Source organism: Salinarimonas sp. (assembly GCF_046292825.1).
Classification (GTDB): Bacteria; Pseudomonadota; Alphaproteobacteria; order Rhizobiales; family Beijerinckiaceae; genus Salinarimonas.
The window spans coordinates 1-56783 of record NZ_JBKBQG010000024.1; the positions used below are offsets into that span (position 1 = coordinate 1).

Below are 56783 nucleotides of genomic sequence, written 5' to 3' on the forward strand. Positions count from 1 at the left end.
GCGAAGCGGCGGGGAGGGTAGGGTGGGGGGTGGTGGGGCGTGTGGAGCGGGTGGACAGGGGTGCTCGGCGAATCCGTCGAGACTCCCTCACGCCCCATCCCACAAGCTCCACCACCCCCCACCCCTAACCCCTCCCCGCCGCTTCGCGGGGGGAGGGGAATCCCCCTCACGCTCCGAGCGCCCGCGCGGCCTTCCAGATGCGCCAATGGTCGTGGGGCATCTGGATATGCGTGGAGCCCAGGAAGGCGAACGCGTCGTTGACCGCGTTCGAGAAGCACGGCACGCCGCCGACATGCGGGCTCTCGCCCACCCCCTTGGCGCCGATCGGGTGATGCGGCGAGGGGGTGACGGTGTGGTCGGTCTCCCAGATCGGCGTCTCGACGGCGGTGGGCAGGAAGAAGTCCATGAAGGACGCCCCCATCACGTTGCCCTGCTCGTCGTAGCGGATCTCCTGGCCCATCGCGACCGCGAAGGCCTCGGTGAGGCCGCCATGGACCTGGCCCTCGATGATCATCGGGTTGATGCGGGTGCCGCAATCGTCGAGCGCGTAGAAGCGCCGGACCTTGTAGACACCCGTGTCGACGTCGATGTCCATCACGCAGAAATAGGCGCCGAACGGATAGGTCATGTTCGGCGGGTCGTAATAGGACACCGCCTCGAGGCCGGGCTCCATCCCCGGAGGGGGCTGGTTGTAGGCGGCCCAGACGATCTCCTTCATCGCCTTGCGGCGCTCGGGCGCGCCCTTCACCTGGAAGCCGTCGATGTCCCATTCGACGTCGTCGTGGTGCACCTCGAGCATGTGCGCCGCGATCATCTGCGCCTTGGCCTTGATCTTGCGCGCGGCGACCGCGGTCGCCGCACCCGCGACCGGCGTCGAGCGCGAGCCGTAGGTGCCGAGCCCGTAGGGCGCCGTGTCGGTGTTGCCCTCCTCGATCATGATGTCGTCGGCGGGGATGCCGAGCTCGGTCGCGATGATCTGGGCGTACGTCGTCTCGTGGCCTTGGCCCTGGCTCTTGGTGCCCATCCGCGCGATCACGCCGCCGGTGGGGTGGATGCGGATCTCGGCCGAATCGAACATGCCGATGCCGAGGATGTCGCAATTGCGGGTGGGGCCGGCACCCACGATTTCGGTGAAGAAGGAGACGCCGATGCCCATGATCTCGCGCGTCTCGCCCCGCCGGAAGGCCTCCTGCTTCGCCTTCTGCTCGGCGCGCAGAGCCTCGTAGCCGACCGCGTCGAGCGCCTTCTTCATCGCGGTGTGGTAGTCGCCCGAATCGTATTCCCAGCCGAGCGCCGACTGGTAGGGGAATTGCTCCGCCTTGATGAAGTTCTTCGTCCGCAGCTCGACGCAATCCATGCCGAGCTTCTGGGCCAGGATCTCGATCGCGCGCTCGATCGCGTACACGGCCTCCGTCACGCGGAACGAGCAGCGATAGGCGACGCCGCCCGGCGCCTTGTTGGTGTAGACGCCGTCGACCTCGAGATGGGCGACGGGGATGTCGTAGGAGCCGGTGCAGATGTTCATGAACCCCGCCGGCCACTTGGACGGATCGGCGCAGGCGTCGAAGGCGCCGTGATCGGCGAGCACGTGGCAGCGCATGGCGGTGATCTTGCCGTCCTTCGTCGCCGCGAGCTCGGTCGTCATGTGGTAGTCGCGGGCGAACGAGGTGGTGGAGAGGTTCTCCATCCGGTCCTCGACCCATTTCACCGGCACGCCGAGCACGATCGAGGCGACGATCGCGCAGATATAGCCCGGATAGGCGCCGACCTTGTTGCCGAAGCCGCCGCCGATATCGGGGGCGATCACGTGGATCTTGTGCTCGGGCAAGCCGGAGAGCAGCGAGGCGACGGTGCGGATCACGTGCGGCGCCTGGAAGGTGCCCCAGAGCGTCAGCTCGCCGCGGATCTTGTCCATCGACGCCAGAGCCTGGCAGGTCTCGAGCGGCGAGGGATGGGTGCGGTGATAGGTGAGCAGCTCCTTGATCGTCACGTCCGCGCGCGCGAAGGCCTCGTCGGTCGCGCTCTTGTCGCCCACCGCCCAGGTGAAGATGTGGTTGTGGTGCTTGCGCGGGCCGTGGGCGCCTTCCGTCTTGTCCTTGATGTCTTCGCGCAGCAGCGGCGCGTCCGGGTCCATCGCCTTGAAGGGATCGACGAGGGGCTCGAGCTCCTCGTATTCGATCTCGACGAGCTCGATCGCGTCGGCCGCGATGTAGCGGTTCTCGGCGACGACGAAGGCGACCTCCTGGTTCTGGAAGAGCACCTTCTCGTCGGCGAGGACGGCCTGCACGTCGCCCGCGAGGGTGGGCATGTAATGGAGATTGAGCGGCTTCAGGTCCTGCGCCGTCAGCACCGCCTTGACGCCCGGCAGCGCCTTCGCCTTCGAAATGTCGATGCGCTTGATCCGCGCATGCGCGTAGGAGGAGCGCACGAAATCGCCGAACAGCATGCCCGGCAGCTTGATGTCGTCGACATATTGGCCGCGGCCTTGCGTGAAGCGCACGTCCTCGACGCGCTTCCGCTTGCAGCCCATGCCCTGGAGCTTCGCCTCGCGCTGCTCCCGCGTCGGAGTGAGATCGTTCATTCCGCGGCCTCCTGAATGGGCGCGCCGCGAAGCGTGGCGGCGGCGTGCGAAATCGCCTTGACGATGTTCTGGTAGCCCGTGCAGCGGCAGAGATTGCCGGCGATGCCCGCGCGGATCTCGTCGTCGGTCGGGTTCGGGTTCTCCTGGAGGAGGCGGTGGGCGCGCACGATCATGCCGGGCGTGCAATAGCCGCACTGGAGCCCATGATGCTCGCGGAACGCCTCCTGGAGGGCGTGCAGCGTGCCGTCGGGCGCCGCCATGCCCTCGATGGTGACGATCTCGGCGCCGTCCGCCTGGACCGCGAACATGGTGCAGGACTTCACCGACATGCCGTCGATGTCGAGCGTGCAGGCGCCGCAATGGCCGGTCTCGCAGCCGATATGGGCGCCGGTGAGCCCCAATTCCTCGCGGATGAAATGGACGAGGAGGGTGCGCGGCTCGACGAGCGCCTCGATCGGCCGCCCGTTGATCGTCATCTTGACGTGGACCTTGGACATGAACTCCTCCCTCAGCCGCGGGCGCGGGCGGCGGCGCGGGCGAGCGCCCGGCGCAACATGATCCCCGCCATCTCGGTGCGGTACTCGGCCGGGCCGCGCCCGTCGGAGGCCGGGTTGGTGATCGCCTTGGCGGCCTCGACCGCGCGGTCGACCACCTCAGGCTCGAGCCGCGAGCCGGCGAGGATCGCCATCGCGTCCTCGGCGAGAAGCGGCGTCTCCGAGACGTTGGTGAGGCCGATGGCGACGGTCTCGACGGTCGCGCCGTTCATCGTGAGGATCACGGCGGCGGCGGCGGTCGCGTAGTCGCCGACCTTGCGCTTGAGCTTCTCGTAGGCGGCGCCGTGGCCGGCGGGCGGTGTCGGGATGCGCACGGCGACGAGGAGCTCGCCGGGCTCGGCCGCGGTGAAATAGGCGCCCTCGTAGAAGGCGCGTGCGGGGACGCGCCGCTCGCCGCTTTGGCCCACGAGCACGTAGGTCGCGTCGAGCGCCATCATCACGGCCGGCATGTCGTTGCCGGGGTCGCCGTTCGCGACGTTGCCGCCGAGCGTGCCGCGATAGCGGATCTGCGGATCGGCGATGAGCGCCGAGGTCTCCGGGATCAGCGGGAGCCTCTGCGCGATCAGGGGATCGGCGAGGAGCGCGGCTTGGGTCGTCATCGCTCCGACGACGATCTCGCCGCCCTCCTCGCGCACGCCCTTGAGGTCGGCGATGCGGGAGAGGTCGACGAGATGCTCGGGCGCGGCGAGCCTGAGCTTCATCATCGGGATGAGGCTGTGGCCGCCGGCGAGCGCTCTCGCCTCGTCGCCGAGCGAGGCGAGGAGGCTCACCGCCTCCGCGACCGTTTGCGGCCTGTGGTAGTCGAAGCTGCCGGGAATCACGCCGGTTCCTCCTCCTCGAGTGTTCCAACCCTTCATTGCGGCACATGGTCCGCGTTTTTCGAGAGGGTCCAGAGAGGAGGGGGGTGCGACAACGCTTCCTGCACGAATCCGGGCGGCATTTCACGAAATGCCGCCACGCTGCACGAAGTGCGTCAGACGGTCTGACCTATTCGGCCGCATCCAAGGATGGTGCATCCACCCCGCGTCGGCCCGCGATGCGGCGCTTCAGGGCCGGCAGGCGCGCGCGGGCCACGGGCAGGCTCCCGCAATCGGCGATCTCGACGATGCCGTTGTCTCCGGCGCGGCGGACGCTCGCCACGTGGTCGAGATTGACGATGTGGCTGCGGTGGACGCGCATGAAGCGCTCGGGATCGAGCGCCGCCTCCACATCGCCGATCGAGAGCGAGCAGAAATATTCCGCCTCCGCATCGCGCACGTAGGTGTAGTGCGCGTTGGCGCGCACGCAGCGGATCGCCTCGGCCGAGAGCCGCAGAGGCTGGCCGGCGCGCTCGACGGTCAGCGCCGCGAGCGGAGAGCGCTGGCGCGCGCCCGCCCCGCCGAGCGGCCCCGGACGCGCGACCTCCTCGGCATTCGGCAGGGGAGGGCGCTCTGGCTCGGGCGCCGCCCGAACCTCCCGCGGCGCGGCGTCCTGCGCGGCCGTCTCCGCTGTCGCCGGCTCCGGGGTCACGAGCGCGAGGAAGGCGCCGGAGACCGCAAACGCGATCGCCGCCACCGCGACCGCGAGGCCGTCGGAGGAGAGGGCGACGGCGAATTGGCTCTCAGGCGCCGCCGCGGCCGGATGCAGGCTCATCCCCGCCATCGCCGTGTAGTGCATGCCCGAGATCGCGAGCGCCATCGCCGCCGCCGACGCCCAGACCCGCTTCACCGCCGCCTCGAAGCACAGCCACAGAGCCGCGGTCGAGGCGCCGACGGCGATGGCGAAGGAGAGCGCGACCATCGCATGGGCATGGTGCATCGCCATCGATCCGGCGAGCGCCGTCATTCCCAGATAGTGCATCGAGACGATGCCGAGCCCCATCAGAACGCCGCCCGCCCCCAGACGCAGCGCGCGGGGACGCTTCGTCGCCGCGAGCAGCATCGCCCCGCCGACGGCGGTCAGGCAGACGAGGAGCGAGAACAGGGTGGGCGCGACGAGATAGGTCACCTCGACGGGCAGCCGCGCGGCGAGCATGCCGATGAAATGCATCGACCAGATGCCGATCGCCAGCGCGCCGGCCGCGCCGAGAATCGCCCCGCGCCGCCGCAGCCCCTGCGCCGCCTGCGCCCGCTGCGCGAGCGACAGCCCCACATAGGCGCCCTGGATGGCGACGAGGATCGAGAGCGCGACGAGCCACGGATCGTAGACGACGCCGTGCGAGGCGTGACCGAGCGTCGCCTCGACGGCGGCGCCGACCGTCTCGGCGAGGCCGGGCAGCGGTGCGGACGGCGTCGACATCGGCTCTCCTCGGGCTCCGTGCGCCGACACTAGCCGATCCGTCTCCCGAGGCAACCGACGAGCGACAAGTCGGGAGCGAGCGAGTGCCGTCCCGGGAACACGGCTCTTTCGGCACCGTTCTCCGCAGACGAAGTCACGGGAGACGCGACGATGGCCGACAAGACCAATCCCGACGCCGTCCCGCCCGGCACCACGGGCGCGGGCGAGAACGTCTGCCGGCGCTGCGCCGGCAAGGGCACCCTCGACGGCGAGGCCTGCCCCGATTGCAAGGGCACGGGCAAGGTGACGACCCCGGTCGCCGGCGGCTGAGGATTCGTGATTTCCCCTCAGCGCGCAGAGGTGTCATCAAGTTGGTCGCGCCGACAGGGTGAGTGCTCCACCGGTGTCATCCCCGGCCGGAGGTCGCTTGCGACCGGAGGGGAAGGGGACCCAGCATGAAAATTGCTTGCGGAGCAAGCGCTTGTGGCGGCGACGAGCCGCCTGGTCGGCGGCACCATAGTGTGCTCCGCACACGTCTTGTGCTGGGTCCCCTTCCCCTGCGCACGCTAAGCGTGCTCCGGCCGGGGATGACACGGGGTGCCTGTCATCCCGGACGCTAGAGGGCGATCCGGGACCCAGACCCACGACGTGTCGGCCGCAGCCTATAGGCTGCGTTTCGTCGACGATCGCTTCCGCAAGGTGGAGGAGCGAGCGCGGCATGCGCGCTCGGACTTGTCGTCGAGTCTATGGGTCCCGGGTCCGCTTCGCGGCCCGGGATGACGACCGTCGAGAAAGCGCCCTCAGAGCGGTTCCGCGCCCCAAATCTCGCGGGCATATTCCGCGATCGTGCGGTCGGAGGAGAACCAGCCGACGCGCGCGGTGTTGAGGATCGCCCGGCGCCGCCACACCGGCCGATCGCGCCAGACTTCGTCGACGTGGCGCTGGGCCTCGTAATAGGCGTCGAAATCGGGCGCCACCAGGAAGTGGTCGTGATGCGCGATCGCCTCCGTGATCGGGTGGAAGCGGGTCGGATCGTCGGGCGAGAAGGCTCCCGTCTCGATCTCGTAGAGCACGCGCGCGAGCCGCGCCGAGTGCTCGTCCCGCGACAGGCCGCCCTTCGCGCGCACGGCCGCGACCTCGTCGACGGTCAGGCCGAAGATGAAGATGTTCTCGTGCCCGACATGGTCGCGGATCTCGACATTCGCCCCGTCGAGCGTGCCGATCGTCAGCGCGCCGTTGAGCGCGAGCTTCATGTTGCCGGTGCCGGACGCCTCCATCCCCGCCGTCGAGATCTGCTCTGAGAGGTCGGCGGCCGGGATGATGGTCTCCGCGAGGCTGACATTGTAGTTCGGCAGGAAGACGACCTTCAGCCGGTCGCCGATGTCGGGATCGGTGTTGATCACCTTCGCCACGTCGTGGGCGAGCTTGATGATCAGCTTCGCCTGCGTGTAGCTCGCCGCCGCCTTGCCGGCGAAGACCTTCACGCGCGGCGCGACGAAGCGGTCCGGATGGGCCTTGATCGCGTGGTAATGCGCCACGGCTTCCAGCACGTTCAGCAGCTGGCGCTTGTATTCGTGGATGCGCTTGATCTGCACGTCGAACATCGCGGTCGGGTCGACGCGCCAGCCGGTGCGCTCCTCGACGAGCCGGGCGAGCCGCTCCTTGTTGGCGAGCTTCACCGCCGCGAAGCGCTCCTGGAAGCCCGCATCGTCGGCATGCGCCTCGAGCCCGCGAAGCGCCTCGGGATCGTCGAGCACCCGCTCGCCGAGCGTCTCGACGAGGAGGCGGGTGAGACCCGGATTGCATTGCTGCAGCCAGCGCCGGAAGGTGATGCCGTTCGTCTTCGAGACGATGCGGTCGGGAAACAGCGTGTTCAGATCCCGGAACACCGTCTCGCGCATCAGGTCGGTGTGCAGCGCCGAGACGCCGTTGACCTTGTTCGCGCCGAGGAAGGCGAGGGTGCCCATGCGCACGCGCCGCCCGCCGGTCTCGTCGATGATGGAGGCGGTGCGGATGAGGTCGGTGTCCTGCGGATGGGCGCGGGCGATCGCCTCGAGGTGGTGCCAGTTGATCCGGTAGATGATCTCCATGTGGCGCGGCAGGAGCCGCTCCATGATCTGCACCGACCAGGTCTCGAGCGCCTCCGGCAGGAGGGTGTGGTTCGTGTAGTTGAGGGTGCGGCGGGTGATCTGCCAGGCCTCCTCGAAGCCCATCCGGTGCTCGTCGACGAGCAGCCGCATCAATTCCGCCACCGCGATCGCGGGATGGGTGTCGTTGAGCTGGATCGCCGCCTTCTCGCCGAGGCTCGCGAGCGAGCCGTGCTGCTGCACGTGGCGGCGCACGAGGTCCTGGAGCGAGGCCGAGGTGAAGAAGAACTCCTGGCGCAGCCGCAGCTCGTAGCCGGCGGGCGTCGCGTCGCTCGGATAGAGCACCCGCGAGATCGCCTCGACGCGCGCCCGGTGCGCCATGGCCCCGACATAGTCGCCGTGGTTGAACACCTCGAGCGCGAGCGGCTCCGGCGCCTTGGCGGACCACAGCCGCAGGGTGTTGACGTGCTTGCCGCGCCAGCCGACGATCGGGGTGTCGTAGGCGACCGCGATCACCTCCTCGGCGGGCGTCCAGACCCGGTGATTGGCGCCCGCGCCCTCCTGATCGTCCTCGACGCGCCCGCCGAAGCCGACGCGGTAGACCACCTCCGGCCGCTCGAATTCCCACGGATTGCCGAAGGATAGCCAATCCTCGGGGATCTCGCGCTGCCAGCCGTCCGACACCGCCTGCCGGAACAGGCCGTAATCGTAGCGGATGCCGTAGCCGTAGGCGGGCAGCGAGAGCGTCGCGAGGCTCTCCATGAAGCAGGCGGCGAGGCGGCCGAGGCCGCCGTTCCCGAGCGCGGCGTCCGGCTCGACCTCGCGCAGGGCGTCGAGATCGACGCCGAGCGGCGACAGCGCCTCGCGCGCGGTCTCGGTCAGGCCGAGATTGCCGAGGGCGTCGAAGAGGAGCCGGCCGATCAGGAATTCGAGCGAGAGATAGTAGACGCGCTTCTTGCCCGAGGCATAGGTCCGCCGCGTCGAGTCGAGCCAGCGGTCGATCATCCCGTCGCGCAGCGCGAGAATGGTCGCGAGCAGCCAATCGTGGTCGGAGGCGCGGGAGGCGTCCTTGCCGACGGCGTAGACGAGCTTCGCGAGCACGGCCTCGCGGAAGACGGCCGGATCGACCCCGCCCGGCTGCGAAAGGGGGGAGGGGGCGTGCGCCGTGCCCTCGCGTGCGGCGGTCTTGGCCGCGGCGCGACGCGGCTTCGCGTTCGCGGTGGGGTCCGCGGTGGTCGAGGGGTCGATCGAATCGTCCACGGGTGCGTCCTCGTCTCGGCGAGCGTTCGGTTCGGGCGATCGCGCCACGCTCGGCGGCGCGACGGGGCGGCGCGATCCTGCGGCGTCCCCGTCGGGTGGGCGGGGAGTGGAACAGCCGCAGGCATCATTTGTCAAACCGCGATCGTCGAACGCGCCGCATTCCGCAGCGGTGCCGCGCGCCGGCGCGGCGAATCGGCGCGCCGAAAATCAGCCTACCCACGATCAGTCCGCCGCCCGCGCCGCCGCCAAAGCCTCGCGCAGGAGCGCCGCGCGGCTCGCGGGGTCCGCCGGGCAACCCGCCGCGAGCCAGGTCCGGCGCGCAGCCGCGAGACCGAGGCTGACGGCCGGACCCTTCGGCACGCCGGCCTTGACGAGGTCCGCCCCCCGCAGCGGCAGCGTCGGGACGCTCCCGGGATCGGCCTGGAACGCGGCGAGCGCCGCGCGCGCCTCGGGCTCCACGACGGGGCGCGGCTCGCCCGACAGCGCGGCGAGCGCGTCGCCGACGGCGACGGGGGGATGATCGGCGACGAGCGCGCGGATCTCGCCTTCGCCGAGTGTCCCCGCCGCCCCGTGCAGGCGCTCGACGAGGGCGGCGAAGGCGAGGACGCGCTTCGTCTCCTCGTTCGAGAGCCGCAGCCGGTCGCGCAGCCGCTCGGCATCCTCGCGCACGCGCACGCAGAACGCCGCGAGCCGGGCGATCGGCGCGCGATCGGCGGCGATCGCGCGGTCGAGGCGCCCGCCTTCTCCGGCCGCGCCGATCAGGCCCTCCGCGATCCCGGTCTCGCCGAGGAGCCGCACGATCTCGCCCGCGCGCCGCGCCGCGACGAGCCGCAACATCTCCGCGCGCACCCGCTCGCGCGAGAGGATCGCGAGCCCCGCGCGCTCGCGGATCGCCGCGTCGAGGCCGGCGGCGTTGACCGGGCCTCGCGCGAAATCGGCGGTGAAGCGGAAGAAGCGCAGGATGCGCAGGTAATCTTCGCGGATGCGCCGACGCGCGTCCCCGATGAAGCGCACGCGCCCCGCCGAAAGATCGTCGAGGCCGCCCGCGTAATCGTGGATCTCGCCGCGCGCATCGACCGAGAGCGCGTTCACGGTAAAATCGCGTCTGAGCGCGTCCGCGGCGAAATCGCGCCCGAAGCGCACCACCGCGCGCCGCCCGTCGGTCTCGACGTCCTCGCGCAGGCTCGTCACCTCGTAGGGCTCGCCCGCGACGACGATGGTCAGCGTGCCGTGCGCGAGCCCGGTCGGCACGACCTTGAAGCCCGCCGCCTCGGCACGGGCGCGTGTGACGTCCGGGGTCGCGGTCGTCGTCAGATCGACCTCGTGCACCGCGCGCCCCACGAGCGCATTGCGCACCGCCCCCCCGACGACGCGCGTCTCTTCCCCGTCCCCGTCGAGCGTCGCGAGGAGCCGCGCGACGCGCGCGTCGGCGAGGACGGCCTGGAGGCGGGAGAAGTCGAGGATCATGGGGCGCGCCTCGCTGTGCGCGAGGCCGTCATCGCGGGCTGCGTCCGGCGCGTCGAGAGCATGGGTCCGGTATCGCCGACGGCGTCCGGGACGACACCCCTGAGGAGCTCGTGAATCTGTCTAACGCTGTCATCCCGGGCCGCGAAGCGGACCCGGGACCCATACGCTCCACGATCGTCCGAGCGCGCATGCCGCGCTCGCATCGCACCCCTCGAGCATCTACCTTTCGAGAAACGCAGCCTACAGGCTGCGACTGACATGTCGTGGATATGGGTCCCGGATCGCCTTCGGCGTCCGGGATGACACCTCCGAGAACGATTTTGAGACTTCGAGGGGAAGGACAGGGGCGGCGCCTCCTCCGAGCGACTTCGTGCGCGTATCGCGACGCACGACCCGTCCGCTTCAATGCCGGACCCTCTTCCTGCGCCCGTCATCCGCAGGCTCATTCGAATCGCGGCGGCACCACGCGGCCGCCTTCGAATTGCGGGGGGACGTAGGCGCCGGTGTCGCGGGGGGCGGCGATGCCGGTATAGAGGAGCGCGGCGACGACGCAGACGAGCCCGGCGATGGCGAGCGGCGGGATCGACTTCTCCCAGTGCTCGAAGGCGAGCGGGTTGCGCTGGCGGATGAGCAGATAGGCGAAGAAGATCGCGAAGGGCAGGAAGAAGAACAGGGCCTGTCCGAGCAGCGCGCGCGTCATGAATCCTCCGGTCGTCGGCTCGTGCGGGGGCCGTGCAGCCGCTCGTAGAGGTGCCGCAGGATCCCCGCCGTCACCCCCCACACATAATGCCGTCCGTGCGCGATGGCATAGTAGCGGCGCAGGCTTCCGTTCCAGGAGCGCACGTGCATCTCGTGGTTCGCCTCGTCCATCAGGAAGGCGAGGGGGATCTCGAACGCCTCCGCCACCTCCGCGCGGTTGACGGCGAGCGCGAAGCCCTCCCGCACGAGCGCGACCACCGGCGTGACGAGATAGCCCGAGAACGAGAGATAGGTGTCGGAATAGCCGAGCGGCTCGACGAAGGCGGGGTCGAGGCCGATCTCCTCGCGCGCCTCGCGCAAGGCGGCGGCGAGCGTGTCCGCGTCCTGCGGGTCGATGCGCCCGCCGGGAAACGAGATCTGCCCGGAATGGGCGCGCAGGTGCCCGGCGCGCTCGGTGAAGAGCATGGTGAGCCCGGCCTCGCGGCGCACGATGGGGATCAGCACCGCGGCCGTCTTGGGGTCGCGCGAGGCCGGCGCGAGGCCGCGCCCGGTCTCGTCGAAGCGGGCGTTCAGGTCGTGGTCGCCGCGGGCGAGGGCGAGACCGGCGGGCGGGCTCGCGTGGAGGCGATCGCGGGCGAGCGCGCGGAAGGCCTCGGCCTCGTCGGCCGGGCGCGTCGCGAGCGCCTCAAGAGGCATCGTCGGCATCCGCCATCTCGAAGAACGCGCCGCCCGCCGCGACGCCGAGCACGCGCCGGCCGTCCACCTCCCGCTCCTCCGCGAGCGCGACGAGGTCGTAGGCGAGCGCGCGCGTCACGAGCGCCCACAGCCCGCCGCGGACGAGCACGTAGGGCTTCACGCCATCGTGATCGTCGCGCGCGAAGCGCAGCTTGTGGTCGGGAGAGAGCGCGACGACGTCGTCGACATTCGTCCGGAACGCGATCTGCCGGCCCTCTCCCTCCCCCTCGACCGCCATCTCGACGGCGAGGAAGGGCGCGTCGTCGACGCGGATGCCGACGCGCTCGACGGGGGTCACGAGCACGTGCCGCTCGGGATCCTTGCGCAGGACGGAGGCGAAGAGGCGCACGAGGGCGGGCCGGCCGATGGGCGTGCCCATGTAGTACCAGGTGCCGTCGGCGGCGATTCGCATGTCGATCTCGCCGCAATAATCCGGATTCCAGCGCTCGACGGGGGGAATCTTCCGCCCGCCTCCCGCTTGCGCGCCGACCAGGGCGGCGAGGCGGGAGAGGTCCGCGCCGGCGCCGTCCGATGCCGCTTTCGTGATCGTGGTCTCGCTCATCTTCTCCATTCTGCCCAAATGCGCTGCAAGAGAGCAACGGCAACGTCGCTCGCGCGCGCTCCGCATCCGTAACGAACGCCGACGACCTGCGACGCGTTGCCCCCCTGCGGCGGCTCGTCTCGCTTGCGCGCGGGGTGCGTTCGGCCCCACACTTGCTTCCCGGGGCATTCGGGACCGGGGCATTGGTCCGGTCTCGAGACCGGCACGTTCATGCACGCGAAGGGTGCCAGATGTCGCAGACGACCGCCTCCACCGCCGCGCTCGACGACGCCATCGTGCGGTCGGCCGAGACCACGCTCGAGACCCTGTCTCGCGCGCGCCACGAGATCCATCAGGTGATCTTCGGGCAGGAGAAGGTCGTCGACCTCGCCCTCGTGACGATCCTCGCGGGCGGCCACGGGCTGCTCGTCGGCGTGCCCGGTCTCGCCAAGACGAAGCTCGTGGAGACGCTCGGCACGGTGCTCGGCCTCGACGCGCGCCGCGTCCAGTTCACGCCCGACCTGATGCCCTCCGACATCCTCGGCTCGGAGATCCTCGAGGAGACCGCCGACAAGCGCCGCTATTTCCGCTTCATCAAGGGCCCGATCTTCGCCCAGCTGCTGATGGCGGACGAGATCAACCGCGCGAGCCCGCGCACCCAGTCGGCGCTCCTGCAGGCGATGCAGGAGCACCACGTCTCGGTGGGCGGCGAGCGCCACGACCTTCCGCGGCCCTTCCACGTGCTCGCGACCCAGAACCCGATCGAGCAGGAGGGCACCTATCCCCTGCCCGAGGCGCAGCTCGATCGCTTCCTCCTCGAGATCGACGTCGATTACCCGGACCGCGTCGCCGAGCGTCAGATCCTGCTCGCCACGACGGGCGTGGAGGAGAAGCGCGCGAGCGCGGTGCTCACCTCCGAGGACCTGATGAACGCCCAGCGCCTCGCCCGCCGCCTCCCGGTCGGCGAGAGCGTGGTCGAGGCGATCCTCGATCTCGTCCGCTCGGCCCGCCCCGGCGACGGCGACCCCGCGATCACCGACAAGCTCCTCTGGGGGCCGGGACCGCGCGCGAGCCAGGCTTTGATGTTCGCCGTGCGCTCCCGCGCCCTCATCGAGGGGCGGCTGGCGCCCTCCGTCGAGGACGTCGTCGCGCTCGCCGAGCCGGTGCTCAAGCACCGCATGGCTCTGAGCTTCGCCGCGCGCGCCGACGGGGAGACCATCCCCGGCCTCGTCGCGCGGCTCGCGGCCAAGCTGCGCGGCTGAAGGGAGAGCGGATGGCGCGCGTCCACGTCCTCGAGCACGAGACCCGCTCTCCCGGCCGCGCCGAGGCGGATGCCGCGCTCGGTCTCGCCGGACGGCTGCCGCGCCTCGTGCTCGAGGCCCGCCGCGTCGCCGCGACCCTCGCCCACGGCATCCACGGCCGCCGCCGCGCCGGCCCCGGCGAGAGCTTCTGGCAGTTCCGCCCCTTCGTCCAGGGCGAGAGCGCGAGCCGGATCGACTGGCGCCGCTCGGCGCGCGACGACCGGCTCTACGTCCGCGAGCGCGAATGGGAGGCGGCGCACGCGGTCCATCTGTGGATCGACCGCTCCGCCTCGATGGCCTACCGCTCCGATCTCGCCCAGGCCTCCAAGGTCGAGCGCGCGCTCGTGCTCGGCCTCGCGCTCGCCGATGCGCTCGTCGAGGGCGGCGAACGGGTCGGGCTGATGGGCCTCCTGCCGCCGCGCGCCTCGCGCCGCATCGTCGAGAGCTTCGCCGAGGCGCTCGCCGCCGATCGCGCGGGCATCGAGGAGGGGCTGCCGCCCGCGCGCCCGCTCGCGACGCAGGAGGAGGCGCTGATCGTCTCCGACTTCCTCACCCCCGTCGACGCGATCGCGCCGGCGATCGAGAGCCTCTCCGCGCGGGGCGCGCGCGGGCACCTCGTGATGATCGTCGATCCCGTCGAGGAGACCTTCCCCTTCTCCGGCCAGGCCGTGCTCGAGGACGTCGAGGGCGGCGGGCGGCTGCGGGTGGGCGACGCCGCGACCTGGGGCGCGAGCTACCGGGCGCGGCTCGAGGCTCATCGCGGGGCGCTCTCCGATCTCGCGCGCCGCCGCGGCTGGACGCTGACCCTCCACCGCACCGACCGGCCCGCGAGCGAGGTCGCGCTGCGGGTGATCACCCTGATCGGCGCCGCCCGCGACCGCTTCGCCACGGGAGCCGCCTGATGCTCGGATTGCCCATCAGCTTCGCCGCGCCCCTGGTCCTCGCCGCTCTGATCGCGCTGCCGGCCATCTACCTGCTCCTGCGGGTGACGCCGCCGCAGCCGCGGCTGATCGCGTTCCCGCCCCTGCGGATCGTGCGCGATCTGATGCCGCAGCGGGAGACGCCGGCGCGCACCCCCTGGTGGCTCCTCCTCCTGCGCCTCGTCATCGCCGCGCTCGTGATCCTCGCGGTCGCCGGCCCGATCCTCAACCCGCCCCCGGCTCTGGAGGGAGACCGGGACGCGCCGGTGCTCTTCGTCGTCGACAACGGCGCGCTCGCGGCGACGGACTGGCGCACCCGTGCGGGCGTGCTCGCCGAGCAGGGCGAGGCGCTCGCCCGCGAGGGCCGCTCGATGGCGATCCTGCCGACCGCCGAGCCCGCCGTCGCGGTGCCGCTGCTCGCGCCCCCCGCCGCGCTCGAGCGCATCCGCGCGCTGCGCCCGCAGCCGCACGCGGCCGAGCGCGCGGGCGTCCTGCCCGCCGTGACGAGCTTCCTCGCCGAGCACCCGAACGCGCAGATCGTCTTCCTCTCCGACGGGGTCGCCTCCCTCGACGGCGTCGATTTCGGCGCGGCCCTCGCCGATCGCGCGGGCTCCGGCGGGATCGTCGTGTTCGGCCGCACGCGCGCCCCGGCGCTCGCGCTCGCGGGCTCGGAGAACGCCGCCGCCGGCCTCGTCGCGACGATCGTGCGCGCCGAGCCGAACGGGCGCGATTCGGGCCTCCTGCGCGCCCTCGACCTGCGCGGCCTGCCCGTCGGCGAGGTGCCCTTCGCCTTCGAGCCGGGCGAGACCGAAACGCTCGCCCGCTTCGACCTGCCGATGGAGCTGCGCAACGCCATCCGCCGCGTCGAGATCGCGGGGGAGGGCTCGGCCGCCGGCGTGACCCTCGTCGACGAGCGCAGCCAGCGCCGCCGCGTCGGCATCGTGACGGGCGCGACCATCGATCAGGCGCAGCCGCTGCTCGCGCCGACCTTCTATCTCGAGCGCGCCCTCGGGCCGCACGCGGACGTGCGCATCGAGCGCGGCAGCGTCTCGGGCGGCGTCGAGCGGCTGCTCGACGAGCAGGTCTCGGTCCTGATCCTCGCCGATGTCGGCGCCATCGAGCCCGGCACGCGCGAGCGCATCGACGCCTTCGTGGACGCCGGCGGGCTCGTCCTGCGCTTCGCGGGCCCGCGCCTGTCGGTGGGCGAGGACGATCTCGTGCCGGTGCGGCTGCGGCGCGGCGGGCGCACGCTCGGCGGCGCGCTGTCGTGGTCGACGCCCCGCACGCTCGCGCCCTTCGAGCGCGACAGCCCCTTCTACGGTCTCGCCGTCCCGCCCGAGCTCGGCGTCTCCCGCCAGATCCTCGCCGAGCCGGACGGCGACCTGCCGGCGCGCACCTGGGCGGCGCTCGCGGACGGCACGCCGATCGTCACCGCCGATCGCCGCGGGGAGGGGATGATCGTCCTCTTCCACGTGACGGCGGACGCCGCCTGGTCGAACCTGCCGCTGACCGGGCTCTTCGTCGACATGCTGCGCCGCACGATCGCCTTCGCGAACGCCCCCGCGGGCGCCGGGATCGACAGCGAGGAGGCCTCGCGCCAGCCGGTGGCCCCGCGCCAGGTGCTCGACGGCTCGGGCGCCTTCGTCGCGCCCACCCCGAACGCCATGCCGGTGACGCGCGCCTTCGCGGACCGCGCGAGCGCGCAGCACCCCGCGGGCTTCTACGGGCCGGTCGATGCGAGCCTCGCCGTGAACGTGCTCGGCCCCGAGGACCGGCTCGCCCCCCTCGATCTCGGCGGCGTCCCCGCGCGGACCGCCCCGCTCGAGCGCGCCGCGACGATCGACCTGCGGGCGCCGCTCCTCACCGCGGCGCTCCTCCTCCTGATGCTCGACACGATCGTCGCACTCGCGCTCGGCGGCCATCTCGCGCGCCTCGTCTCCCGCCCGCGGCGGGCGGGGGCGGGTGCCGCGGCGGCGCTCCTCGCGCTCGGCCTCGTCTTCGGCGCGGCGCCGGTCGGCTCCGCGAAGGCTCAAGGCGCGGAGGGCGATCCCACCGTCACCGCCGCGATGCTCGATGCCGCCGCGATCACCCGGCTCGCCTACGTGATCACCGGCGACCGGCAGACGGACGAGACCTCCCGGGCCGGTCTCGAGGGCCTCACCCGCATGCTCACCGCGCGCACCGCGCTCGAGCCCGGCGAGCCCGTCGGCGTCGACATGGAGCGCGACGAGCTCGCCTTCTTCCCGCTCCTCTACTGGCCGATCGCGCCGAGCCTGCCGCTGCCCTCGTCCGAGGCGATCCGCGCGCTCGACGCCTACATGAAGAACGGCGGCACGGTGATCTTCGACACCCGCGACGCCATGCGCGCGCGCCCCGGCGCCGCGCCGACGCCCGAACAGGCCTATCTGCGGCGCATGCTCGCGACGCTCGACATCCCCCCGCTCGAGGTGCTGCCGCGCGACCACGTCATCAACAAGACCTTCTACATCCTGCGCCGCCTGCCGGGCCGCTACGACGCCGGCGACACCTGGGTCGAGGCGCTGCCCGAGCCGTCGCCGGACGAGGCCTTCCGCCCCGCGCGCTCCGGCGACGGCGTCTCGCCGCTCATCATCACCGGCAACGACCTCGCCGCCGCCTGGGCGATCGGCCCGCGCGGCGAGGCGCTCTATCCGGTCGTGGGCTCCGATCCGCGCCAGCGCGAGATGGCCTTCCGGGCGGGGATCAACATCGTGATGTACGCGCTCACGGGCAATTACAAGGCCGATCAGGTGCACGTCCCGGCCCTGCTCGAGCGTCTCGGGAACTAGGAGCGCCAGGCTCTTGCTCACTCTCTCCTTCTCGCCGCTCGTCCCGGATCTCGCCCTCTACGCGCTCGCGGCGCTGGCGGCCGTCTTCGCCCTGCTCGCTGTCATCGCGCGCGGGCTGCCGGCGACCCTGCGCGCGCTCGCTCTCGTCCTCCTCGTCGTGGCGCTCGCCAATCCGGCCCTCGTCGAGGAGGAGCGCGAGCCGGTGCCGGACGTCGTCGCCGTCGTCGTCGACCGCTCGGGCTCGAATCGCCTCGGCGAGCGACCGGAGATGACCGACCGCGCGCTCGCCGAGCTCGAGCGGCGCCTCGGCGCGCTCGCCAATGTCGAGCCGCGCTTCATCGAGGTCCCCGACAGCGAGGGCGACGAGGGCACCCAGGCCTTCCAGGCGCTCGCGGGCGGTCTCGCCGACGTGCCGCCGGACCGCATCGCCGGCGTGATCATGCTCACCGACGGCATCGTCCACGACGTGCCCGACAGCGCCGCCCGGCTCGGCTTCCGCGCGCCGGTGCACGGGCTCCTCACCGGTCGCACGACGGAGAGCGACCGGCAGATCCGCCTCGTGCGCGCGCCGCGCTTCGGCATCGTCGGGCGCGAGCAGGTGATCGAGGCGGTGGTCGAGGAGCGCAACGGCACCGGCGCCGCCCCCGTCACCATCCGTCGGGACGGCGAGATCGTCGCCCGCCGCACCGTGCCCGTCGACCGGCCCTTCACGGTTCCGGTGATCATCGACCGCGGCGGGGCGAACGTCGTCGAGCTCGAGGTCGATCCGCTCCCCGAGGAGCTGACGATGGCCAACAACCGCGCCGTCGTCACGATCGAGGGCATCCGCGAGAACCTGCGCGTCCTCCTGGTCTCCGGCGAGCCGCATGCGGGCGAGCGCACCTGGCGCAACCTCCTGCGCTCGGACGCCAACGTCGATCTCGTCCACTTCACCATCCTGCGCCCGCCCGAGAAGCAGGACGGCACGCCGATCGACGAGCTCTCGCTGATCGCCTTCCCCACGCGGGAGCTGTTCCAGGACAAGATCGGCGAGTTCGACCTGATCATCTTCGACCGCTACGCCAACACGTCGATCCTGCCGTCGATCTATTTCGACAACGTGGTGCGCTACGTGCGCGAGGGCGGCGCGGTCCTGTTCGCGGCCGGGCCCGAATTCGCGACCCCCGCCTCGCTCGCCCGCACCCGCCTCTCGCCGATCATACCGGGCTTTCCCACGGGCGAGATCTTCGAGGAGCCCTACCGCGCCGCGCTCACGCCGGACGGCGAGCGCCATCCCGTCACCCGCGGGCTCGAGGGCTCGCAGACGACGCCGCCGGCCTGGGGCCAATGGCTGCGCATCCTCGACGCCGACGTCCAGGCGGGCACGACCGTGATGTCGGGCGCGCGCGAGCGGCCGCTCCTCGTGCTCGAGCGCTACGAGGAGGGCCGCGTCGCGCTCCTCCTGTCGGACCATGCCTGGCTGTGGGCGCGCGGCTTTCAGGAGGGCGGCCCGCATCTCGATCTCCTGCGCCGCACGGCCCATTGGCTGATGCGCGAGCCCGCCCTCGAGGAGGAGGCCTTGCGCGCGACCGCGAACGGGCGCGTGATCACGATCGAGCGCCAGACCATGGCCGACGAGACGCGCCCCGCGAGCCTCACGAGCCCGTCCGGCGAGGTGACGAGCGTGCCGCTCGAGCCCTTCGAGCCGGGCCTCTTCACCGCCCGCGTCACGGGGACCGAGCTCGGGCTCCACGAGGTGCGCGTCGGCGATCTCGTCGCGTTCGTCTCGGTCGGGCCCGCCAATCCGCGCGAGATGCAGGACGTGTTCTCGACGGCGGAGACGCTGCGCCCGCTCGCCGAGGAGACCGGCGGCTCGGTGCGCCGCCTCGCCGAGGGCGACGGCCAGCCGGTCGTGCCGCGCATCCAGATCGTGCGCGGCGAAGGCCGGGCGAGCGGCGCGGACTGGATCGGCCTGCGCCCGAGCGGCTCGGCGATCGTGCGCGGCGTCTCGGTGACGCCGATCGCGCTCGGCTTCCTCGGCCTCGCGCTCCTGCTGGGCGCGCTCCTCGCGGGTTGGCTCGCCGAGAGCGCGCGACGCCGCCCGACCGCTTGACGGGACGCGGTCATCAAGTCGGTCGCGCCGACAAGGTGAGTGCTCCACCGGTGTCATCCCCGGCCGGAGGTCGCTTGCGACCGGAGGGGAAGGGGACCCAGCACGAAAATTGCTTGCGAAGCAAGCACTTGCGGCGGCGACCAGCCGCCTGGTCGGCGGCATGAGAGTGTGCTCCGCACACGTCTTGGTGCTGGGTCCCCTTCCCCTGCGCACGCTACGCGTGCTCCGGCCGGGGATGACACCTCTGGGAAGATTTCACACGCGAGTCGGAGCCTCTCGGACCCGCGCGCCCGCGCGGGACTTTTCCGCTTGCATCTGCCGCGCGCATGACATAAAGATATCTTTATATCTGCCTTTCCGCCGAGAGGCGCGTCAACCGGGATGGAGCCGTGACCAGGACGGACGAAGCGATCGGGCTCGCGCAGGCCCTCGCGGCCTTGAGGGCGGCGGGGGAGGAAACGCGTCTGCGCGTCCTCGCTTTGCTCGCGCGCGGCGAATTGTCGGTCTCCGACCTCACCGACATCCTCGGCCAGTCCCAGCCGCGCATCTCCCGGCACCTCAAGCTCCTCGTCGAAGCCGGGCTCGTCGAGCGCCATCGCGAGGGCGCCTACGCCTTCTTCCGCCTCGCCGACCGCGACCGCGGCGCCGCGATCCTGCGCGCGCTCGTCGAGGCGATCGAGCCGGCCGATCCGACGCTCGCGGGCGATCGCGCGCGGCTCGAGCGGGTGCGCGCCCAGCGCGCCGAGGCGGCGCAGGCCTATTTCGCGCGGCTCGCGCCGGATTGGGACCGCGTGCGCGCCCTGCACGCCCCCGAGAAGGAGGTCGTCGCCGCCATCCTCGAGGCGATCGGCGATCGGCCGATCCGCGCGCTCGCCGATCTCGGCACCGGGACGGGGCGCATGCTCGCGCTCCTCGCCCCGCGCGCCGCCCGCGCCGTCGGGCTCGACCAGAGCCACGCGATGCTCTCGGTCGCCCGCGCCAATCTCGAGGCCTCGGGCGTGCGCGGCTTCGAGTTGCGCCAGGGCGACATCCACGCGCCCCCGGTCGAGCCGAACGCCTTCGACCTCGTGATCGTCCACCAGGTCCTGCATTATCTCGACGATCCGGCGCGCGCCCTGCGCGAGGCCGCGCGGCTTGTCGCGCCGGGCGGGCGGCTTCTCGTCGTCGATTTCGCGCCCCACGAGTTGGAATTCCTGCGCGAGGCCCACGCCCATCGCCGCCTCGGCTTCTCGCGCGATCAGGTCGCGGGCTGGCTCGAACAGGCCGGCGTGCCGTGTGCCGATTACCGCGAGGTCGCCGCGCCCGCCGGCGCGCGCGACGCGCTCACCGTCTCGCTCTGGCTCGGCCAGGACGAGCGCACGATCACCGATTGGCCCTTGCGGCCGCATGGACAGAACCGAGAGGTCGCCTGATGTCGTCCGAACGCCGCGCCTCGCGCTCGCGCGCGAACCCGTTGCGGGTCTCCTTCGAGTTCTTCCCGCCGAAGACGCCCGAGATGGAGGCGACGCTCTGGCGGTCGATCGAGCGGCTCGCCCCCCTCTCGCCGGACTTCGTCTCGGTGACCTACGGCGCCGGCGGCTCGACGCGCGAGCGCACCCACGCCACCCTCGCGCGCATCCTCGCCGAGACGACGCTTCGCCCCGCCGCCCATCTCACCTGCGTCGCCGCGACGCGCGAGGAGGTCGATGCGGTCGTGCGCGGCTATCGCGAGATCGGGGTGCGCCACATCGTGGCCTTGCGCGGCGATCCGGTCGCGGGGCCCGGCACCCCCTACGAGGCGCATCCCGGCGGCTACGCCCAGGCCTGCGATCTCGTGGCGGGCATCCGCGAGATCGGCGATTTCGAGATCTCGGTCTCCGCCTATCCCGAGAAGCACCCCGAGGCCGCCTCGTTCGAGGCCGATATCGACGCGCTCGCCAAGAAGGTCGATGCCGGCGCCACGCGGGCGATCACGCAATTCTTCTTCGACAACGATCTCTACTTCGCCTATCTCGACCGCGTCCGCGCGCGCGGGATCGACATCCCGATCGTGCCGGGCATCCTGCCCGTCCAGAACTTCAAGACCGCCGCGGGCTTCGCCGCCCGCACCGGCGCGAGCGTGCCCGCCTGGCTGGCCGAGCGTTTCGAGGGGCTCGACGACGATCCCGAGACGCGCCGTCTCGTCGCCGCCGCGGTCGCCGCCGAGCAGGTCTTCGACCTCCTGGACAAGGGGGTGGAGGAGTTCCACTTCTACACGATGAACCGCGCCGACCTCGTCTACGCGATCTGCCATCTCTTGGGCATGCGCCCGACGCTCGACCGCGCCGCCGCCTGACCCGCCACCTTCGGAAGCATCCAGCCCCATGTCCGACATCCGCCCCGCCGATGGCGCCGAGGTTCTCTCCGCGCTCACGAACGCCGCCCGCGAGCGCATCCTCGTGCTCGACGGCGCGATGGGGACCGAGATCCAGAACCGGAAATTCTCCGAAGACGATTTCCGGGGCACCCGCTTCCACAACCACCCGCACGATCAGAAGGGCAACAACGACCTCCTGATCCTCACCCAGCCCGACGCGGTGCGCGAGATCCATCTCGAGTATTTCCGCGCGGGCTCGGACATCGTCGAGACGAACACCTTCTCGGGCACCACCATCGCCCAGGCCGATTACGGCATGGAGGCGATCGTCTACGAGCTCAACCGGGAGGGCGCGCGCCTCGCCCGCGAGGCGGCTCTGATCGCGCAACGAGAGGACGGACGGCGCCGCTTCGTCGCGGGCGCCATCGGCCCGACGAACCGCACGCTCTCGATCTCGCCCGACGTCAACAATCCGGGCTATCGCGCCGTCACCTTCGACGAGGTGCGCGAGGCCTATGCCGAGCAGGTGCGCGGCCTCGTCGACGGCGGGGCGGAGATCATCCTGATCGAGACGATCTTCGACACGTTGAACGCCAAGGCGGCGATCGTCGCCGCGCGCCGCGTCTTCCGCGAGCGCGGCGTCACGCTGCCGATCATGATCTCGGGCACGATCACCGATCTGTCCGGGCGCACGCTCTCCGGCCAGACGCCGGAGGCGTTCTGGAACGCCGTGCGCCATGCCGAGCCCTTCTCGATCGGCCTCAATTGCGCGCTCGGGGCGAAGGAGATGCGCGGCCACATCGCCGAGCTCTCCCGCATCGCCGACACCTTCGTCTGCGCCTATCCCAATGCGGGGCTGCCGAACGAATTCGGCCTCTACGACGAGCGACCGGAGGCGACTGCCGGCATGCTCGCCGAATTCGCCGATTCCGGCCTCGTCAACCTCGTCGGCGGCTGCTGCGGCACGACGCCGGCCCATATCCGCGCGATCGCGCAGGCCGTGGCCGGCAAGAAGCCGCGTACGCCCGCCGCGCCGCCGCGCCTGATGCGCCTGTCGGGCCTCGAGCCCTTCACGCTGACCCCCGACATCCCCTTCGTGAACGTGGGCGAGCGCACGAACGTCACGGGTTCGGCCAAGTTCCGCAAGCTGATCACCAACGGCGATTACGCCGCCGCGCTCGACGTCGCGCGCGAGCAGGTCGCGGCGGGCGCGCAGGTGATCGACGTGAACATGGACGAGGGCCTCCTCGATTCGAAGGCGGCCATGGTCGAGTTCCTCAATCTGGTGGCCGCCGAGCCCGACATCGCGCGCGTGCCGGTGATGGTGGATTCGTCCAAGTTCGAGGTCATCGAGGCGGGCCTCAAGTGCCTGCAGGGCAAGGCGATCGTCAATTCGATCTCGATGAAGGAGGGCGAGGAGGCCTTCCGTGAGCAGGCGCGGATCTGCCGCGATTACGGCGCGGCCGTCGTCGTGATGGCCTTCGACGAAGAGGGCCAGGCCGACACCGCCGCGCGCAAGATCGAGATCTGCACGCGCGCCTACAAGATCCTCGTCGACGAGGTCGGCTTCCCGCCCGAAGACATCGTCTTCGATCCGAACGTCTTCGCGGTCGCGACCGGCATCGAGGAGCACGACAATTACGGCGTCGACTTCATCGAGGCGACGCGCGCGATCCGCACGAGCCTGCCGCACGCCCACGTCTCGGGCGGCGTCTCGAACCTGTCGTTCTCCTTCCGCGGCAACGAGCCGGTGCGCGAGGCGATGCACACGGTGTTCCTCTACCACGCCATTCAGGCGGGGATGGACATGGGCATCGTCAATGCCGGCCAGCTCGGCGTCTACGATCTCCTCGATCCCGAATTGCGCGAGCTGTGCGAGGATGTCGTCCTCAACCGCCGGCCCGACGCGACCGAGCGCCTGCTCGACGCCGCGCCCCGCTTCAAGGGCGAGGGCGGCGGGGCGGCGAAGGTCGCCGATCTCGAATGGCGCTCCTGGCCGGTCGAGAAGCGGCTCGAACATGCGCTCGTCAACGGCATCACCGAATTCGTCGAGACGGACGTCGAGGAGGCCCGGCAGGCGGCCGAGCGCCCGCTCCACGTGATCGAGGGCCCGCTGATGGCGGGCATGAACGTCGTCGGCGACCTGTTCGGCGCGGGCAAGATGTTCCTGCCTCAGGTCGTGAAGTCGGCGCGCGTGATGAAGCAGGCGGTCGCCTATCTCACGCCCTTCATGGACAAGGAGAAGGAGGAATCGGGCCTCACCGAGAAGCCCGCCGCCGGCCGCATCCTGATGGCGACGGTGAAGGGCGACGTGCACGACATCGGCAAGAACATCGTCGGCGTGGTGCTCGCCTGCAACAATTACGAGGTGATCGATCTCGGCGTGATGGTGCCGGCCGCGAAGATCCTCGACACCGCGCGCGAGAAAAAGGTCGACATCATCGGATTGTCGGGCCTCATCACGCCATCGCTCGACGAGATGGTGCATGTCGCGGCGGAGATGGAGCGCGAGGGCTTCGACATCCCGCTGCTCATCGGCGGGGCGACGACGTCGCGCGTGCACACGGCGGTGAAGATCCACCCGTCCTACAAAAAGGGCCAGACCGTCTACGTCACCGATGCGAGCCGCGCGGTGGGCGTCGTCTCGAGCCTGCTCTCGGAGGAGCAGCGCGGGCCTTACGTCGACAACGTGCGCGCGGAATACGCCAAGGTCGCGGCCGCGCATGCCCGCGCGGAAGCCGACAAGCAGCGCCTGCCGATCGAGAGAGCGCGCGAGAACAAGCTCTCCGTCGATTGGAGCGCCTATTCCCCGACGAAGCCGAGCTTTGCCGGCGCGCGCGTGTTCCGCACCTACGACGTCGCCGATCTCGTCGGCATCATCGATTGGACGCCCTTCTTCCAGACCTGGGAGCTCAAGGGCCGCTTCCCCGCGATCCTCGAGGACGAGAAGCAGGGCGAGGCCGCGCGCGCGCTCTACGAGGACGCCCGCGCGATGCTCGATCGCATCGTCGCCGAGCGCTGGTTCAACCCGAAGGCGGTGATCGGCTTCTGGCCGGCGAACAGCGTCGGCGACGACATCGCGCTCTTCACCGGCGAAAGCCGGACCGAGCGGCTCGCGACCTTCCACGGCCTGCGCCAGCAGCTCTCGAAGCGCGACGGGCGGCCCAATCTGTGCCTCTCCGACTTCGTCGCGCCGCTGGAGACCGGCATCCCCGATTACGTCGGCGGCTTCGTCGTCACCGCGGGCCTCGAGGAGAACCGCATCGCCGAGCGCTTCGAGCGCGACAACGACGATTACCGCTCGATCATGGTCAAGGCGCTCGCCGACCGCGTCGCCGAGGCGATGGCCGAGCGCATGCACCAGCTCGTGCGCACCAAGTATTGGGGCTACGCGCCGGACGAGGCGCTCTCGAACGAGGCGCTGATCCGCGAGGAATACCAGGGCATCCGCCCCGCCCCCGGCTACCCGGCCCAGCCCGATCACACCGAGAAGGAGACGCTCTTCGCGCTTCTCGGCGCGCAGAAGGCGATCGGCGTCACGCTCACCGAGAGCTACGCCATGTGGCCGGGCTCGTCGGTCTCGGGGCTCTATCTCGCCCATCCGGACGCGCATTATTTCGGGGTCGCCAAGGTCGAGCGCGACCAGGTCGAGGATTACGCCGCGCGCAAGGGCATGGACGTGCGCGAGGTCGAGCGCTGGCTCGCCCCGATCCTCAATTACGACCCGGCCGGCTACGTCGCAGCCGCGGCGGAGTGAGGTGGATCGAGGGCTGTCATCCCGGGCCGCGAAGCGGACCCGGGACCCATACCCACGAGGATGGTCCGAGCGCGCATGCCGCGCTCGCTTCGCTACGGAAGAGCGTCGGTGAAACGCAGCCTGCAGGCCGCGACTGACACGTGGCGGTTATGGGTCCCGGATCGCCTTCGGCGTCCGGGATGACAGCGTTCCGACCGTCCATGAGCTCAGCTACCGCTCCCGCTCCTCCAGCGCGCGGCGCAGGATGGCGACGTTGCGGATGTTCGCCTTGTAGGAGGCGTCGAGGAAGGGGCCGAGCACGGGGACGGCACCGAGGACGAAATCGAAGCCGAGATTGGCGATCATCCGGGCGAGCGCCGATCGCGGGGCGCCGAGCCGAAACGCCTCGAAGACGACGTAGAACGACACCAGCGTGCCGAAGGCCGAGCCGACGAACGGCACCGCGCTCATGATCGGATCCATCCCGAAGGTGAGACGGGTGAAGGGGATGCGGAAGGCGCTGTCCAGGAGAAGCGCGAGCCGATCGAGCCGCTGACGCGCCCGCAAGGCGGCCTCCCGGTCCCCACGCGCGAACAAGATGCCCATCGACGCGCCTCGCCCGCTCAGATGAAGCCGGCGAGCGACAGGATCAGCGCGACGATCACGATCGTTCCGACGATGTAGATGATGCCCCGCATGACGATGGCCTCCGGCGACGTGGTCGCCGGAGAACAGCCGTGCGGGCGGAGCGTTCCCTCCCGCCTCAGCGCCCGCTGCGCAATTGCGTGAAGAAGCGCACCTGCTCGGCCGGCTCCTCGCGGTAGAGGCCGGTGAACACGGTGGTGACGGTCGACGCGCCGGACTTGAGCACCCCGCGCATCGCCATGCACATGTGCTCGGCCTCGATCATCACGGCGACGCCGCGCGGCAGGAGCGCCTCCTCAATGGCGTCGGCGATCTGCTGCGTCATCGTCTCCTGCGTCTGCAGCCGCCGGGCGAAGACGTCGACGACGCGGGCGAGCTTCGAGAGCCCCACCACGCCCTTCGACGGGAAATAGGCGATGTGCGCGTGCCCGAAGAAGGGCACCATGTGGTGCTCGCAATGCGAGTGGAACGGGATGTCGCGCACGAGCACCATGTCGCCGTAGCCCTCGACGTCCTCGAAGACGCGGGCGAGCGCCTCCTCCGGCGTCTGGCGATAGCCGGCGAACAGCTCGGCATAGGCGCGCGCGACGCGGGCGGGGGTCTCGACGAGTCCCTCGCGGTCCGGATCGTCGCCGGCATAGGCGATGAGCGTGCGCACCGCCGCCTCCGCTTCCTCGCGGCTCGGGCGAACCGGCCGGTTCTCGCCGGAATCGGGCGCGCGCTCGCGCGCGGACAAGGTCTTAACCACGGCATCCATGAGTGGGGCCTCCCGCTGATGACAGCCTCGCTTACGAAGCGTGGCGTCGTGCGGATCGCCCGTCGCGGCGCTTGGCCGCAGCGCACTTCCCCCGTGCCGTTCCGGCGCTATCCACGCGGCGATCGGCGCCCTATATTGGGGATCGGCCGCAGGAGAACGGGCGCGACATGCTCGACGACGTCTACAACAAGCGGATCCTCGCGCTCGCCGCCGACATCCCGCGGCTCGGGCGCCTCGCGTCCCCGCAGGGCAGCGCCACCGCGCGCTCGAAGCTGTGCGGGTCGACCGTCACCGTCGATCTCGCCGTCGAGGACGGGCGCGTCGTCGATTTCGCGCACGAGGTGAAGGCCTGCGCGCTCGGCCAGGCGGCCTCCTCGATCATGGCGCGCAACGTCGTCGGGCGCACCCCGGCCGAGCTGCGGGCGGCGCGCGAGGCGATGCACCGGATGCTGAAGGAGAACGGGCCGCCGCCCGAGGGCGCCTTCGCCGAATGCGCGGTGCTCGAGCCGGTGCGCGCCTTCAAGGCCCGTCACGCCTCGACGCTCCTCACCTTCGACGCCGTCTGCACCGCGCTCGACCGGATCGAGGGCAGCGAGGGCGCCCGCGTGGCGTGAGCCGGCCGATCGTCCTCGGGTCGCGCCCTCAGGCCGGGGGCGCGATGCGCACGAGCTGCTTGCCGAAATTCGAGCCGTCGAGAAGGCGCAGGAACGCGTCCGGCATCCGCTCGATGCCGTCGAGAACGTCCTCGCGGAAACGCAGACGCCCCTCCCGGCCCCAGGCGGCGAGCCGCGCGAGCGCCTCCTCGCGGCGATGGTACCAGTCGAACACGAGGAAGCCGTGGACGCTCGCGCGGCTGACGATCAGCGAGCCGAGAAGCCGCTCGCCCATCTCCGGCTCGCCGAACCGCGCGGCCTGCGCGATCCGCCCGCAGATCACGACGCGCGCGCCGATCGCGAGGCTCTTCATCGCCGCGTCCTGGATCGGGCCGCCGGTATTGTCGAAGAAGACGTCGACCCCGTTCGGGCAGGCCTCCCGCACCGCGGCGAGGAGATCGCCCGACGCCTTGTAGTCGATCGTCGCGTCGCAGCCGATCTCCCGGCACCAGGCGAGCTTGCGCTGCGAGCCCGCGACCGCGACGGCGCGCGCGCCGGCGATCTTCGCGAGCTGCCCGACGATCTGACCCACGGCCCCCGAGGCGGCCGAGACGAGCACCGTGTCCCCGGCCCGCACGCGGGCCGTCTCCAGGAGCCCGAAATAGGCGGTCATCCCCGGCATGCCGAGCCAGGAGAGCGCGCTTTCGATCGGCGCGAGGCCGGGGTCGATCCGGTGCGTGCCGCCGGGGCCGGTGCGGTCCGGCGAGAGCACCGCGTATTCCTGCCAGCCGAAGGCCATGCTCTCGGCGATGTCGCCGGGCCGCCAATCGGGATGCTCGGAGGCGACCACCTCGCCCACCCCGCCGCCGTGCATCGTCTCGCCGATCCGCACGGAGGCGGCGTAGTTCGCCCCCTCCGCCATGCGCCCGCGCATATAGGGGTCGACGGAGAGATAGCGCGCCCGTACCAGGATCTGCCGCGGGCCGGGGCGCGGCACCGGCACCTCCTCAAGCCGCCAGGCGGAGGCGTCGGGGATGCCCTTCGGATAGGCGGCGAGGACCCATCGGCGGTTCGCGATCGTGCTCATGGCGCGTGTCCTCCTCGGCGCGTCGTCTCGTGCCACCCTAGCCCCCGCCCCGCCCCGAGGCGAGCCGCGAGGCGCGGCCGTTCTCTTTCCCGTTCGGGAAAGCGATCCCGTAAACCCGTTTCGCTCCGCGCCGGCGACGAGCGCCATCTTGTCCTTCCCCCTTGGGGGAAGGTGGCTCCGGGCGAAGCCCGGAGACGGATGGGGGTCGTCGAGGTGGCACCCTCACATCAAATCCTGCACGACCCCCACCCCCAGCCCCTCCCCCAAGGGGGAGGGGAGACCGTCGAGCTTGTCGAAAACCGTGAGATCTCCAGGGAGCCCGGTCGGAAGAGATGTTTGAATCTCGTAGTCCCGAGGTGGCGCTTTTCGCGAGGGTGGGGAGAGCGGGATCGCTCGCTCCTTGACATCGCCCCCGCCCGCGGCTCGATTGGATTGCAACGACGAACGATGACGGGAGGTGCGCATGGCGGGTGCAGTGGAGATCGTGGCGAGCATCGTCGCGGCGGATCGTCCGGGGCTCGTGAAGCGGCTCGCGGAGGCGATCGCGGGCGAGGAGGGAAACTGGGTCGATTCGTCGATGGCGCGGCTCGGCGGCTCGTTTGCCGGGATCGTGCGCGTCTCGGTGCCCGAGGCCCGCGCGGCCGGGCTCGAGGCGGCCCTGTCGGCGCTGGCGACGGACGGCATCACCGTGCTCACCCGCCGCTCGGAGGGGGCCGCGCCCGTCGGCGCCCGCGCCGCGCTCGACCTGACCTGCGCCGACCGTCCCGGCATCGTGCGCACCATCTCCGAGCGCCTCGCCGCGCGCGGGGTGAGCATCGACGAGCTCGAGACGGAGGTCTTCACCGGCTCGATGTCGGGCGAGGCGCTGTTCAAGGCGAGCGCGCGCATCGTGATCCCGCCCGAGACCGACGCCGCCGAGATCGCCCGCGAGCTCGAGACGATCGGCATGGACATGATGGCGGAGATACGCCTGCGGACGGATTGATCAGGCGAGCAGCTTGCGCACCGCCTGCCGCCAGCCCGCGATCTTGCGGGTGCGCTCCTCCGGCCCCATCGCCGGATCGAAGCGCCGCTCGAGCCGCCAATGGTCGGCGAAATGCGCGGGCTCGGGATAGAAGCCCTCGGCGAGGCCGGCGAGATAGGCGGCGCCGAGCGCCGTCGTCTCCTTCACCTGCGGCCGGTCGACGGGCGCGGCGAGGAGATCGGCGAGGCGCTGCATCGTCCAGTCGGAGGCGACCATGCCGCCGTCGACGCGCAGGACCGTGTCGCCGCCGGCGCGGGTGCCCCAATCGGCGCGCATCGCGTCGAGGAGATCCGCGGTCTGGTAGCAGACGCTCTCGAGCGCCGCGCGGGCGAGCTCGCGCGGGCCGGTATTGCGGGTGAGCCCGAACAGGGCCCCGCGGGCGTCGGGCTCCCAATGCGGGGCGCCGAGCCCGACGAAGGCCGGCACCAGATAGACGTCCTGCGTCGGGTCCGCGCCCTCGGCGAGCTCGCCGGAGCGCGAGGCCGCGTCGATGATGCCGAGCCCGTCGCGCAGCCATTGCACCGCCGCGCCCGCGACGAAGATCGCGCCCTCGAGCGCGTAGGTGGTCTCGCCGCCCAGCCGATAGGCGATCGTCGTCAGGAGCTTGCGCTGCGAGGGGATGGCGGTCTGGCCGGTATTGAGGACGGCGAAGCAGCCCGTGCCGTAGGTCGATTTCACCATGCCCGGCGTGAAGCAGGCCTGGCCGACGGTCGCCGCCTGCTGGTCGCCGGCGACACCGCGGATGGGAATCGCGGCGCCGAAGAATTCGGGGCGGGTCTCGCCGAAATCGGCCGCGCAATCGCGCACGTCGGGCAGGAGCGAGCGCGGCACGCCGAACACTGCGAGGAGATCGTCGTCCCAGGCTTGGGCGTGGATGTCGTAGAGGAGCGTGCGCGCCGCGTTCGTCGCATCCGTCAGGTGAAGCCCGCCGGTGAGCCGCCAGATCAGGTAGCTGTCGACCGTGCCGAAGGCGAGCTCGCCCCGCTCCGCCCGAATGCGGGCGCCGGGCACGTGGTCGAGGATCCAGGCGATCTTGGTCGCGGAGAAATAGGGATCGAGGAGGAGGCCCGTCTTCGCCGTCACGAAGGGCTCGCGCCCGCTCGCCTTGAGGCGCTGGCAGAGGGAGGCCGTGCGGCGGTCCTGCCAGACGATCGCGCGGTGGATCGGCTCCCCCGTGGTGCGGTCCCAGACGAGGGCCGTCTCGCGCTGGTTGGTGATGCCGATCGCCACGACGTCGCGCGGCCCCGCGCTCGCCTGGACCAGAGCCGCGCGGCAGGTGGACAGCGTCGTGCGCCAGAGATCCTCCGGCTCGTGCTCCACCCAGCCCGAGGCGGGGTAGTGCTGGGCGAACTCCTCCTGCGCGATCGCGACGACCTGCAGATGCTTGTCGAACAGAATCGCGCGCGTCGACGTGGTGCCCTGGTCGATGGCGAGGGTGTAGCGTGTCACATGGGCCTCCCTTCGTTTTCTCCCGCCTCGCTCACAGGTACCGCGTCGCGGCGTCGTGGTCGCGCGCCCTTGTCCTTCCCCCTTGGGGGAAGGTGGCCCGGCGCCAGAGGCGACGGGTCGGATGGGGGTCGTGCAGGATGAAGCGATCGAGATCATCCTGCACGACCCCCACCCCCGGCCCCTCCCCCAAGGGGGAGGGGAGACCGTCGAGCGCTTGATCGGCCGAGCCGGCTAGACCAAGAACCCGTGTGAGAAGAACGGCTTCGTCTCCTCCTGCCGTCGCGGGGGCGGGCGCGTCGTCGCGTGCCCGTTCTCGCCCGCAGCGGCGCGTCACGCGCCCATCCGCTCCTCGAGCCGCAGGCGGGCGATGGTCGCGATCTCGGCCATCGCCGTCTCGAATTCCGTCTCGGGATCGTTGCCGAGACGGGCCTTGAACGCCGATAGGATATCCCCCTTCGAGCGCCCGCGCACGGCCAGGATGAAGGGGTGCTCGAACTTCACCCGGTAAGCGTCGTTGAGCGCGAGGAATTCGTCGCGCTCCGCCTCGGTCAGGCTGGTCAGCCCGGCGGACGCCTGCTCGGCCTGGCTGTCGGGCGCCATGTCGGCGAGGCGCAGGCGCCCGGCGAGGTCGGGATGGGCGCGGATCAGAGCGAGCTTCTGCGCCCGCGTCGCGCCCTCGAGAACCCGCATCAGGGCCGCGTGCAGCCCGTCCGCCGACGCCGTCTCCGGCCCGAGCCCGGCTTTGTGCGCGGCCTCCGCGATCCAGGGCGAGGCCTCGAAGACGTCGCCGTAGAGCGCGACGAACAGCGCCCGGCCCATGCGATCGGGCGTCGTGCCCGGCGGCAGGTGGCGGCGCGCCCAATGGCGGGCGATGTCGACGCGTCGCGCGACCCACACGCCCTCGTGCGCGGCGACGTAGTCGAGGAAGCGCGCGAGCGCCGCCGCCCGCCCGGGGCGCCCGACGAGCCGGCAATGCAGGCCCACCGACATCATCTTCGGCGTGCGCTCGCCCTCGGCGTAGAGCACGTCGAACGTGTCCTTCAGATAGGCGAAGAACTGGTCGCCCGCATTGAAGCCCTGCGGCGTCGCAAAGCGCATGTCGTTCGCGTCGAGCGTGTAGGGCACGATGAGGAAGGGCTTGCCGTCGCGCTCCACCCAATAGGGCAGCTCGTCGGCGTAACTATCCGCCGAATAGAGAAATCCGCCTTCCTCGATGGTGAGGTCCAGCGTCTGTTCCGAGGTGCGGCCCTGATACATGCCGAGCGGCCGCTCGCCCGCGACCTCCGTGTGGATACGCACCGCCTCGTTGATGTGGGCGCGCTCCTCGGCGGGGGAGAAATCCTTGTAATCGATCCATTTGAGCCCGTGGCTCGCGATCTCCCAGCCCGCCTCGTTCATGGCGGCGACGGCGTCCGGATGGCGCGCCATCGCGGTCGCGACGCCGTAGACCGTCACCGGCATCGCGCGCTCGTTGAACATCCGCCACAGCCGCCAGAAGCCGGCGCGCGAGCCGTATTCGTAAATCGATTCCATGTTCATGTGGCGCTTGCCCGGCCAGGCGGCCGCGCCCACGATTTCGGAGAGGAAGGCCTCGGAGGCCGGGTCCCCGTGCAGGATGTTGTTCTCGCCGCCCTCTTCGTAATTGATCACGAATTGCACGGCGAGGCGCGCGCCGCCGGGCCAATCGGCGTGAGGGGGCGTGCGGCCGTAGCCGACGAGATCGCGCGGATACCGCGTGTCCATGGGAAGGCGCCTCTCAGCTGCCGCGATAGGTGGAATAGGACCAGGGGCTCACGAGGAGCGGGACGTGATAATGCCCGTCGGGCTCGGAGATCGCGAATCGAATCGGTACCGAATCGAGAAAGGCCGGCTCGGCGAGCGCCGCACCCTGCGCGCGAAAGTAATCCGCGACCGCGAATTCGAGCTCGTAGCGCCCCGTGCGGAAATCCGCGCCCGCCATCAGGGGCGCGTCGGTGCGCCCGTCGGCATTCGTGCGCGTCGCGACGACGAGGGTGCGCGTCCCGTCCGGCTCGAGCCGATGCAGCGCGAGCGCGAGGCCGGCGGCCGGGCGGCCGTTGGCTGTGTCGAGAACGTGGGTGGACAGACGCGGCATCGAAGGCCCCCCTTGCGACGAGGAGCCTTCATGTCCGACGCCGAAGGCGCCGCCGTCAAGCCGCGCGCGCCCTCACACCGCCCGCGGTGCGCTCAAACGGCTCGCGGCGCGCGCCGCGCGAGCCCGTCGAACAGGTCGAGCATGCGCTCGCGCCAGGCGAAGACCGCGTCGCCCTCCTCGAGGATGTCGAAGGTCGAGACCGCGCGGGTCCACATGAAGGCGCCGAACACGGCGTAATCGGCGTAAGCCGGCACCTCGCCGGCGAGGAAGGGCTGGTCGCGCAGCGTGTGCCGCAACGGCAGCAGCGCCTTCCGGGCGGCCTCGACCCGGCCGGCGCGCGCCGCCGCGAGGGCCTCGAGACTCGTGCCGAAGCGCGCCTCGCGGCTCTCGCGGAAATAGGCCTTGTCGCCCTCGTCGAGCATCGCGTGGATGTCGGCGACGTAGAGCGGGGCGAGCGCCGGGTTGAGCACCGTGTCGGCATAGGCCACCACGAGCCGCGCCTCGCCGAGGCCGCCCGCGCGCGGGAACAGAGCCGGCCGGTCCGGATAGGCCTCCTCGAGATGGCGGGCGATCGCGAGGCTGTCGGCGAGCCACACGTCGCCCTCGACGAGGACCGGGACCTTGCTTTGGCCCGACGGCGCGAGCGCGTCGCGTTCCATGAAGCGCCAGGGCCTCGTCTCGACCTCGAGCCCCTTGTGGGCGAGCGCGAGGCGCACGCGCCAGCAATAGGGGCTGAAGCGCACCGCCGGATCGGCACCGGCGAGATCGTAGAGAACGCGCGCGGCCATGGCTCAGCCCTTCAGGCTCGCGGCCGTCTGGCCGAAGAGGACCTTCTTCTCCTCCTCCGACATCGGGCGCGAGGGGCGCACCGCCTCGCCCTTCTCGTAGGCGCGGATCGTCGCCGGGCGCGCCGCGATCGCCTCGAACCACCGCTTCAGGTGCGGGAAGTCGTCGAGGTTCTGGCCCTGCTTCTCCCACGGCACGATCCACGGATAGGCGGCCATGTCGGCGATCGTGTAGGCGTCGCCCGCGACGAAGGCGCGGTCGGCGAGGCGCTTGTTCAGGACGCCGTAGAGGCGGTTCGTCTCGTCGACGTAGCGCTTCATCGCGTAGGGGATCTTCTCGGGCGCGTATTGGACGAAATGGTGGTTCTGGCCCGCCATCGGCCCGAGCCCGCCCATCTGCCAGAACAGCCATTGCAGCGTCTCGACCCGGCCGCGGATGTCGGCGGGGACGAAGCGGCCCGTCTTGTCGGCGAGATAGAGGAGGATCGCGCCCGATTCGAACACCGAGATCGGCGCCCCGCCGTCCGTCGGCGCATGGTCGACGATCGCGGGCATGCGGTTGTTGGGGGCGATCTTCAGGAAATCGGGGGCGAATTGCGCGCCCTTGCCGATGTCGATCGGCCGGATCTCGTAGGGGGTCCCCGTCTCCTCGAGAAACATCGTCACCTTGTGGCCGTTCGGGGTGGGCCAATAGAACAGCTCGATCATGCGCGCTCCTTCCCGGCAGGCCGCGGGCTCGCGCCTGCGGCGTTCGTCGGTCTCGCCGCAAAGTGGAGCGGCGCGCGCGCTCCGGCAAGCGGGAAGCGCGGCGCTTCCCCGATGCCGATCCCGTCACGGCGGCGCGAGCGCCTCGCGGGCGCACGCGAAAAGAGCGCGCGCGGAGATCCGCACGCGCCCTTCTTTCGCGCCTGTCGCGGGAGCGATCAGCCGGCGGTCGGCAGCAGAACGCCGTCGATCACGTGCACGACGCCGTTCGTCGCGTCGATGTCGGTCGCGGTCACCGTGACGGTGTTGCCGGCCTGGTCGCGCAGCATCACGGCGTCGCCCTCGATCATCGCCGATAGCGTCGCGCCCTGGACGGTCTCGATCTCGAGCGTGCCGCCGGCGGCCTCGATCTGCTCGACGAGCGCCGCGGCGGTCACCTCGCCGGAAACGACGTGGTAGGTCAGCACCGCCTGGAGCTGGTCCTGGTTCTCCGGCTGGAGCAGCGTGTCGACGGTGCCGTCCGGCAGCGCGGCGAAGGCGTCGTTCGTGGGGGCGAAGACGGTGAAGGGGCCCTCGCCGGCGAGCGTGTCGACGAGACCGCCGGCGACGACGGCCTGGGTCAGGGTCGAGAGCGACTCGGTGCCCTGGGCGAGCTCGACGATGTTGCCGTCCGCGGCCTGGGCCGAGAGCGGGGCGACGATGGCGGCGGAGGCGAGGAAGGCGGCGGCGACGCCGCGAACGAAGAGCTTGTGCATCTTGGGTTTCTCCCGTTTGTCGAGGCCGCGGGGGGCTGCGGCTCGGCCAGGATCTGAGGCGGGCTTCGTAGAAGTCCGCTGAGGCAGGCGGTCGCGCGGTCGCGTGCCGCGTCGGCCTCGCGTTCTCGTGATTTCGCGTGAGCGGCGCGTGATCGCCGCGTCGCGCGGGTCGGGCGTGTGGAATCCGTTGTTGAATCGGCCCGACGAGAGCCTATATTCGCGCTGTCGCGCCAGCGCGGCCGGATCGGCCGATGTCCGGCCGGAACCCGACGTCACCACAACCCATGCCCGGTCGATCCTGCGAGTCCGCTCGCGGCTCGATCCGGCGACGAGGCCGCCGAGCATTGCGATGACGCAGGACCTGATCCGCTACGATCTCCTGGTGCAGGACGCGCTCAAGGGGGTCGTTCGCAAGGTGCTGGGCGATGCCGCGCGCGACGGGCTCAAGGGCGAGCACCATTTCTACGTGTCGTTCCAGACGCAGTTCCCCGGCGTGCGCCTGTCCACGCGCATGCGCGAGAAATATCCCGACACGATGACGATCGTGCTGCAGCACCAGTTCTGGGATCTCGCGGTGAGCGAGAACGGCTTCGAGGTGGGGCTCTCGTTCGGCGGCGTGCCGGAGCGGCTGCTCGTGCCCTTCGACGCGCTCACCGGCTTCTTCGATCCCTCCGTGCAGTTCGGCCTCAAGTTCGAGATCCGCGAGCCGGCCGAGATCGCGCCGCGCGCGCCCGAGGCGGCGCCACCCGCGATCGTGGCCCCGCCGGTCGCCGCGCCGCGCGTGCGCGGAGCCGGCTCGGAGCCCGCCGAGGCCGAGCCGCGCCGGGCTCCGGCGACGACGCCGCGCATCCCCGCCGCCAAGCAGGCGGGCGCCGACGCCGAGCGGCCCGCCGCCGCCGAGCCGGCCGAAGGGGGCGAGCCGGGCGCATCGCCTGCGCCCGCGTCCGCCTCGGGCAAGGGCGCCAAAGGCAGCGCGGGGAAGGTCTCGAAGGCCGAGGGCGGCGCGAGCGAGGCCGCCGAGGACAGGCCCGTCGGCGCCGAGGTCGTCAGCCTGGACGCCTTCCGCAAGAAGCCCTGAGGCGTGCGCTCGGCGGTTGTTCTCTTTTTGTTCTTGACGGACGGGTGGTGTTGCGGCTAGCTTCTGCGAGCAATCGCGGGAGGTGGCCCATGTCCGTCAGGTCCTTGTTCTCGAGCGGGCGTCCGTCGGCGCGGCCGGCGAGCGGAGCGGCGGGCGGCGGGCTCGCGCTCGATCGCGGCGCGCCGCTGACGGAGGTGGGGTTCGAGGCCGCCCGTTCGGCGCTCGGCGTCGACGCGCCGCGCCTTCTCGCGGTGATGCGGATCGAGGCGATGGGGTGCGGCTTCCTCGCGGATCGACGCCCGGTGATCCTGTTCGAGCGACACGTCTTTCACCGCCGCACCGCCGGGCGCTTCGACGCGCGCGATCCCGACGTCTCCGCGCCGCGCCCGGGCCTCTACGGGCCGGCGGGCGCAAATCAGCACGCGCGGCTGGCGCGGGCGCGGGCGCTCGACGAGAACGCCGCGCTCGAGAGCGCCTCCTGGGGCCTCGGGCAGGTGATGGGCTTCAACGCCCGCATCGTCGGGTTCGCGGACGTCCGCGCCATGGTCGCGGCGATGGAGGCGGGGGAGGACGCGCAGCTTGCCGCGATGGTCGCCTATATCCGCGCCACGGGGCTCGCCTCGGCCCTCGCGCGCGGGGATTGGCGCGCCTTCGCGCGGGGCTACAACGGCCCGGATTTCGCCCGCAACGCCTACGATCGTCGGCTCGCCGAGGCCCATCGCCTCTACGAGACGGGCGGGCTCGCGCGGCCCGATCTCGGCCTGCGGGCGCTGCAGATGTTCCTCCTCTATGCCGGCTTCTCGCCGGGGCCGATCGACGGGCAAGACGGGCCGCGCACGCGCCGCGCGCTCGCCGCCTTCCGCGCCGCCGACGGGCGCGGCGGGCGGGAGGCGGCGGCGCCGGGGGAGGAGGATCGCCGCGCGCTCCTCGCCGCCCTCGCGTCAGCCTCCGAGCGGGCGGCGTAGATGGACGCGCATCTTCATGCCCTCGCGCGGGCGCAACGTCACCCGCTGGACCGGCTCCACGGCATGTCCCGGTACGAGGTCGAGCCGCACGCGCCGCACGATCGCGGCGAGCGCGATCATCGCCTCGTGCAGCGCGAAGCGCGCGCCGATGCAGACGCGCGGCCCGGCGCCGAAGGGGAGATAGGCATAGCGGTCGATCGCCTCGCGGCGCGGGGGCAGGAAGCGCTCCGGGTCGAAGGCGGCGGGGTCATCCCACAGGAGCGCGTGGCGATGGACGATATAGGGCGCGATCATCACGATCGTGCCCGGCCGCAGCCGGAAGCCGAGCACCCGGTCCTCCGCGATCGCCTCGCGGCTCATGAAGGGCGCGGGCGGATAGAGCCGCATCGCCTCCTCCACCACGGCGCGGGTATAGGGGAGAGCGGGCAGGTGTTCGGGGGAGAGCGGCGCGTCGCCTGCCGCCGCGTCGACCTCCGCCTCGAGCCGTGCGCGCACCGCCTCGTCCTGCGCGATCAGGTAGAGCGACCACGTCAGCGCGTTCGCGGTCGTCTCGTGCCCGGCGGCGATGAAGGTCGCGATGTTGGCGCGCACGCTCGCATCGTCGAGCGCCTCGCCGGTCTCCGGGTCGCGCGCGGTGAGGAGGAGGGTGAGGAGGTCGCTCGGCACGGCCCCGCCGAGGCCAGGCGCCCCGGCGCCAGCGAAAGCGGCGCCCTCCGCCGCCCCGTGACGGGCGAGGAGCGCGCGGCGGTCGCGCACGAGCTCGTCGACGACCGCCTCGAAGAAGGCGATCGCGGGCCGCGCGCGCAACCGGCCGATGCGCGGCAGCGCGTCCGGCAGGCCGAAGACGTCGAGCGGGTCGATCGGGCCGATCCCCTCGAAGAACAGGGTGATCGCCCGCCCGAGCGCGTCGGGATCGCGCTGGAGGCCGGTCGTGAAGATGGTGCGTTCGAGCACGTCGAGGGTCAGCCGCGTCGCCTCGACCGCGACGTCGACCCTGCGCCCCTCCCGCCGGGCGAGGCGGCGGGCCACGGTCTCGGCCGCGCCCGCCATGTCGGCGCCGAAGGCGTCGACGCGCCGTGCGGAGAAGAGCGGCGCGAGCGTGCGTCGCAATTGGCGCCAGATCTGGCCCTCCGCCGTGAACAGCCCGTCGCCGATGCCGGAGCCGAGCACGCGGCGTGTGAGCGCGTCCTTGCGATAGTTCGCCGCGTTGTCGACGAGGACGTGCCGAATGCCCTCCGGGTCGCTCAGCACCATTACCCGGCCGAGGACGCCCTTGCCCATCACGACCGGCGCGCGAAAGTGCTCTTCCGTCCAGGTGGCGAGCGGGTTGTCGCGGGCGGCGCGCAGGAAGGTGAACAGGTCGGGCACGCCCCGCATCGGTTCGGGCGTCGGCGGCCGGAAGCGGGCCGGCTGCGTCGGCGGACGCTCGCGCGCCGAATCGCCCGCTCCCGCCTCGGTGGGATCGCCGACGGACTTGGCAGGTCCTTCGGCACCGACGCCGGCGGCCGGTTCGTTCCCCGGATCCCGCCCGGCCTTTCTGCGCGCGCGCGTCGCCATGTTCCGTCTCCTGCCTCTCGAAACCGCCGCGCCCGGCCCGCGCGGCATTCCCGCCCCTGCGGCGCCCGAGCGTCGGGCATCCGAACCTCGAGCGTCCGAGCCCGTCCTGTCCGCCTCGGCGGATGCGATCGGGCGCTCCCGCACCGTGGGCGGATCGGCCGCGAGCCGCGGTGCCGGAATTCGCAGAGCCGGTTTCCGCGAAGCGGGGTGCCGCGCGGCGCCGTCTCGCGTTACATGTGGTGTTCGGGACGGATCAGGGGAGGCCGCCAAATGTCGCCGTCGCAGACACGCACGGAATCCGACACGTTCGGGCCGATCGAGGTGCCGGCCGATCGGTATTGGGGCGCGCAGACGCAGCGCTCGCTCGAGAATTTCAAGATCGGCACGGAGCGCATGCCGCCCGCGCTCGTGCGCGCGCTCGGCCTCGTCAAGCAGGCCGCGGCGATGGCGAATGCCGAGCTCGGCGAGCTCGACGCCGGCATCGCCGACGCGATCGCGGCCGCCGCGTCCGACATCGCGGCCGGAAAGCTCGACGACGAATTCCCCCTCGTCGTCTGGCAGACCGGGTCCGGCACGCAGACGAACATGAACGTCAACGAGGTCATCGCCAACCGCGCCAACGAGGCGTTGGGCGGCGCGCGCGGGGGGAAGGCGCCCGTCCACCCAAACGACCACGTCAATCGCGGGCAGTCCTCGAACGACACCTTTCCGACGGCGATGCACGTCGCCGCGGTCGTCGAGATCACGAGCCGCCTGATCCCCGCCCTCCAGCACCTGCACGACGCGCTCGCCACCAAGGCCGACGATTTCGCCGACATCGTCAAGATCGGGCGCACGCATCTGCAGGATGCGACGCCGGTGACGCTCGGGCAGGAATTCGGCGGCTATGCGGCCCAGATCCAGCTCGGGATCGCCCGCGTCGAGGCGACGCTGCCCTCGCTCCTCGATCTCGCCCAGGGCGGCACGGCGGTGGGCACCGGGCTCAACGCGCACCCGGAATTCGCCGAGCGATTCGCGATGACGATCGCCGACCTGACCGGGTTGCCCTTCCTCTCGGCCGGCAACAAGTTCGAGGCGCTCGCCTCGCACGACGCCCTCGTCTTCGCCCACGGCGCGCTCACGAGCCTCGCCGCGGGCCTGTTCAAGATCGCCAACGACATCCGGCTGATGGGCTCGGGGCCGCGCTCGGGCCTCGCCGAGATCGCGCTGCCGGAAAACGAGCCCGGCTCCTCGATCATGCCCGGCAAGGTCAACCCGACCCAGGCCGAGGCGCTCACGATGGTCTGCGCGCAGGTGATCGGCAACAACGCCACGATCGCCTTCGCCGGCGCGCAGGGGCATCTCGAGCTCAACGTCTTCAAGCCTGTGATCGCCAACGCCTTCCTGCAGAGCGTGCGCCTCCTCGCCGACGCGGCGATCTCGTTTGCGGACAAGTGCGTCGTGGGCATCGCGCCCAACCGCGCCCGCATCGAGGACCTCCTCGCGCGCTCCCTGATGCTCGTCACGGCCCTCGCCCCCGAGATCGGCTACGATCGCGCGGCCGCGATCGCCAAGGCGGCGCATGCGAACGGCACGACGCTGCGCGAGGAGGCGCTCGCCGCGGGTGTGTCGGCGGAGGATTTCGATCGGCTGGTCCGGCCCGAGCGCATGGTCGGGCAGAGTTGAGCGCGGGACGCGCGCGAGCCGCGTATGCGAAGGGGAGGGGAGGGGACGTGAGCGCCGAGATCGTCAATTTGCGCCGGGCCCGCAAGGCGAAGGCGCGTCGGGAGGGGGAGGAGCGCGCCGCCGAGAACCGCGTCGCCTTCGGCCGCACCAAGGCCGAGCGTGCGGCCGCGCGCGCGGGCGCCGCGCTCGATGCGCGCCGGCTCGAGGCCCATCGCCGCGAAGCGGGCACGGCTGGCGATGCGGGCGGGACCGACGCGCCCGCCCCGTCGGCGGCCTCGAGCCGGTCCGCGCCCGGGGACCCGTCCGCGCCCGCGAGCCGAGCCGCACGACCGCACGGGGCCGAGAGAGCGCCTGACCCGAGCGATCCCGCGCGCGCGAACGCGCCGCCGGGGGAGGGGGCGCCGTGAGCTGCGCTCGTCCGGCGAGAGGCGTCGGCCGGTGACGATGCGCGACGATACCGACGAGGGGCCGCCGCGGCCCGACGGGGCGGCGCAGGCGACGGCGCCAGACGTCCCCGTGCCCACGGTCGAGGGCGGCGCGCAGGTGATCAAGCGCTCGGTCGCGATCGCGGGCCACCGCACGAGCATCTCGCTCGAGGCGCCCTTCTGGGAGGCGCTCTGGACGCTCGCCGCGCGGCGCGGGCAGTCGCTCCAGCGCCTCGTCGCCGAGATCGACGCCGCGCGCGGACCCTCCAACCTGTCCTCGGCCATCCGCGTGCGCCTCCTCGCGGAAGCCCGTGCCGGCGCCTTGCCGCGCTCGGGCGAGGCGACGGCGCAAGACGCGTCGGGCCCGCTCGACCTGTCCGACGGGGAGGCGACGGTCGACGGGCGAGACCCGTCGGATGCGCAGGCCTGAACCGGCTCGAACCGCGCCGACCGCGGGCGTAGGGCCCGCCACGACGCGCCGGAAGCGTTCGACCGCAACCATACGCCCACCGCGCACCTGGCCTGCACCGCGGACTTGGCCTGCGCCGCGGACTTGGTCTGCGCCGCGCACCTCGCCCGCGCCGCGGACTTCGCCTGCACTGCGGACTTCGCCTGAGCCGCAGACGTCGCCAGCACCGCGGACTTCGACCGCGCCGCGGGCTCGGCCTGCACCGCGGACTTGGCCTGCACCGCGGACTTGGCCTGCGCCGCGCACCTCGCCCGCGCCGCGAACTTCGCCCGCGCCGCGGACTTCGCCTGCACTGCGGACTTCGCCTGCGCCGCAGACGTCTCCAGCACCGCGGACTCGGCCTTCGCCGCGGACTGCGCCCGCGCCGCGGACCTGGCCTGCGCCGCCGAACGCGGCCGCCGACGGGCGCACGGCCCTCGCCGTGGACATCCCCGTCCATCTGGACGCACTCGGCACTCGGCGATCGGCCATCGGCGAACGGCCGGGCGCGGCGTGCTCCGCGGATTGCGCGCGCCGGCGCCAGCGCGAGCGATCGGCGCTCCCTGTTCGGCGCGCTCGCCTCGTCCGCGCGGACGGAGCGATGCCGCGACCGGGCGCGGTACCGCTTGCCTGCGCCTATCGTCCTGCCCGGCCGATCGCAGGGTGCGACGAGGCCGGAGACGGCCGAACCGTCCCGTCTCGATCCCGTCTCGATCCGATTGGCCCGGTCCGGCCGGCGCGGTCCGGCCGGCGCAGTACCCGGCGCCCCTTGCCGGCGCCGCCGGCGCATGCGCGACGTCCGCCTCGGTTCGAACCCCGACGCCCGCCAGGCGGGCAGCTCCGCAAAGGCGAGATCACCCATGGCCACAGACCGATTTCGTGGCGAGCTTCGAAGATGAAGCTCGCGCCCGCGCGGTCTCGCTTGCGCGAACGCGGCCGTTTTAGCCTCGCGCGCTGCGCGGAGCCGCGCTCGAACCACAGCAAATTCGTCCGGGGCCGATCGCCGGCCGTCCTTTACGCATGTGGCTCGCGCGAATTGGTTCCGGCGTGCGACGAATGACCTTTGTTGTACCGCATTCTCGTCTCATTCGGAGGCGAAACGCTCCCTCGCCGATCGGTGGCCCGCAGGCCTCGAGACCCCGGCCCGGCCCATCCCACGGCCGGCGACATCCAAAGATGCCGATCAACGAATACGGGACGACGACGTGAATTCCTTCCTCAAGGCGGCGTTCGCCGCCGCGCTCTCCTGCGCCGTTCTCACCGCCCCCGCCATCGCCGATACGAGTGCCCGGAACGCGTCCGCGAGCGCCGGCGAGACGGCCCGGGCCTTCACCGGTTCCGCCTCCTGGTACGGCCCCGGCTTCCACGGCCGCCGCACCGCCAATGGCGAGCGCTTCGATCAGAACGCGCTGACCGCCGCCCACAAGACCCTTCCCTTCGGCACCAAGGTGCGCGTCACCAAGGGCGATCGCTCGGTCGTCGTGCGCATCAACGATCGCGGCCCCTTCGTGCGCGGCCGCGAGATCGATCTCTCGCGCGGCGCGGCTCAGGCGGTCGGCCTGTTGTCCGCGGGCATCGCCAGCGTGCGTCTCGAGGTCCTGCGCTGAGGCGTGATCGACAAGGGAGCGCGTGCCCGTCGCAGGGCCCGCGCTCCGCGCTCGCGCACCCGCGCCGTCAGGCGGCGCGGGCGAGGTCGCCGGCGACGATCCGCGCCGGCCGGCCGGTCGCGCGGAAGCCGACGATCAGGAACATGACGACGCTCGCCACCGTCACCGCCTCGCCGCCGAGGAGCAGCGGGATGCCGAGGCTCTCCTGCCCGAAGACGAGGAGCGCGAGCCCGGTCATCATCGGCGGCAGGCCGACCAGCGCGCACACAACCTGCGCGAGCGCAAGGCGCGTCGCCGCGGATGCGGGGAAGAACCGGTAGAAGGCGCCGTAGATGAAGAACCCGACGAAGCCGATCAGGTTGACGTGCACGTGGACCGGCCGGATCGTGAAGTCGTGCGTCAGCGACATGAAGGTGCCCATGGCAACTCCGATGCCGAAGAACGTCAAGGCGGCGCGAAAGCAGAGATTGGCGAGCGCCTCGGAGCGCGCGTCCGTGCGGGCGGGGCAGGAGAAGTCGGTGTTCATCTCGGGGGTTTCCTTCGTCGCGTGATCGCGGCTTCGTTCTGACGGCTCTCGATTTCCGCCCGATGTCCTCGCGGGCGCGCGAACGTTACGTCGGCGAAACGAAACGACGCATGGCGCGCGCGCGAACGAACGGTGCGTCCGCCGCGTTGGCCGCGCGACCCGCGCGCGAGGACCGACGCTCATGACCGACATCGCCGAACCCGATCCCACCACCCCCGCTCCCACCACCCCCGAGCGCATCTTCCTGCCCGAGGACGCGCAGATGCCCAACCATCCGGACCTGCCGGTCCTCTTCTATCGCGGCGTGCTCGCGGGAGACGCGGCGGGGGATCTCGCGGAGGCATTCGAGGCGCGCTTTTCGGCGAGCGGCTGGGGCGGCACCTGGCGGAACGGCATCTACCGGTTTCACCATTTCCATCCCGACGCGCACGAGGCGCTCGGCGTCGCGCGCGGGCACGCACGGGTGCGGCTCGGGGGCGAGAGCGGGCAGGATCTCGCGATCGAGGCGGGGGATCTCGTCGTGCTCCCGGCGGGCACGGGGCACAAGCTCGTCGATGCGAGCCCGGATTTCCTCGTGGTGGGCGCCTATCCGCCCGGTCAGGAGGATTTCGAGACGCTGCGCGAGGCGATTCCGCGCGATCGCCTGCGCGCCGTCGCGCGGCCCACGACCGATCCCGTCCACGGCGAGGGCGGGCCGCTCGTGCTCCTGTGGGGGTGATCGCGCCCCGCGCGCGGCCGCGATCCGCATCGCCACTAGGAAGGGATGGGCCAAGAAAAAGGGAACGTGCCACGAAAAAAGGGGCGGACCCGAAGGCCCGCCCCGTCTCGTCGCGCGATCGGCGACCCGTGCCGCGAGGGCCGGATCAGACCGAGTAGTACATGACGTACTCGACCGGGTGCGGCGTGTGCTCGAAGCGGATGACGTCCTGCATCTTGAGCTCGATATAGCTGTCGATGAAGTCGTCGTTGAAGACGCCGCCGGCCTTGAGGAAGGCGCGGTCCTTGTCGAGGGAGGCGAGCGCCTCGCGCAGGCTGCCGCAGACGGTGGGGATCTTCTTGAGCTCGCGCGGGGGCAGATCGTAGAGATCCTTGTCCATCGCGGCGCCCGGGTCGATCTTGTTGAGGATGCCGTCGAGGCCGGCCATCACGAGGGCCGCGAAGCCGAGATAGGGGTTCGCGGTCGGATCGGGGAAGCGCACCTCGACGCGCTTGGCCTTCGGCGAGGTCGTCCACGGAATGCGGCAGGACGCCGAGCGGTTGCGCGAGGAATAGGCGAGCAGCACCGGCGCCTCGAAGCCCGGGACGAGACGCTTGTAGGAGTTCGTCGACGGGTTCGTGAAGGCGTTGATCGCCTTGGCGTGCTTGATGACGCCGCCGATGTACCAGAGGCATTCCTGGGACAGGTCGGCGTACTTGTCGCCGGCGAAGAGCGGCTTGCCGTCCTTCCAGATCGACTGGTGGACGTGCATGCCCGAGCCGTTGTCGCCGTAGACGGGCTTGGGCATGAAGGTCGCCGACTTGCCGAAGGAGTGCGCGACGTTGTGGATCGCGTACTTGTAGATCTGCATCTGGTCGCCCATGCGCACCAGCGTGTCGAACTTCATGCCGAGCTCGTGCTGGGCGGACGCCACCTCGTGGTGGTGCTTCTCGACCTTGACGCCCATCGACGCCATGGCCGCGAGCATCTCGCCGCGCATGTCCTGGCCCGAATCGAGCGGGGGCACGGGGAAATAGCCGCCCTTGACCGGGATGCGGTGGCCCATGTTGCCACCCTCGTACTCGGTCTGGCCGTTCGTCGGCAGCTCGGTCGCGTCGACCTTGAAGCCGACATGGTACTGGTCGGCGGAGAAGCGCACGTCGTCGAACACGAAGAACTCGGCCTCGGGGCCGATATAGATCGTGTCGCCGATGCCGGTCGACTTCAGGAAGGCCTCGGCCTTCTTGGCGATGCCGCGCGGATCGCGCCCGTAGGGTTCGCCGGAGGCCGGCTCCAGCACGTCGCAGACGATCGACATCGTCGGCGCCGAGAAGAACGGGTCCATGCACGCGGTCTCGGGATCGGGCATGAGGGTCATGTCCGACTCGTTGATCGCCTTCCAGCCGGCGATCGAAGAGCCGTCAAACATGATCCCTTCGGCGAACAGGTCCTCGTCGACCATCGTCACGTCGAAGGTCACGTGCTGCCACTTGCCCCTCGGATCGGTGAAGCGGAAGTCGACGTACTTGACGTCGTTGTCCTTGATCGCCTTGAGCACGTCGTTGGCGGTCTGCATGGTCCGGTCAGTCCTCTGCTTGGAAGGTCTCGTCGGGAAGGATCGTTCGTCCGCGAGCCGGGCGGCCGCGGTTTTCTCTCTCTTGTCGTCCTCGGTCGGGCGATCAGATCGCGTCGGTGCCGGTCTCGCCGGTCCGGATCCGGATCGCCTCCTCGACGGTCGATACAAAAATCTTGCCATCCCCGATGCGGCCGGTCTGGGCGGCCTTGCGGATCGCCTCGACGGCCTTGTCGACGAGCTCGTCCGGCAGGACGATCTCGAGCTTCACCTTGGGCAGGAAGTCGACCACGTACTCGGCCCCGCGATAGAGCTCGGTATGGCCCTTCTGGCGGCCGAAGCCCTTGGCCTCGATCACCGTGATCCCCTGCAGGCCGACGTCCTGCAGCGCTTCCTTCACCTCGTCGAGCTTGAACGGCTTGATGATCGCCTCGATCTTTCGCATGGCTTCTCGGCCTTCGGTCGTCGCGTGTTGGGCGCTCGCGTCAGTCGCGGTCGCGGATGGGGCCGGGGCGTGTGGACCGCTCCGGCACGGCTCAGTCTTAGCATCGACCGTGCCGCCTCGGGGAGCGGGGCATGGCCGGTTCTTGGGCGCAAGTTGCGCATATTTTGTGCATCTGCTGCCTTTTTCGGCGACGGTGTGTCGTCAACGTCGCGAATGCGGCGATGCGGGAGACGTTCCACAGGCAGGAGACGGCGAAAAATGATGCAGGTCCTTCTCGACGTCGCCCGGACCCGCGAGGCTGATCGCCGCACGATCGCGGCGGGCACCCCCGGCATCGCCCTCATGGAGCGGGCCGGCGCGGCGATCGCCGAAGCGGCGCGGGCGATGCGCGGCGCGCGAGGGGGCGAGGGCCCGGTCCTCGTCGCCTGCGGGCCGGGCAACAACGGGGGCGACGGCTTCGTCGCCGCGCGGCTTCTCGCCGAAGAGGGGATCGCGGTCCTCGTCGCGCTTCTGGGCCCGCGCGAGCGCCTGCGCGGCGACGCGGCGATCGCGGCCGCCGCGTGGCGCGGACCGGTTCTCCCCCTCGCCGATGCCGATCCCGCGGCCGCATGCCTCGTGATCGACGCCCTCTTCGGCTCGGGACTGGCGCGCCCGCTCGACGGGCCGGCCGCGGATTTCGTGGCGCGTCTTACGGCGAGCGGGCGGCCGGTGCTCGCGGTCGACGTGCCCTCGGGCCTCGACGGCGATACCGGGCGCGCCGACGGCCCCTGCGTGCGGGCGCACGAGACGATCACCTTCGCCACGATGAAGCCCGGCCACCTCCTCCTGCCCGGCCGCACCCTCTGCGGGCGCGTGCGCGTCGCCGACATCGGCATCGCCGCGCACGTGATCGAGGATCTCGCGCGGCCCGCGACCTTCGCGAACGCAGAGGGGCTCTACCGGGCGGCGCTGCCGCGGCCGGGGCCGGCGGCGCACAAATATGCGCGCGGGCACGTGCTCGTCCTCTCGGGCGGCATCCACGAGACCGGCGCGGCGCGGCTCGTCGCGCGCGGGGCGCTCAGGATCGGCGCGGGCGCGGTGACGCTCGGCTCGCCCCGCGCGGCGCTCCTCGTGAACGCGACGCAGCTCACCGCCATCATGCTGCGGCCCTGCGACGACGGCGCCGATCTCGAAGAGCTCCTCGCCGATCCCCGCATCGGCGTCCTCGCGCTGGGGCCCGGCCTCGGGCGCGCGCGGGCGCGCGGATTCCTGGAGGCGGCGGCGCGTGCGCGCCATGCCGAGGCGCGCGCGCTCGTCCTCGACGCGGACGCGCTCACCGCCTTCGAGGGCGATCACGCGGGGCTCGCCAGCCTCCTGGCGGGGGCGCGCTGCGCGGTCGCGACGCCGCATGCGGGCGAGCTTGCGCGGCTGTTTCGCGCCTGTCCCGCGGTGCACGAGGCGCCCTCGAAGCTCGTCGCCGCGCGCGAGGCGGCGGCCGCGCTCGGCGCGATCGTCGTGGCGAAGGGCGCCGACAGCGTGATCGCCGCCCCCGACGGCCGCGCGGCGATCAACGCCTCCGGCACGCCCCATCTCGCCACCGCCGGCGCCGGCGACGTGCTCGCGGGCTTCGTCGCGGGCCTGATCGCCCAGGGTATGCCCCCCTTCGAGGCGACCGCCGCCGCCGTCGATCTCCACGCCCGCGCCGGCGCGAGCATCGGCCCGGGCCTCATCGCGGAGGACCTGCCGGAGGCGCTGCCGCGCTTGCTGGGGGAGGTGTTGAGGGGAGGAGCATCGTCGGGGTGAGCCGTCCCGCGACGCCCTTTCCCTTGCGGCACGCCCTTTGCGCATCGCCCCTCCGAGAGGCGCCGGCATCGTCCGGTCGTCTCGATTCGGAACAGGTCGGGAGGTCGCCGCCATGTTCAGGACGATTCTGTACGCGAGCGTGCTCCTCGTCCTCGTCGCGATCATGCGCGAGGTGGGGCTGTCCACCGCGACGATGGTGATCGCCGGCAGCGGGGCCTTCGTCGCGATGCTCGTCCATTCGCTGATGCAGGACGCGTGAGCGCGAACTTCGGGCGAGAACCCGTTCACCATGGCATCCGCGCGCCGCGAACAAATCCGCGAGGCACGTTTTTTTTGGTGCGCCCTCGCGCGGGCATGATATAGAGCCGCGACCCGGCATGGGGCGGCGCGTCGCTCCGGGAGCGGGCGTGGCGGAATTGGTAGACGCGCCGGATTTAGGTTCCGGTGGCGAAAGTCGTGGGGGTTCGAGTCCCTCCGCCCGCACCAAGCCCGTCGCTCTACGGTTCCGGGGCGGTCCATTCCCGCGTCCGACGCACGGCGAGGCCGGCGTCGAGGCGGGAGCGGAGCGCCCCGGCGCCTCCATGCGCACTCTCGAGGAAGTACGGACGGATAGCACGATGCAGGTGACGGAAACGCTGTCGGAAGGGCTCAAGCGCGAGTTCCGGGTCGTCTTGCCGGCGACCGAGCTGGAGGAGCGGCTGACGAGCGAGCTCGCCACCCTGAAGGATCGCGTCAAGATCAACGGTTTCCGCCCGGGCAAGGTGCCGGTCGCGCATCTGCGCCGGCTCTACGGCCGCTCGGTCATGGCCGAGGTGGTGCAGAACGCGGTGGCCGAGGCCGAGCGCAAGATCGTCGACGATCATCAGCTCAAGCTCGCCAACCAGCCGCGCTTCGAGTTCCCCGAGGACAAGGACGAGATGGAGAAGGCGCTCGACGCCAAGACCGATCTCGCCTTCAAGGTGGCCGTCGAGGTCCTGCCGACCTTCGAGCTCGTCGACCTGTCCGACGTCAAGGTGACGAAGCCCGTCTTCCGGGTGCCCGATGCGGAGGTCGAGGAAGGCCTCGAGCGTCTGTCCAAGCAGAACCGCCCCTTCGAGTCGAAGGGCGAGGACGCCGCCGCCGAGACGGGCGACCGGGTCGTGGTCGACTTCGTCGGCTCGATCGACGGCGTCGAGTTCGAGGGCGGCAAGGGCGAGGAAGTGCCGGTCGAGATCGGCTCGGGCTCCTTCATCCCCGGCTTCGAGGAGCAGCTCACGGGCGCCAAGAAGGGCGAGGAGCGCACGCTCGCCGTCACCTTCCCGGAGACCTATCCGGCCGCGCATCTCGCCGGCAAGGACGCCTCTTTCGCCGTCACCGTCAAGGACGTGCTCGCCCCCGGCGAGGTGACGATCGACGACGCCTTCGCCACGAATTTCGGCATGGAGAGCCTCGACGCGATGAGGGACGCCATGCGCGGCGCCCTGCAGCGCGACTACGACGGCGTCGCCCGCCGCAAGCTCAAGAAGGTGCTGCTCGACGCGCTCGACGAGCGCTATTCCTTCGAGCTGCCGCCGACCCTGCTCGATCAGGAATTCCAAGGCGTGTGGCAGCAGGTCCTGAGCGATCTGCAGCGCGCCGGCAAGACCTTCGAGGACGAGGGCACGAGCGAGGACAAGGCCAAGGACGAGTACCGCCGCATCGCCGAGCGTCGCGTCCGGCTCGGCCTCGTCCTCGCCCGCATCGGCGAGACGGCGGACGTGAAGGTCTCCGACGACGAGGTGACGCAGGCGCTGATCGAGCGCGCGCGTCAATATCCCGGTCAGGAGCGGCAGGTCTGGGAATTCTACCAGAAGAACCCGCAGGCGCTCGCCGAGCTGCGCGCCCCCCTGTTCGAGGAGAAGGTCGTCGACCATATTCTCTCTCAGGTGACGGTCGAGGAGACCGAGGTCTCCAAGGAGGCGCTCCTCGCCGACTTCGAGGACGAGGCGAAGGGCGAGGCCGAGGAGGCCGCGGGCGAGAAGGCCTGACGATTTCGCCGCAGCCGCAAGATCGCGAGCGGACCGCGTGCCGGGGAGGTGCGCGGTTCGCGTATCGGGAGCCTGAGAGACGATGAGAGATCCTTTCGAGGTCTACAACAACACCCTCGTGCCGATGGTCGTGGAGCAGTCCTCCCGCGGCGAGCGCGCGTTCGACATCTACTCGCGCCTGCTGCGCGAGCGGATCATCTTCCTGACCGGCATGGTCGAGGACTATTCCGCCTCGCTGATCGTGGCGCAGCTCCTCTTCCTCGAGGCGGAGAACCCGAAGAAGGAGATCTCCTTCTACATCAACTCGCCCGGCGGCGTGGTGACCTCGGGCCTCTCGATCTACGACACGATGCAGTTCATCCGCTGCCCCGTCTCGACGCTGTGCGTCGGCCAGGCCGCCTCGATGGGCTCGCTCCTGCTCTGCGCCGGCGAGGCGGGCCAGCGATTCGCGCTGCCGAACGCGCGAATCATGGTCCACCAGCCCTCCGGCGGCTTCCAGGGGCAGGCGACGGACATCCTCATCCACGCCCGCGAGATCGAGGCGCTCAAGCGTCGCCTCAACGAGATCTATGTGAAGCACACGGGCAAGGATCTCGCCGCGATCGAGAACGCGCTCGAGCGCGACTACTTCATGACGGCCGATGCCGCCAAGGAGTTCGGCCTCATCGACGAGGTGCTCTCGAAGCGCCCCGAGGCGCCGCCGGCCTGACGGCGGAACGGGTGCCGGCCAGCGACGGACGGACTACGCAAGCCAACGCGCTTGATCATGGCGCGCGTGCGTGATTGCATGCGCGTTGGAACCGCCGTTCGGGAGCGTCGATTGTCCCGCGTGAGCGTGCGGCCCCTATGCGGCCATCGGACGCGGCCGACATGGTATCCTTCGCGTGTCGGTTTCGGCGAGTCTCGGGTCGCTCGGGTCGGGGCTACAGTTTGTTAGCCCGGCGCCTATATGAAGGAGAATGGCGGGGGCTCGCGTCCGCGCCTGCATTTGGAGACGTGACATGAGCAAAGCTGGCGGCAACGACTCGAAGAGCACGCTGTACTGCTCCTTCTGCGGCAAGAGCCAGCACGAGGTCCGTAAGCTTATCGCCGGGCCCACGGTGTTCATCTGCGACGAGTGCGTCGAGCTGTGCATGGACATCATCCGCGAGGAATCGAAGACCTCGCTCGTGAAGTCCCGCGACGGCGTGCCCACCCCGAAGGAGATCCGCGCGGTCCTGGACGACTACGTGATCGGCCAGGGCCATGCGAAGAAGGTCCTCTCGGTCGCGGTGCACAACCACTACAAGCGCCTCGCCCACGCCTCCAAGCACTCGGACGTGGAACTCGCGAAGTCGAACATCCTGCTCATCGGCCCCACCGGCTCGGGCAAAACGCTGCTCGCGCAGACGCTCGCGCGCATTCTCGACGTGCCCTTCACGATGGCCGACGCGACGACGCTCACGGAAGCGGGCTATGTCGGCGAGGACGTCGAGAACATCATCCTCAAGCTCCTGCAGGCGTCCGACTACAATGTCGAGCGCGCGCAACGCGGCATCGTCTACATCGACGAGATCGACAAGATCTCCCGCAAGTCCGACAACCCGTCGATCACGCGCGACGTGTCGGGCGAGGGCGTGCAGCAGGCGCTCCTGAAGATCATGGAGGGCACCGTCGCCTCCGTGCCGCCCCAGGGCGGCCGCAAGCACCCCCAGCAGGAATTCCTGCAGGTCGACACGACGAACATCCTCTTCATCTGCGGCGGCGCCTTCGCCGGCCTCGAGCGGATCATCGCCGCGCGCGGCAAGGGCTCGTCGATCGGCTTCGCCGCCCAGGTCTCCGCGCCGGACGACCGCCGCACCGGCGAAATCTTCCGCGAGGTGGAGCCGGAGGATCTGTTGAAGTTCGGGCTCATCCCCGAATTCGTCGGCCGCCTTCCGGTCCTCGCCACGCTCGAGGATCTGGACGAAGAGGCTCTGATCAAGATCCTCAAGGAGCCGAAGAATGCGCTCGTGAAGCAATACGCCCGCCTCTTCGAGATGGAGAACGTGGCGCTCACCTTCCAGGACGAGGCCCTGCGCCTCATCGCCCGCAAGGCGATCGAGCGCAAGACCGGCGCGCGCGGCCTGCGCTCCATCATGGAGGGCATCCTGCTCGACACGATGTACGACCTGCCCGGCATGGAATCGGTGGAGCAGGTGGTCATCAGCCCGGAGACGGTCGAGAGCAAGGCCGGCCCGCTCCTCATCCACGCCGAGCGCAACGAGGCGAGCGCGAGCGCCTGAGCGCAGCCTCGCCGTCGAGACGGATCACGCCCGCGGCACGCGCCGCGGGCGTTCTCGTTCTGGCGCCGTCGTGTCATCCCGGACGCCGAAGGCGATCCGGGACCCATACGCTCGACGCTTCAGTCGCAGCCTATAGGCTGCGTTTCTCGAACGAGCCTCGATTTCATGGGTCCCGGGTCCGCTTCGCGGCCCGGGATGACAGAAGTCGCCCAACTCCTCTGCACGCCCTCACTCGCCCTGGCCGAGGGCGAAGCCGGGCTTGCCGTCGAACAGGTAGAGCTGCTCGGTCTTGACGAAGTCGATCCCGGCCTCGGCCATCCGCCCCAGCAGCCGCGCGATCATCGCCTTGTTGAGCGCAAGGCCCGGCTTGCTCTTGAAGCGGGCCCGCCAATGGTCGACGAGCGCCGTCTCCGGCAGGCCCTGCGGCCACACCTTGACGCCGCGCGAGGTGATCATGGTCAGGTCGAACAGACCCTCGGCGCAGGCGGCGAGCCGCTCGGCGAGCGCGTCCGGCGCGATGTCGGCGGCGTGGACGAAGACGTCGACGCCCACGAGCTCCTTGCGCGCCGGCACGCGCGGGGCGGCCTCCGGCACCGGAAGCGGGGCGGCGTCGGCATAGGCGACGGGCGCGAGCGTGCGCGGCATCTCGCCGAGCCGCGCGATCACCGCGTCGGCGAAGGCGCGGGTGCCGACCACCGCCGCGACGCCCTCGCGCGCGCTCGCGCCGCGGGCGAGATCGGCGGTGAGGATGCCGTCCTCGATCGTGCGCTTCCACGCGTTGTGGATGCGCGCGGCGACGGCGCCCTGGCCGATATGGACGAGCATCATCACGCCAGCCAGCAGGAGCCCCGAGGGGTTGGCGACGTCGCGCCCGGCGATGTCGGGCGCCGAGCCGTGGATCGCCTCGAACATCGCCCCGTGCGGGCCGATATTGGCGGAGGGCGCGAGGCCGACCGAGCCCGCGATCTCGGCGGCGATGTCCGAGACGATGTCGCCGTACAGATTGCCGGTGAGGATCACGTCGAAATGCTGCGGGCTCGCGGCGAGCCGGGCGGCGCCGATGTCGATGATCATGTGCTCGGTCGCGATCTCCGGATACTCGGCCGCGACCTCCTCGAAGACCCGCCGGAACAGGCCGTCGGTGAGCTTCATGATGTTGTCCTTGGTGAAGCAGGTCACCTTCTTGCGGCCGTTGGCGCGGGCATATTCGAAGGCGTAGCGCGCGATGCGCTCGCAGCCGGGCCGGGTGATCAGCTTCAGGCACTGGACGACGTCGTCCGTCTGCCGGTGCTCGATGCCCGCATAGAGATCCTCCTCGTTCTCGCGCACGACGACGACGTCCATCGCCGGGTGGAGGGTGGGCACGAAGGGGGCGTAGGCGGTGCAGGGGCGCACGTTGGCGAACAGGCCGAGCGCCTTGCGCATGGTCACGTTCAGGCTCTTGTAGCCGCCGCCCTGGGGGGTCGTGATCGGCGCCTTGAACAGCACCTTGTTGCGCCGGATCGTCTCCCAGGCCTCCGGCGGGATGCCGGACGCGTGGCCCGCCTTGTAGACGGCCTCGCCGATCTCGATCGGCTCGATCGCGATCGCGGCGCCCGCCGCCTTCAGGATGCGCAGCGAGGCGCTCATGATCTCGGGGCCGATGCCGTCGCCATAGGCGACGGTGACGGGCGTGGCGTGCGTGGTGGCGGCGGGATCGAAGGTCTGGGGGGCGGCGCGGGTGTTCATGAGAGCGTTCCTTCCAACGGGACGACTGCGATGCGCTCCCATAACGTTTTTCGCTTGCATAGGAAAAATCGATAGTTCAAAACCTGAGGATAATGAAATTCAATGATCGGGGGAACGACGATGCCGCAACGTCCCAATCTCGACCTCGACCTCGTGCGCGCCTTCGTGACGATCGCGGAGGTGGGCAGCTTCTCGCGGGCCGGGGAGCGGCTGTTGCGCAACCAGTCGACGATCTCGCTGCAGATCAAGCGGCTCGAGGAGACGCTCGGCCAGCGGCTGATGGAGCGCAACGCCAAGAGCGTGCGGCTCACCCCGCAGGGGGAGACCTTCCTCGCCGACGCCATCCGCCTGATCGCGCTCAACGACGAGGTGGTGGCGCGGGTGAATGCCGAGCACGTCGCGGGCCACGTGCGCCTCGGCACGCCGGAGGATTTCGCCTCGCAGCACCTGCCCCAGGTGCTCGCCCGTTTCGCCGATTCGCACCCGGACGTGACGCTCGAGGTGACCTGCGACCTCACGCTCAACCTGATCGATGCCTTCCGCGCCGGGCGCTTCGATCTCATCCTCGTCAAGCGCGAGCCCGGCGCGCCGACGCTCGGCACCGGCATGCGCGTGTGGCGCGAGCCGCTCGTCTGGGTCTGCGGGTCGCGCGACCTGCCGGGGGAGGGGGTGGCTCTGCCGCTCGTCGTCTCGCCCGACCCTTGCGTGTATCGCAAGCGCGCGGTCGAGGCGCTCGAGCGGGCGCGCCGGCCCTGGCGGATCGCCTATACCTGCGGCTCGCTCGCGGGCTCGCAGGCGGCGGTGCGGGCCGGGCTCGGCGTCACCGTGCTGCCGAAGGAGATGGCGCCTGCGGGCCTGCGCATCGTCGACGGCGACCCGCTGCCCTCCCTCTCCGACACCGAGATCGCCCTCGTCGGCGCCGACCCCCTCTCGGCCCCCGCCGCCCTCCTGCGCGACCACATCGCCCGCTCGTTGGAGAAGGATCATTGAGGGGGCGAAAGGGGGGGGACGGGGAGGGGGCGCCGCTCTTGAGCGGAGCGCTAGGGGGGAGGATACGACACCACGGCGCGCCGCTCTCCTGCCCCTGCGCGTGAGCTCGAGACTCTGTCCCCTGCCGTCATTCCGGGGCGCGAAGCGAGCCCGGAACCCAGACTCCCGACGCTGGTTCGAGCGCGCATGCGCGCTCGTTGCACGATCCAGAACAATGGATGCGCCGAGGGACGCAGCCTATAGGCTGCTCATCCGACGTCGCGGTTCTGGTTTCCGGGCTCGCTTCGCGCCCCGGAATGACGGTGGGGTTTTTGGCGAACGGTTTCGAAGCTCTGAGGGGAGGGAGAGAGGGCCGCTTCCGCCGTCCGCGCGAGAACCGCGACGTTCGCGACGACCCTCGGCGCCGACCCCCTCAAAAATGCGGCCGGCCCAGGCTCCAGAGGAAATCGCCCGCCTTGCGCCACGGCGGTCGCGCCTCCCATTCGGCGAGGGTGATCTCGCGCGAGAGGGCGATGTCGCGCTCGAACAGGGCCGTCTGCTCGGCGGCGAAGGCGGGGTCGAAGACGAGGAGGTTCGCTTCGTGGTCGTGGCGGAAGGCGCGCGAATTGATGTTCGCCGAGCCGATGTTCACCAACAGGTCGTCCACGAGGATCATCTTCTTGTGGTAGAGCGTCGGCTCGTATTCGTGGATGCGCACCCCCGCCCGCAGCAGCGGCCCCCAGAAGTGGCGGGAGGCGCGGCGGACGAAATCCATGCCGATCTCGTCGCCCGGCAGCACGATGTCGACCGCGACCCCGCGCCGGGCTGCCTCCGCCAGCTGCGCGATCACGACGTCGTCGGGCACGAAATAGGGCATCGCGATGCGGATGTTGCGCTCGGCCGCCGCGATCGAGAAGACGAGCGCCACGTGCAGGCTCATATTGGTGCCGCCGAAAGATTGCGCGACGAATTGCGCGACGCTCTCGCCCGCGGGCGCGATCGGCGGGTAGAAGCGCTCGCCGACCAGGAGCTCGCCCGTCGCCTCGAGCCAGTGCTCGGCGAAGGCGCCCTGCATGTCGGCCACCGCCGGGCCCTCGATCCGCCAATGGCTCTCGCGCCAATGCGCGTCGCCGCCGGGCGCCCATTCGTCGGCGATGCCGACGCCGCCGGTGAAGCCGATCCGCCCGTCGACGACGAGGATCTTGCGGTGCGTGCGGTTGTTGAGCCGTGCGACGTTGCCGATGCTCGGGGTGCGGAAGAGCTCGACGCGCACGCCCTCGCGGCGCATCACGTCGATCGGCGCGCGCTCGACGAGGAAGCTGCCGACCCAGTCGATGATCACCCGCACCTCGACGCCGCGCCGCGCGGCGTCGATCAGCGCGTCCTCGAAGGCGTCGGCGACCGCGCCGGGCCAATAGACGTAGCTCTCGAGGTTGACGCTCGTCGTCGCGCCGCGGATCGCCTCGAGCATCGCGGGGAAGATCTCGTCGCCGTTGACGAGGGTCTCGATCCTGTGGCCGGGCAGAAGCGTCCCCGGCAGCGTGCCCGACAAGGTGCGCTGGAACGCCTCCGACGAGACGGGCGGTGCCGGCGGCAGGGGCTGGCGCACGTCGAGCCGGTCCGGCATCAGCGCGACCGCGAGATAGGTGACGATCACGCTCGCGAGGATCGCGGCGAGCATTCTCCAAGGTCCGCGCGGTCTCCCCTTCACGATCCCGACCCCTGGTCAGACGCCCGAAGCGTACAACGCGCGAGGCGCTGCTT

The 56783-nt window shown here is 71.1% G+C and carries 47 protein-coding genes and 1 tRNA gene; 24 read left to right on the forward strand and 24 right to left on the reverse strand.

Going from position 1 to position 56783, the window contains the following annotated elements; translation table 11 throughout:
• Positions 1-166: 166 nt before the first annotated feature.
• The 4 genes from ACK4UM_RS12690 to ACK4UM_RS12705 form a co-directional block, all read right to left on the reverse strand.
• Positions 167-2581: an aerobic carbon-monoxide dehydrogenase large subunit gene (locus ACK4UM_RS12690; RefSeq protein WP_409799466.1), complete on the reverse strand. Its 2415-nt coding sequence runs from the start codon at positions 2579-2581 to the stop codon at positions 167-169.
• Entirely contained in the window at positions 2578-3078 is a 501-nt protein-coding gene (locus ACK4UM_RS12695; protein WP_409799468.1) for a (2Fe-2S)-binding protein, read from the reverse strand. Before ACK4UM_RS12695 ends, ACK4UM_RS12690 begins: the two co-directional genes overlap by 4 nt.
• Positions 3079-3089: 11 nt before the next feature.
• Positions 3090-3956 carry an FAD binding domain-containing protein gene (locus tag ACK4UM_RS12700; RefSeq protein WP_409799471.1) on the reverse strand — a complete coding sequence of 289 codons (867 nt, stop codon included), beginning with the start codon at positions 3954-3956 and terminating at the stop codon, positions 3090-3092.
• A 166-nt stretch (positions 3957-4122) separates the two neighbouring features.
• The gene (locus ACK4UM_RS12705; protein WP_409799474.1) at positions 4123-5412 is read right to left on the reverse strand and encodes an MHYT domain-containing protein; all 1290 of its coding nucleotides are present in this window, start codon (positions 5410-5412) and stop codon (positions 4123-4125) included.
• Positions 5413-5562: 150 nt separating this feature from the next.
• On the opposite strand from ACK4UM_RS12705, the gene ACK4UM_RS12710 reads away from it, so the two are divergent.
• Positions 5563-5721 carry a hypothetical protein gene (locus tag ACK4UM_RS12710; RefSeq protein WP_409799477.1) on the forward strand — a complete coding sequence of 53 codons (159 nt, stop codon included), beginning with the start codon at positions 5563-5565 and terminating at the stop codon, positions 5719-5721.
• A gap of 470 nt (positions 5722-6191) precedes the next feature.
• Here the strand turns inward: ACK4UM_RS12710 and ACK4UM_RS12715 are convergent, their stop codons facing one another.
• The 5 genes from ACK4UM_RS12715 to ACK4UM_RS12735 form a co-directional block, all read right to left on the reverse strand.
• Complete coding sequence (locus ACK4UM_RS12715; protein ID WP_409799480.1) at positions 6192-8738, reverse strand: glycogen/starch/alpha-glucan phosphorylase; 2547 nt, start codon at positions 8736-8738, stop codon at positions 6192-6194.
• A gap of 222 nt (positions 8739-8960) precedes the next feature.
• On the reverse strand, positions 8961-10205 hold the full coding sequence (locus ACK4UM_RS12720; RefSeq protein ID WP_409799483.1) for a CCA tRNA nucleotidyltransferase: 1245 nt from the start codon (positions 10203-10205) through the stop codon (positions 8961-8963).
• A 442-nt stretch (positions 10206-10647) separates the two neighbouring features.
• The gene (locus ACK4UM_RS12725) at positions 10648-10905 is read right to left on the reverse strand and encodes a DUF6111 family protein (protein ID WP_409799485.1); all 258 of its coding nucleotides are present in this window, start codon (positions 10903-10905) and stop codon (positions 10648-10650) included.
• Positions 10902-11609 (reverse strand): CoA pyrophosphatase, encoded by a 708-nt coding sequence (locus tag ACK4UM_RS12730; RefSeq protein ID WP_409799488.1) that lies wholly within the window; start codon positions 11607-11609, stop codon positions 10902-10904. The genes ACK4UM_RS12725 and ACK4UM_RS12730 overlap by 4 nt, the downstream gene beginning before the upstream one ends.
• Positions 11590-12201: a DUF1285 domain-containing protein gene (locus ACK4UM_RS12735; RefSeq protein WP_409799490.1), complete on the reverse strand. Its 612-nt coding sequence runs from the start codon at positions 12199-12201 to the stop codon at positions 11590-11592. The genes ACK4UM_RS12730 and ACK4UM_RS12735 overlap by 20 nt, the downstream gene beginning before the upstream one ends.
• 230 nt (positions 12202-12431) lie before the next feature.
• Here ACK4UM_RS12735 and ACK4UM_RS12740 point away from each other — a divergent pair, with 230 nt between their 5' ends.
• From ACK4UM_RS12740 to metH, 7 genes are all read left to right on the forward strand, one after another.
• A complete protein-coding gene (locus ACK4UM_RS12740; RefSeq protein ID WP_409799493.1) occupies positions 12432-13442 on the forward strand; it encodes an AAA family ATPase in 1011 nt (336 codons plus the stop codon).
• An 11-nt stretch (positions 13443-13453) separates the two neighbouring features.
• The gene (locus ACK4UM_RS12745; RefSeq protein WP_409799496.1) at positions 13454-14383 is read left to right on the forward strand and encodes a DUF58 domain-containing protein; all 930 of its coding nucleotides are present in this window, start codon (positions 13454-13456) and stop codon (positions 14381-14383) included.
• A complete protein-coding gene (locus ACK4UM_RS12750) occupies positions 14383-17208 on the forward strand; it encodes a DUF4159 domain-containing protein (RefSeq protein WP_409799497.1) in 2826 nt (941 codons plus the stop codon). The genes ACK4UM_RS12745 and ACK4UM_RS12750 overlap by 1 nt, the downstream gene beginning before the upstream one ends.
• A 13-nt stretch (positions 17209-17221) precedes the next feature.
• The gene (locus tag ACK4UM_RS12755; RefSeq protein ID WP_409799500.1) at positions 17222-19300 is read left to right on the forward strand and encodes a hypothetical protein; all 2079 of its coding nucleotides are present in this window, start codon (positions 17222-17224) and stop codon (positions 19298-19300) included.
• A 389-nt stretch (positions 19301-19689) separates the two neighbouring features.
• Complete coding sequence (locus ACK4UM_RS12760) at positions 19690-20712, forward strand: ArsR/SmtB family transcription factor (RefSeq protein WP_409799503.1); 1023 nt, start codon at positions 19690-19692, stop codon at positions 20710-20712.
• Positions 20712-21614 carry a methylenetetrahydrofolate reductase [NAD(P)H] gene (gene metF / locus ACK4UM_RS12765; RefSeq protein WP_409799504.1) on the forward strand — a complete coding sequence of 301 codons (903 nt, stop codon included), beginning with the start codon at positions 20712-20714 and terminating at the stop codon, positions 21612-21614. Before ACK4UM_RS12760 ends, metF begins: the two co-directional genes overlap by 1 nt.
• A 28-nt stretch (positions 21615-21642) precedes the next feature.
• Positions 21643-25392 (forward strand): methionine synthase, encoded by a 3750-nt coding sequence (gene metH, locus ACK4UM_RS12770; RefSeq protein ID WP_409799507.1) that lies wholly within the window; start codon positions 21643-21645, stop codon positions 25390-25392.
• A gap of 210 nt (positions 25393-25602) precedes the next feature.
• Here the strand turns inward: metH and ACK4UM_RS12775 are convergent, their stop codons facing one another.
• Both ACK4UM_RS12775 and folE read right to left on the reverse strand, forming a co-directional pair.
• Complete coding sequence (locus ACK4UM_RS12775; RefSeq protein ID WP_409799509.1) at positions 25603-25977, reverse strand: DUF4112 domain-containing protein; 375 nt, start codon at positions 25975-25977, stop codon at positions 25603-25605.
• Positions 25978-26134: 157 nt separating this feature from the next.
• Positions 26135-26773: a GTP cyclohydrolase I FolE gene (folE, locus tag ACK4UM_RS12780; RefSeq protein ID WP_409799512.1), complete on the reverse strand. Its 639-nt coding sequence runs from the start codon at positions 26771-26773 to the stop codon at positions 26135-26137.
• Between the two features lie 167 nt (positions 26774-26940).
• On the opposite strand from folE, the gene ACK4UM_RS12785 reads away from it, so the two are divergent.
• Positions 26941-27387 (forward strand): iron-sulfur cluster assembly scaffold protein, encoded by a 447-nt coding sequence (locus tag ACK4UM_RS12785; RefSeq protein ID WP_409799514.1) that lies wholly within the window; start codon positions 26941-26943, stop codon positions 27385-27387.
• Between the two features lie 28 nt (positions 27388-27415).
• On the opposite strand, the gene ACK4UM_RS12790 is transcribed toward ACK4UM_RS12785, so the two are convergent.
• On the reverse strand, positions 27416-28453 hold the full coding sequence (locus ACK4UM_RS12790) for an NADP-dependent oxidoreductase (RefSeq protein WP_409799517.1): 1038 nt from the start codon (positions 28451-28453) through the stop codon (positions 27416-27418).
• A gap of 463 nt (positions 28454-28916) precedes the next feature.
• Between ACK4UM_RS12790 and ACK4UM_RS12795 the strand changes: the two genes are divergently transcribed.
• Positions 28917-29438: a glycine cleavage system protein R gene (locus ACK4UM_RS12795; RefSeq protein WP_409799520.1), complete on the forward strand. Its 522-nt coding sequence runs from the start codon at positions 28917-28919 to the stop codon at positions 29436-29438.
• On the opposite strand, the gene glpK is transcribed toward ACK4UM_RS12795, so the two are convergent.
• From glpK to ACK4UM_RS12825, 6 genes are all read right to left on the reverse strand, one after another.
• Positions 29439-30926 (reverse strand): glycerol kinase GlpK, encoded by a 1488-nt coding sequence (gene glpK, locus ACK4UM_RS12800; RefSeq protein ID WP_409799522.1) that lies wholly within the window; start codon positions 30924-30926, stop codon positions 29439-29441.
• Positions 30927-31256: 330 nt separating this feature from the next.
• Positions 31257-32669, reverse strand: a complete 1413-nt coding sequence (gene puuE / locus ACK4UM_RS12805; RefSeq protein ID WP_409799525.1) for an allantoinase PuuE — start codon at positions 32667-32669, stop codon at positions 31257-31259.
• Between the two features lie 13 nt (positions 32670-32682).
• Positions 32683-33039: a hydroxyisourate hydrolase gene (uraH, locus tag ACK4UM_RS12810; protein WP_409799528.1), complete on the reverse strand. Its 357-nt coding sequence runs from the start codon at positions 33037-33039 to the stop codon at positions 32683-32685.
• 92 nt (positions 33040-33131) lie between these two features.
• Complete coding sequence (locus tag ACK4UM_RS12815) at positions 33132-33827, reverse strand: glutathione S-transferase family protein (RefSeq protein WP_409799531.1); 696 nt, start codon at positions 33825-33827, stop codon at positions 33132-33134.
• A 3-nt stretch (positions 33828-33830) separates the two neighbouring features.
• The gene (locus tag ACK4UM_RS12820; protein ID WP_409799534.1) at positions 33831-34532 is read right to left on the reverse strand and encodes a glutathione binding-like protein; all 702 of its coding nucleotides are present in this window, start codon (positions 34530-34532) and stop codon (positions 33831-33833) included.
• Between the two features lie 215 nt (positions 34533-34747).
• Positions 34748-35284, reverse strand: coding sequence for a fasciclin domain-containing protein (locus ACK4UM_RS12825; RefSeq protein ID WP_409799537.1), 537 nt, complete (start codon positions 35282-35284; stop codon positions 34748-34750).
• A gap of 349 nt (positions 35285-35633) precedes the next feature.
• Here ACK4UM_RS12825 and ACK4UM_RS12830 point away from each other — a divergent pair, with 349 nt between their 5' ends.
• Both ACK4UM_RS12830 and ACK4UM_RS12835 read left to right on the forward strand, forming a co-directional pair.
• Positions 35634-36362: an SspB family protein gene (locus ACK4UM_RS12830; RefSeq protein ID WP_409799540.1), complete on the forward strand. Its 729-nt coding sequence runs from the start codon at positions 35634-35636 to the stop codon at positions 36360-36362.
• Between the two features lie 89 nt (positions 36363-36451).
• Complete coding sequence (locus ACK4UM_RS12835) at positions 36452-37327, forward strand: N-acetylmuramidase family protein (RefSeq protein ID WP_409799543.1); 876 nt, start codon at positions 36452-36454, stop codon at positions 37325-37327.
• Here ACK4UM_RS12835 and ACK4UM_RS12840 read toward each other — a convergent pair.
• On the reverse strand, positions 37304-38704 hold the full coding sequence (locus tag ACK4UM_RS12840; protein WP_409799632.1) for a cytochrome P450: 1401 nt from the start codon (positions 38702-38704) through the stop codon (positions 37304-37306). The two genes, ACK4UM_RS12835 and ACK4UM_RS12840, sit on opposite strands and share 24 nt — an antisense overlap.
• Positions 38705-39154: 450 nt before the next feature.
• On the opposite strand from ACK4UM_RS12840, the gene fumC reads away from it, so the two are divergent.
• The 4 genes from fumC to ACK4UM_RS12860 all read left to right on the forward strand — a co-directional run bounded on the left by fumC (position 39155) and on the right by ACK4UM_RS12860 (position 43029).
• Positions 39155-40549, forward strand: a complete 1395-nt coding sequence (gene fumC / locus ACK4UM_RS12845; protein WP_409799546.1) for a class II fumarate hydratase — start codon at positions 39155-39157, stop codon at positions 40547-40549.
• 47 nt (positions 40550-40596) lie between these two features.
• A complete protein-coding gene (locus tag ACK4UM_RS12850) occupies positions 40597-40956 on the forward strand; it encodes a DUF4169 family protein (protein ID WP_409799549.1) in 360 nt (119 codons plus the stop codon).
• A gap of 37 nt (positions 40957-40993) precedes the next feature.
• Positions 40994-41404 carry a ribbon-helix-helix domain-containing protein gene (locus tag ACK4UM_RS12855; RefSeq protein ID WP_409799634.1) on the forward strand — a complete coding sequence of 137 codons (411 nt, stop codon included), beginning with the start codon at positions 40994-40996 and terminating at the stop codon, positions 41402-41404.
• Positions 41405-42627: 1223 nt separating this feature from the next.
• Positions 42628-43029: a septal ring lytic transglycosylase RlpA family protein gene (locus ACK4UM_RS12860; protein ID WP_409799552.1), complete on the forward strand. Its 402-nt coding sequence runs from the start codon at positions 42628-42630 to the stop codon at positions 43027-43029.
• A 67-nt stretch (positions 43030-43096) separates the two neighbouring features.
• Here ACK4UM_RS12860 and ACK4UM_RS12865 read toward each other — a convergent pair whose 3' ends face one another.
• Positions 43097-43555, reverse strand: a complete 459-nt coding sequence (locus tag ACK4UM_RS12865; RefSeq protein ID WP_409799554.1) for a hypothetical protein — start codon at positions 43553-43555, stop codon at positions 43097-43099.
• A gap of 181 nt (positions 43556-43736) precedes the next feature.
• Here ACK4UM_RS12865 and ACK4UM_RS12870 point away from each other — a divergent pair, with 181 nt between their 5' ends.
• Positions 43737-44273: a cupin domain-containing protein gene (locus tag ACK4UM_RS12870; protein ID WP_409799557.1), complete on the forward strand. Its 537-nt coding sequence runs from the start codon at positions 43737-43739 to the stop codon at positions 44271-44273.
• Between the two features lie 145 nt (positions 44274-44418).
• Here ACK4UM_RS12870 and glnA read toward each other — a convergent pair whose 3' ends face one another.
• Positions 44419-45828 carry a type I glutamate--ammonia ligase gene (gene glnA, locus ACK4UM_RS12875; RefSeq protein WP_409799560.1) on the reverse strand — a complete coding sequence of 470 codons (1410 nt, stop codon included), beginning with the start codon at positions 45826-45828 and terminating at the stop codon, positions 44419-44421.
• A 103-nt stretch (positions 45829-45931) separates the two neighbouring features.
• Positions 45932-46270, reverse strand: a complete 339-nt coding sequence (locus tag ACK4UM_RS12880) for a P-II family nitrogen regulator (RefSeq protein ID WP_409799563.1) — start codon at positions 46268-46270, stop codon at positions 45932-45934.
• 258 nt (positions 46271-46528) lie between these two features.
• On the opposite strand from ACK4UM_RS12880, the gene ACK4UM_RS12885 reads away from it, so the two are divergent.
• The 6 genes from ACK4UM_RS12885 (at position 46529) to clpX (ending at position 52322) form a co-directional block, all read left to right on the forward strand.
• The gene (locus ACK4UM_RS12885; protein WP_409799566.1) at positions 46529-48052 is read left to right on the forward strand and encodes an NAD(P)H-hydrate dehydratase; all 1524 of its coding nucleotides are present in this window, start codon (positions 46529-46531) and stop codon (positions 48050-48052) included.
• Between the two features lie 112 nt (positions 48053-48164).
• A complete protein-coding gene (locus ACK4UM_RS12890; RefSeq protein WP_409799569.1) occupies positions 48165-48311 on the forward strand; it encodes a hypothetical protein in 147 nt (48 codons plus the stop codon).
• 142 nt (positions 48312-48453) lie between these two features.
• Positions 48454-48538: transfer RNA gene (locus ACK4UM_RS12895), tRNA-Leu, on the forward strand.
• A 131-nt stretch (positions 48539-48669) separates the two neighbouring features.
• Positions 48670-50058, forward strand: coding sequence for a trigger factor (gene tig, locus ACK4UM_RS12900; RefSeq protein WP_409799572.1), 1389 nt, complete (start codon positions 48670-48672; stop codon positions 50056-50058).
• Positions 50059-50140: 82 nt separating this feature from the next.
• The gene (locus tag ACK4UM_RS12905; protein ID WP_409799574.1) at positions 50141-50767 is read left to right on the forward strand and encodes an ATP-dependent Clp protease proteolytic subunit; all 627 of its coding nucleotides are present in this window, start codon (positions 50141-50143) and stop codon (positions 50765-50767) included.
• A 292-nt stretch (positions 50768-51059) separates the two neighbouring features.
• Positions 51060-52322, forward strand: coding sequence for an ATP-dependent Clp protease ATP-binding subunit ClpX (clpX, locus tag ACK4UM_RS12910; RefSeq protein WP_409799577.1), 1263 nt, complete (start codon positions 51060-51062; stop codon positions 52320-52322).
• Between the two features lie 228 nt (positions 52323-52550).
• Here clpX and ACK4UM_RS12915 read toward each other — a convergent pair whose 3' ends face one another.
• Positions 52551-54050, reverse strand: coding sequence for an NADP-dependent isocitrate dehydrogenase (locus ACK4UM_RS12915; RefSeq protein WP_409799580.1), 1500 nt, complete (start codon positions 54048-54050; stop codon positions 52551-52553).
• Positions 54051-54170: 120 nt separating this feature from the next.
• On the opposite strand from ACK4UM_RS12915, the gene ACK4UM_RS12920 reads away from it, so the two are divergent.
• Entirely contained in the window at positions 54171-55040 is an 870-nt protein-coding gene (locus ACK4UM_RS12920; protein ID WP_409799583.1) for a LysR substrate-binding domain-containing protein, read from the forward strand.
• Between the two features lie 412 nt (positions 55041-55452).
• Here ACK4UM_RS12920 and ACK4UM_RS12925 read toward each other — a convergent pair whose 3' ends face one another.
• The gene (locus ACK4UM_RS12925) at positions 55453-56700 is read right to left on the reverse strand and encodes a phospholipase D-like domain-containing protein (RefSeq protein WP_409799586.1); all 1248 of its coding nucleotides are present in this window, start codon (positions 56698-56700) and stop codon (positions 55453-55455) included.
• Positions 56701-56783 lie beyond the last annotated feature (83 nt).

Excerpts from the sequence above, each read along its gene's own strand:
- ACK4UM_RS12690 (WP_409799466.1), bottom strand. The coding sequence starts at position 2,581 with ATGAACGATCTCACTCCGACGCGGGAGCAGCGCGAGGCGAAGCTCCAG.
- ACK4UM_RS12695 (WP_409799468.1), bottom strand. The coding sequence starts at position 3,078 with ATGTCCAAGGTCCACGTCAAGATGACGATCAACGGGCGGCCGATCGAG.
- ACK4UM_RS12705 (WP_409799474.1), bottom strand. The coding sequence starts at position 5,412 with ATGTCGACGCCGTCCGCACCGCTGCCCGGCCTCGCCGAGACGGTCGGC.
- ACK4UM_RS12710 (WP_409799477.1), top strand. The coding sequence starts at position 5,563 with ATGGCCGACAAGACCAATCCCGACGCCGTCCCGCCCGGCACCACGGGC.
- ACK4UM_RS12720 (WP_409799483.1), bottom strand. The coding sequence starts at position 10,205 with ATGATCCTCGACTTCTCCCGCCTCCAGGCCGTCCTCGCCGACGCGCGC.
- ACK4UM_RS12725 (WP_409799485.1), bottom strand. The coding sequence starts at position 10,905 with ATGACGCGCGCGCTGCTCGGACAGGCCCTGTTCTTCTTCCTGCCCTTC.
- ACK4UM_RS12730 (WP_409799488.1), bottom strand. The coding sequence starts at position 11,609 with ATGCCGACGATGCCTCTTGAGGCGCTCGCGACGCGCCCGGCCGACGAG.
- ACK4UM_RS12735 (WP_409799490.1), bottom strand. The coding sequence starts at position 12,201 with ATGAGCGAGACCACGATCACGAAAGCGGCATCGGACGGCGCCGGCGCG.
- ACK4UM_RS12740 (WP_409799493.1), top strand. The coding sequence starts at position 12,432 with ATGTCGCAGACGACCGCCTCCACCGCCGCGCTCGACGACGCCATCGTG.
- ACK4UM_RS12745 (WP_409799496.1), top strand. The coding sequence starts at position 13,454 with ATGGCGCGCGTCCACGTCCTCGAGCACGAGACCCGCTCTCCCGGCCGC.
- ACK4UM_RS12750 (WP_409799497.1), top strand. The coding sequence starts at position 14,383 with ATGCTCGGATTGCCCATCAGCTTCGCCGCGCCCCTGGTCCTCGCCGCT.
- metF (WP_409799504.1), top strand. The coding sequence starts at position 20,712 with ATGTCGTCCGAACGCCGCGCCTCGCGCTCGCGCGCGAACCCGTTGCGG.
- metH (WP_409799507.1), top strand. The coding sequence starts at position 21,643 with ATGTCCGACATCCGCCCCGCCGATGGCGCCGAGGTTCTCTCCGCGCTC.
- ACK4UM_RS12775 (WP_409799509.1), bottom strand. The coding sequence starts at position 25,977 with ATGGGCATCTTGTTCGCGCGTGGGGACCGGGAGGCCGCCTTGCGGGCG.
- folE (WP_409799512.1), bottom strand. The coding sequence starts at position 26,773 with ATGGATGCCGTGGTTAAGACCTTGTCCGCGCGCGAGCGCGCGCCCGAT.
- ACK4UM_RS12785 (WP_409799514.1), top strand. The coding sequence starts at position 26,941 with ATGCTCGACGACGTCTACAACAAGCGGATCCTCGCGCTCGCCGCCGAC.
- ACK4UM_RS12790 (WP_409799517.1), bottom strand. The coding sequence starts at position 28,453 with ATGAGCACGATCGCGAACCGCCGATGGGTCCTCGCCGCCTATCCGAAG.
- ACK4UM_RS12795 (WP_409799520.1), top strand. The coding sequence starts at position 28,917 with ATGGCGGGTGCAGTGGAGATCGTGGCGAGCATCGTCGCGGCGGATCGT.
- puuE (WP_409799525.1), bottom strand. The coding sequence starts at position 32,669 with ATGGACACGCGGTATCCGCGCGATCTCGTCGGCTACGGCCGCACGCCC.
- uraH (WP_409799528.1), bottom strand. The coding sequence starts at position 33,039 with ATGCCGCGTCTGTCCACCCACGTTCTCGACACAGCCAACGGCCGCCCG.
- ACK4UM_RS12815 (WP_409799531.1), bottom strand. The coding sequence starts at position 33,827 with ATGGCCGCGCGCGTTCTCTACGATCTCGCCGGTGCCGATCCGGCGGTG.
- ACK4UM_RS12820 (WP_409799534.1), bottom strand. The coding sequence starts at position 34,532 with ATGATCGAGCTGTTCTATTGGCCCACCCCGAACGGCCACAAGGTGACG.
- ACK4UM_RS12825 (WP_409799537.1), bottom strand. The coding sequence starts at position 35,284 with ATGCACAAGCTCTTCGTTCGCGGCGTCGCCGCCGCCTTCCTCGCCTCC.
- ACK4UM_RS12830 (WP_409799540.1), top strand. The coding sequence starts at position 35,634 with ATGACGCAGGACCTGATCCGCTACGATCTCCTGGTGCAGGACGCGCTC.
- ACK4UM_RS12835 (WP_409799543.1), top strand. The coding sequence starts at position 36,452 with ATGTCCGTCAGGTCCTTGTTCTCGAGCGGGCGTCCGTCGGCGCGGCCG.
- ACK4UM_RS12840 (WP_409799632.1), bottom strand. The coding sequence starts at position 38,704 with ATGCGGGGCGTGCCCGACCTGTTCACCTTCCTGCGCGCCGCCCGCGAC.
- fumC (WP_409799546.1), top strand. The coding sequence starts at position 39,155 with ATGTCGCCGTCGCAGACACGCACGGAATCCGACACGTTCGGGCCGATC.
- ACK4UM_RS12855 (WP_409799634.1), top strand. The coding sequence starts at position 40,994 with ATGCGCGACGATACCGACGAGGGGCCGCCGCGGCCCGACGGGGCGGCG.
- ACK4UM_RS12865 (WP_409799554.1), bottom strand. The coding sequence starts at position 43,555 with ATGAACACCGACTTCTCCTGCCCCGCCCGCACGGACGCGCGCTCCGAG.
- ACK4UM_RS12870 (WP_409799557.1), top strand. The coding sequence starts at position 43,737 with ATGACCGACATCGCCGAACCCGATCCCACCACCCCCGCTCCCACCACC.
- glnA (WP_409799560.1), bottom strand. The coding sequence starts at position 45,828 with ATGCAGACCGCCAACGACGTGCTCAAGGCGATCAAGGACAACGACGTC.
- ACK4UM_RS12880 (WP_409799563.1), bottom strand. The coding sequence starts at position 46,270 with ATGCGAAAGATCGAGGCGATCATCAAGCCGTTCAAGCTCGACGAGGTG.
- ACK4UM_RS12885 (WP_409799566.1), top strand. The coding sequence starts at position 46,529 with ATGATGCAGGTCCTTCTCGACGTCGCCCGGACCCGCGAGGCTGATCGC.
- ACK4UM_RS12890 (WP_409799569.1), top strand. The coding sequence starts at position 48,165 with ATGTTCAGGACGATTCTGTACGCGAGCGTGCTCCTCGTCCTCGTCGCG.
- tig (WP_409799572.1), top strand. The coding sequence starts at position 48,670 with ATGCAGGTGACGGAAACGCTGTCGGAAGGGCTCAAGCGCGAGTTCCGG.
- ACK4UM_RS12905 (WP_409799574.1), top strand. The coding sequence starts at position 50,141 with ATGAGAGATCCTTTCGAGGTCTACAACAACACCCTCGTGCCGATGGTC.
- clpX (WP_409799577.1), top strand. The coding sequence starts at position 51,060 with ATGAGCAAAGCTGGCGGCAACGACTCGAAGAGCACGCTGTACTGCTCC.
- ACK4UM_RS12915 (WP_409799580.1), bottom strand. The coding sequence starts at position 54,050 with ATGAACACCCGCGCCGCCCCCCAGACCTTCGATCCCGCCGCCACCACG.
- ACK4UM_RS12920 (WP_409799583.1), top strand. The coding sequence starts at position 54,171 with ATGCCGCAACGTCCCAATCTCGACCTCGACCTCGTGCGCGCCTTCGTG.
- ACK4UM_RS12925 (WP_409799586.1), bottom strand. The coding sequence starts at position 56,700 with ATGCTCGCCGCGATCCTCGCGAGCGTGATCGTCACCTATCTCGCGGTC.